Annotated in this window: 37 protein-coding genes and 1 tRNA gene; 21 read left to right on the forward strand and 17 right to left on the reverse strand. The window is 72.8% G+C overall.

From position 1 onward, the window contains the following. Nucleotides 1–163: 163 nt before the first annotated feature. A complete protein-coding gene (locus AB0C84_RS39285) occupies nt 164–2035 on the reverse strand; it encodes a Wzz/FepE/Etk N-terminal domain-containing protein (RefSeq protein ID WP_361076212.1) in 1872 nt (623 codons plus the stop codon). Nucleotides 2036–2242: 207 nt separating this feature from the next. Beyond that, nucleotides 2243–3340 (reverse strand): hypothetical protein, encoded by a 1098-nt coding sequence (locus tag AB0C84_RS39290; RefSeq protein ID WP_361076215.1) that lies wholly within the window; start codon nt 3338–3340, stop codon nt 2243–2245. A 171-nt stretch (nt 3341–3511) separates the two neighbouring features. Here AB0C84_RS39290 and AB0C84_RS39295 point away from each other — a divergent pair, with 171 nt between their 5' ends. The 4 genes from AB0C84_RS39295 (at nt 3512) to AB0C84_RS39310 (ending at nt 9979) form a co-directional block, all read left to right on the forward strand. Then, a complete protein-coding gene (locus tag AB0C84_RS39295; RefSeq protein ID WP_361076218.1) occupies nt 3512–4879 on the forward strand; it encodes an O-antigen ligase family protein in 1368 nt (455 codons plus the stop codon). After that, entirely contained in the window at nt 4854–6467 is a 1614-nt protein-coding gene (locus AB0C84_RS39300) for an oligosaccharide flippase family protein (protein WP_361076221.1), read from the forward strand. Before AB0C84_RS39295 ends, AB0C84_RS39300 begins: the two co-directional genes overlap by 26 nt. Then, complete coding sequence (locus tag AB0C84_RS39305; protein ID WP_258941094.1) at nt 6464–7363, forward strand: sulfotransferase domain-containing protein; 900 nt, start codon at nt 6464–6466, stop codon at nt 7361–7363. Before AB0C84_RS39300 ends, AB0C84_RS39305 begins: the two co-directional genes overlap by 4 nt. A gap of 285 nt (nt 7364–7648) precedes the next feature. Beyond that, nucleotides 7649–9979 (forward strand): fibrinogen-like YCDxxxxGGGW domain-containing protein, encoded by a 2331-nt coding sequence (locus AB0C84_RS39310; RefSeq protein WP_361076224.1) that lies wholly within the window; start codon nt 7649–7651, stop codon nt 9977–9979. A gap of 285 nt (nt 9980–10264) precedes the next feature. On the opposite strand, the gene AB0C84_RS39315 is transcribed toward AB0C84_RS39310, so the two are convergent. Beyond that, nucleotides 10265–11524 (reverse strand): hypothetical protein, encoded by a 1260-nt coding sequence (locus tag AB0C84_RS39315; RefSeq protein ID WP_361076227.1) that lies wholly within the window; start codon nt 11522–11524, stop codon nt 10265–10267. 231 nt (nt 11525–11755) lie between these two features. Between AB0C84_RS39315 and AB0C84_RS39320 the strand changes: the two genes are divergently transcribed. Next, a complete protein-coding gene (locus AB0C84_RS39320; RefSeq protein WP_258941097.1) occupies nt 11756–12295 on the forward strand; it encodes a hypothetical protein in 540 nt (179 codons plus the stop codon). 51 nt (nt 12296–12346) lie between these two features. Here the strand turns inward: AB0C84_RS39320 and AB0C84_RS39325 are convergent, their stop codons facing one another. The 5 genes from AB0C84_RS39325 to AB0C84_RS39345 form a co-directional block, all read right to left on the reverse strand. Further along, entirely contained in the window at nt 12347–13837 is a 1491-nt protein-coding gene (locus AB0C84_RS39325; RefSeq protein ID WP_361076230.1) for a glycosyltransferase, read from the reverse strand. Further along, nucleotides 13834–14298, reverse strand: a complete 465-nt coding sequence (gene pssD, locus AB0C84_RS39330) for a PssD/Cps14F family polysaccharide biosynthesis glycosyltransferase (RefSeq protein WP_258941099.1) — start codon at nt 14296–14298, stop codon at nt 13834–13836. Before pssD ends, AB0C84_RS39325 begins: the two co-directional genes overlap by 4 nt. Nucleotides 14299–14484: 186 nt before the next feature. Beyond that, complete coding sequence (locus AB0C84_RS39335) at nt 14485–15453, reverse strand: sulfite exporter TauE/SafE family protein (RefSeq protein WP_361076233.1); 969 nt, start codon at nt 15451–15453, stop codon at nt 14485–14487. A gap of 103 nt (nt 15454–15556) precedes the next feature. After that, entirely contained in the window at nt 15557–17026 is a 1470-nt protein-coding gene (gene cysC, locus AB0C84_RS39340; RefSeq protein ID WP_258941101.1) for an adenylyl-sulfate kinase, read from the reverse strand. A 130-nt stretch (nt 17027–17156) separates the two neighbouring features. Then, nucleotides 17157–18047 carry a class I SAM-dependent methyltransferase gene (locus AB0C84_RS39345; protein ID WP_312879201.1) on the reverse strand — a complete coding sequence of 297 codons (891 nt, stop codon included), beginning with the start codon at nt 18045–18047 and terminating at the stop codon, nt 17157–17159. 248 nt (nt 18048–18295) lie between these two features. Between AB0C84_RS39345 and mfd the strand changes: the two genes are divergently transcribed. The 7 genes from mfd to AB0C84_RS39380 all read left to right on the forward strand — a co-directional run bounded on the left by mfd (nt 18296) and on the right by AB0C84_RS39380 (nt 27786). Next, nucleotides 18296–21874, forward strand: a complete 3579-nt coding sequence (gene mfd, locus AB0C84_RS39350; RefSeq protein WP_361076238.1) for a transcription-repair coupling factor — start codon at nt 18296–18298, stop codon at nt 21872–21874. A 39-nt stretch (nt 21875–21913) separates the two neighbouring features. Continuing rightward, nucleotides 21914–22570 (forward strand): hypothetical protein, encoded by a 657-nt coding sequence (locus AB0C84_RS39355; RefSeq protein ID WP_258941104.1) that lies wholly within the window; start codon nt 21914–21916, stop codon nt 22568–22570. 5 nt (nt 22571–22575) lie between these two features. Continuing rightward, on the forward strand, nt 22576–23547 hold the full coding sequence (locus AB0C84_RS39360; protein ID WP_361076241.1) for a MazG family protein: 972 nt from the start codon (nt 22576–22578) through the stop codon (nt 23545–23547). Nucleotides 23548–23617: 70 nt separating this feature from the next. After that, complete coding sequence (locus tag AB0C84_RS39365; protein ID WP_361076244.1) at nt 23618–26050, forward strand: transglycosylase domain-containing protein; 2433 nt, start codon at nt 23618–23620, stop codon at nt 26048–26050. Nucleotides 26051–26154: 104 nt separating this feature from the next. Beyond that, nucleotides 26155–27099 (forward strand): NADP-dependent oxidoreductase, encoded by a 945-nt coding sequence (locus AB0C84_RS39370; protein ID WP_361076246.1) that lies wholly within the window; start codon nt 26155–26157, stop codon nt 27097–27099. Nucleotides 27100–27159: 60 nt separating this feature from the next. Continuing rightward, a complete protein-coding gene (locus AB0C84_RS39375; protein WP_179843998.1) occupies nt 27160–27378 on the forward strand; it encodes a hypothetical protein in 219 nt (72 codons plus the stop codon). A gap of 51 nt (nt 27379–27429) precedes the next feature. Beyond that, a complete protein-coding gene (locus AB0C84_RS39380; RefSeq protein ID WP_361076249.1) occupies nt 27430–27786 on the forward strand; it encodes a tetratricopeptide repeat protein in 357 nt (118 codons plus the stop codon). A 39-nt stretch (nt 27787–27825) separates the two neighbouring features. Here AB0C84_RS39380 and AB0C84_RS39385 read toward each other — a convergent pair whose 3' ends face one another. The 4 genes from AB0C84_RS39385 to AB0C84_RS39400 all read right to left on the reverse strand — a co-directional run bounded on the left by AB0C84_RS39385 (nt 27826) and on the right by AB0C84_RS39400 (nt 32018). Further along, the gene (locus tag AB0C84_RS39385) at nt 27826–29184 is read right to left on the reverse strand and encodes an ATP-binding protein (protein WP_361076252.1); all 1359 of its coding nucleotides are present in this window, start codon (nt 29182–29184) and stop codon (nt 27826–27828) included. A gap of 146 nt (nt 29185–29330) precedes the next feature. Next, a complete protein-coding gene (locus AB0C84_RS39390) occupies nt 29331–30209 on the reverse strand; it encodes an ABC transporter permease subunit (RefSeq protein WP_361076255.1) in 879 nt (292 codons plus the stop codon). Next, on the reverse strand, nt 30199–30975 hold the full coding sequence (locus AB0C84_RS39395; protein WP_361076258.1) for an ABC transporter ATP-binding protein: 777 nt from the start codon (nt 30973–30975) through the stop codon (nt 30199–30201). The genes AB0C84_RS39390 and AB0C84_RS39395 overlap by 11 nt, the downstream gene beginning before the upstream one ends. Beyond that, a complete protein-coding gene (locus AB0C84_RS39400; RefSeq protein WP_361076261.1) occupies nt 30972–32018 on the reverse strand; it encodes an ABC transporter substrate-binding protein in 1047 nt (348 codons plus the stop codon). The genes AB0C84_RS39395 and AB0C84_RS39400 overlap by 4 nt, the downstream gene beginning before the upstream one ends. Nucleotides 32019–32253: 235 nt before the next feature. Between AB0C84_RS39400 and eno the strand changes: the two genes are divergently transcribed. The 4 genes from eno (at nt 32254) to AB0C84_RS39420 (ending at nt 35607) form a co-directional block, all read left to right on the forward strand. Beyond that, nucleotides 32254–33537, forward strand: coding sequence for a phosphopyruvate hydratase (gene eno / locus AB0C84_RS39405; RefSeq protein WP_361076284.1), 1284 nt, complete (start codon nt 32254–32256; stop codon nt 33535–33537). A 79-nt stretch (nt 33538–33616) separates the two neighbouring features. Continuing rightward, a complete protein-coding gene (locus tag AB0C84_RS39410; RefSeq protein ID WP_179843993.1) occupies nt 33617–34060 on the forward strand; it encodes a septum formation initiator family protein in 444 nt (147 codons plus the stop codon). A 51-nt stretch (nt 34061–34111) separates the two neighbouring features. Further along, entirely contained in the window at nt 34112–34657 is a 546-nt protein-coding gene (locus AB0C84_RS39415) for a DUF501 domain-containing protein (protein ID WP_361076265.1), read from the forward strand. Then, on the forward strand, nt 34654–35607 hold the full coding sequence (locus tag AB0C84_RS39420; RefSeq protein ID WP_179843991.1) for a Ppx/GppA phosphatase family protein: 954 nt from the start codon (nt 34654–34656) through the stop codon (nt 35605–35607). The genes AB0C84_RS39415 and AB0C84_RS39420 overlap by 4 nt, the downstream gene beginning before the upstream one ends. A gap of 158 nt (nt 35608–35765) precedes the next feature. Here the strand turns inward: AB0C84_RS39420 and AB0C84_RS39425 are convergent, their stop codons facing one another. Continuing rightward, entirely contained in the window at nt 35766–36539 is a 774-nt protein-coding gene (locus tag AB0C84_RS39425) for a DUF2510 domain-containing protein (RefSeq protein WP_361076268.1), read from the reverse strand. A gap of 140 nt (nt 36540–36679) precedes the next feature. On the opposite strand from AB0C84_RS39425, the gene AB0C84_RS39430 reads away from it, so the two are divergent. Next, a complete protein-coding gene (locus AB0C84_RS39430; RefSeq protein WP_361076271.1) occupies nt 36680–37501 on the forward strand; it encodes a uracil-DNA glycosylase in 822 nt (273 codons plus the stop codon). On the opposite strand, the gene AB0C84_RS39435 is transcribed toward AB0C84_RS39430, so the two are convergent. Beyond that, on the reverse strand, nt 37498–37893 hold the full coding sequence (locus AB0C84_RS39435) for a DUF4232 domain-containing protein (protein WP_361076274.1): 396 nt from the start codon (nt 37891–37893) through the stop codon (nt 37498–37500). The genes AB0C84_RS39430 and AB0C84_RS39435 overlap by 4 nt on opposite strands. Nucleotides 37894–38374: 481 nt before the next feature. On the opposite strand from AB0C84_RS39435, the gene AB0C84_RS39440 reads away from it, so the two are divergent. The 3 genes from AB0C84_RS39440 (at nt 38375) to AB0C84_RS39450 (ending at nt 41066) form a co-directional block, all read left to right on the forward strand. Beyond that, the gene (locus tag AB0C84_RS39440; RefSeq protein ID WP_361076276.1) at nt 38375–39724 is read left to right on the forward strand and encodes an NAD(P)/FAD-dependent oxidoreductase; all 1350 of its coding nucleotides are present in this window, start codon (nt 38375–38377) and stop codon (nt 39722–39724) included. 113 nt (nt 39725–39837) lie between these two features. Further along, nucleotides 39838–39910, forward strand: a tRNA-Leu gene (locus AB0C84_RS39445). Nucleotides 39911–40274: 364 nt separating this feature from the next. Next, nucleotides 40275–41066, forward strand: coding sequence for a Bax inhibitor-1/YccA family protein (locus tag AB0C84_RS39450; RefSeq protein ID WP_179843987.1), 792 nt, complete (start codon nt 40275–40277; stop codon nt 41064–41066). A 172-nt stretch (nt 41067–41238) separates the two neighbouring features. Here AB0C84_RS39450 and AB0C84_RS39455 read toward each other — a convergent pair whose 3' ends face one another. From AB0C84_RS39455 to AB0C84_RS39465, 3 genes are all read right to left on the reverse strand, one after another. Beyond that, a complete protein-coding gene (locus AB0C84_RS39455; protein ID WP_179843986.1) occupies nt 41239–41466 on the reverse strand; it encodes a DUF4287 domain-containing protein in 228 nt (75 codons plus the stop codon). 227 nt (nt 41467–41693) lie between these two features. Further along, entirely contained in the window at nt 41694–42914 is a 1221-nt protein-coding gene (locus AB0C84_RS39460; RefSeq protein ID WP_258941119.1) for an acetyl-CoA C-acetyltransferase, read from the reverse strand. A gap of 135 nt (nt 42915–43049) precedes the next feature. Further along, nucleotides 43050–44189: an SGNH/GDSL hydrolase family protein gene (locus AB0C84_RS39465; protein ID WP_361076280.1), complete on the reverse strand. Its 1140-nt coding sequence runs from the start codon at nt 44187–44189 to the stop codon at nt 43050–43052. Between the two features lie 186 nt (nt 44190–44375). On the opposite strand from AB0C84_RS39465, the gene AB0C84_RS39470 reads away from it, so the two are divergent. Next, nucleotides 44376–45764 (forward strand): cystathionine beta-synthase, encoded by a 1389-nt coding sequence (locus AB0C84_RS39470; RefSeq protein WP_258941121.1) that lies wholly within the window; start codon nt 44376–44378, stop codon nt 45762–45764. The last annotated feature ends 47 nt before the right edge of the window (nt 45765–45811 follow it).

The raw sequence follows: 45811 nt of genomic DNA on the forward strand, positions 1-45811 counted from the left end.
CCACACCGGCGGCTTCATCCTGATCGACGAGGCCACCAACAACACCGTCGCCGCCGGAATGATCACCGGCGCGCGCTGACCGGACGCCGCGGGGCCCGCGGGCCCCGCGGCGGCACGGTCCGTTCTTTCCGGAACCGGCCGAGCGGTACCGGTCGCGCTCCCCTTACGCCCCGCCCTCGGGGGGCCGGGGGCGGTTGACCTTCTGCGCCGCCTTGTCGGTCAGGGTGTCGGCCGCGGGGGAGACGGCGTCGTCGGGCGGCACGAACGCGTCCAGGTTCACCTTGCTGAGCGTGATGGTCTTGTCGTTCGGCTTGTCCTGGTCGTCGAGGGGGCCGGCGTCCGGGGCGGCGGGCCGCGCGTGCTTGCGGGGGCGGGGCTGGTCGGCCTCGCCCGTGAGCGGGTCGCGCCGGGGGCCCGGTTCCCGCGCGGCGTGCGCCGCGGCGCGGCGCGGCTCCTTGGGCGCGGACGGCGCCGGCATGGGGGCCGGCAGCTGGGCTCCCGAGCCCGCCGAGCCGTCCCGCCGCCGCGGAGGCATGTCGCGGGGCTCGCGGGGCAGCGACGGCGCGGGCGTCGTCACGGCGATCTCGTCCTGCTTCGGCAGGACGACCGCGCCGAGCACGGCCGCGCCCATCCGGTGGATGCGGCGGACGCCGTCGCGGATCTGCGCGTACTTGGTGCGCGGGGTCTCCACGACGATGAGGGCGGCGTCGGACAGGTCGGCGAGGGCCTGGGCGTCGGCGCCGAGCTCGGTCGAGGGGGCCTCGACGACCGTGAAGCGGGCCTTCTCGCGCAGCGAGCCGATGAGGCGGGCCATCTGCTCGCGCTGCAGCATCTCGGCCGCGAGGTCGACGTCGGCGCCGGGGGTGATGGTGGCCAGGGACGGCAGCGCGTGGTTGCGGCGCACCACGTCGCGCAGCTCGACCCGGGCGAGCAGGAGCTCCGACAGCCCGGCCCCGCGGTGCAGCCCGAGCAGGTCGGCCGCCAGCGGCGACTGGAGGTTGGCGCACACCAGGAGGACGTTGGACCCGGTGCGGGCGAGCGCGGCGGCGAGGTTCACCGACACGATGCTGGAGCCGGGGCCGGGCGCGGCGCCGGTGACGAGGATGACGTGGTTGCCGTGGCCGAGGGTCGCGGTCAGCTCGTGCGCGAGCTCGTGGAAGTTCTGCCCGCTGCGGCTGCGCGCGGGCAGCAGGCCGAGCTCCTCCTTGCCGCGCCGCTGCGGGATGGACAGCAGGACGGGCAGGTCCAGGACGCGCTCGACGTCCCCGGCGACCCGCACGCGCCGGTCGAACCGGTCGTACATGATCGCCAGGATGATGCCGAGCAGCAGCCCGCCGGCCAGGCCGCTCGGCAGGAACTTGACGGGGTCGGGGCTGGAGGGCCCGGCGGGCGGCGACGCGCTGGTGATGATCTCGCCGCCGTCCACGTTCGCGGCGGCCACCTGCAGGTCGGTCAGCTTGTTGCTGAAGGCGTTGATCTGGGCGGTCAGCACGCGCCGCTGGGTGGCCCCGGCGGTCGTGAGCTTGGTGCGGACGTCGTTGATCTGCCTCTCCAGGACCGCGGCCTGGCTCTGCAGCCGCTGCACCGCCTTCTGGTTGCGGTTCTGGAGGTAGGCCTCGGCGAACGCCTGCGCTCCGGCGCGCGCCTTCCCCGAGCTGGACGCCGCCCACTCGATGACGAGGACGGAGGAGTTGGGCGGCACGGTGACCTGCACGCGGCGGCCGAGCGCCAGCGGCGAGTCGGACGCCCCGATCCGCTTCTGCACGAGGCTCGTCACCTCGGTGGAGCGCAGCCGCTGCGCCTCGGTCTCCAGGCTGAAGTCGTTCTTGCCGCCGTTGCTCTTGGGCACCTCGGGATCGGTGGCGGTGACCTGCACGATGGCCGTGGACACGTACGACTTGGGCAGCAGCACCAGGCCGGCGCCGGCGATCGCCAGTCCGAGCATCGCTCCGGCGACGACCACCCACCACCGCCGCCGGAGCATGGCCGCGTATTCCGCCAGCTCCGTGGAATCGGCCTTCGCCGTGGAGTCCATTAGCCGGGTGTTCCTCTCGCAGCCGTCGATTCTCGCCGTGCGCGCCCCGCGCGCGGTTCACTCCCCGTCGGAGTCCGGTCCAAGATACCTTGGCCCATTGATGGCGATCCCTTGAACGGCGGGTGACGGCGACGTCCCGCGCGCGGCGGCCACGGGGCCCGTCCGGCGGCCTGGCCAGGTGCGGTCAGCGCCGTCCGGCAGGTGCGGTCAGCGCCGGTTGAGCAGGCCCGTGAGGTTGTCCCATCCGGTGTGGCCCGCCACCCGCCCCTGGTCCGCCATGGCGGCCGGGACGTTGAAGCCGTAGCGCTGCTGCGGGGCCTGCCCGCCGGGCTTGCGGTCGAACGCCTGGCATCCCACCAGGGACGTCTGGTCGCCTTGGCCGACGAAGAAGCCGTCGGCCTCGTTCGCGCCCGCGCCGAGGTCGCGGGAGCCCGAGGTGTCGGCCACGCAGCCGGTGAAGACGTTCCGGTCGGCCTCGATGAACCAGCCGTGGGCGCGGGTGTCCTGGGACTCGCAGCCGATGAACTTGTTGCGCTCGCCCTTGACGTGCCAGCCGTAGTCGCGGCAGTACCAGGCCTTGCACGCCTGGAAGAAGTTGTTGGCGCCGCCGATCCCGTCGGAGCCGGGGATGGGCGGGCCGACGTAGAAGCCGGCGCTCGACCCGGTCTGCCGCCGCGTGGTCGCCTCGCAGGCGATCCACCAGCTGTCGGGGGCCTCCACGCGGAACCCGTACCGGCCCGCCTGGCGGACCCGGACGCGGCTCGTCACGCAGGCCTGGGTGTCGCTGCCGCGGTAGGCGACGCCGTCCAGCGCTGGCATGTAGACGGCGAGGTTGTCCAGGCGGCACACCGCGTCGGGCTCGCCCTTGTAGAACCGGCTGGTGCCGGTGATGTCGAGGTCGATGCCGATCCCGGCCCGGTCGGCGCAGTCGAGCACCAGGTCGGAGATGGAGACCCCGTCGACCGACCGGCCGTCCCCGATGGCGATCATCGCGTCCATGGACCGGGCCGCGCGCAGGCGGGTCCGCTGCCCGGCGCCGCGGATCGTGCAGCCCCGCGTGGGGACGAGCGGCTCGGTCAGGGGGTATTCGCCGTGCCCCAGCATGACGGCGGTGGCGCCGCCGGCGATGGCCCTCTGGATGGAGCCGCCCGGCGGGACGTACGTCCAGGGCCCCGTCTGCTCGGCGGCGGCGGGGGTCGGCCCGGGGCCGAGCAGCGTCTCCGCCGCGACGCCCACGGTGACGCCCGCCGCTGCGAACGCCGTTCCACCCAGCACCGACCGCCTCTGATACCAGCGCTCGTCCACTGCTCACTCTCCCCGATCGCGGCCCGCCCCGAGCCGGCGCGATCCCCTGGCGCAGGGGCGTAGGCTCGGCCTCCGAGTGTAAGGTTCGTATCCTCTTGCCGGTCGGAAACGGGTGACTCCGGTCAACCTCCGGTCAACCGGACGGGGTTCCGGAAGGTAGGGGAGGCGAGTTTGGTCACGACCGCGCCGCGGCGCCCGGCCGCGCCGCCCCGGCCGGGCAGGTCGGGTTCGCGGCGGCGGTTCGCCGGGTCCGGGCCGCGCGAGGAGACCCCCGAGGAGTCGGGCCGCAAGGATCTGCCGGCCTGGCCGCTGAGCCTGCTGTTCGTCGGCTTCCCGGTCTGGTGGCTGCTCGGCCTCGGTGCGTTCGCGGCGCCGATCGCGGCGTCGGTGATGGCGCTGCACCTGATGCTGCGCGGCGGGACGCGCGCACCCTGGCGGTTCGGGCTCTGGGCGCTCTTCCTGGTCTGGGTGATCGCGTCCGGAACCCAGATCGACAGCTTCGGGCGCGGTGTCGGCTTCATCTTCACGTTCATGAACTACGCGGCCGCGACCGTCGTGTTCGTCTACGCCTACAACTGCTCCGTGAAGCGGCTGCCGATCCGCCGCGCGCTCGGGATGGTGGTCGTCTTCTGGGTGTGGGTGGTGATCGGCGGCTTCCTCGGCGTGCTGATGCCCAAGACGGGGCTGACCACCCCGTTCGAGCGGATCCTGCCCGGCGCCATCGGGGGCAACGAGTACGTCCACGACCTCGTGCACCCGCAGTTCGCCGAGATCCAGCAGCCCTGGGGCGCGCCCGCGCCCTACAACCGGCCCCGCGCGCCCTTTCCGTACACCAACGCCTGGGGCGCGCACTACGCCCTGCTGTTCCCCTTCGTCATCCTGTACGTGACGCAGGCGCGGTTCCTCCTGCGGCTGGCGCTCATCGGCCTGATGGCGGCCTCGCTCGTCCCGGCCTTCGCGACGCTGAACCGCGGGATGTTCCTGGCGATCGTGGTCGGCGTCCTCTACACGGCGCTCCGCTACCTCGGACGCGGGCACGCCCGGTGGCCGGCGATGGTCATCGCGCTCATGGTGATCGGCGGCATCGCGGCGCTCCTGTCCGGCGTCGGCTCGGGGATCGACAGCCGCACGGAGTACAGCTCGACCACCAACGACCGCCTCGGCCTCTACGGCGAGGCGTTCGTGCGGACGCTCGACTCGCCGGTGCTCGGGTACGGCGCCCCGCGACCGTCCGAGACCTACGTGGTGTCAGTGGGGACCCAGGGCGAGTTCTGGCACCTCATGTTCTCCTACGGCTTTCCGGGGCTGGTGTTCTTCTGCGGCTGGCTGTGGCTGCTCTCGATGCGCACCCGGAGGGTCACGCCCGACTCCCTGCTGTGGCTCCACGCGGTGGTGGTGATGGCATCGTTCATGCTCTTCTACTACAGCCTCGACCAGACCGAACTGATCCTGGTCTTCGTGGCGGGTGCGCTGATCCTGCGCGGATCGGCCGAAGGAAAGGCGGGAGGCGCGGATGACCGCGGCGTTGCCGCAGGCTGACCAGGGGACCGGCGGGGGCGGGCGGCGGCACGGCCGCGACCTGCGTGAGTTCGCCCGCGGCGGGGCGATCGGCCTGGTCAGCTCAGTGATCGCGGCGGCCTCGGGGTTCCTGCTCACCGTCGTCGTCGCCCGGACGCTGGGCGTCGCCGAGGCGGGCGTGTTCTTCGTGGTCGTGGCGCTGTTCACGATCGTCGCCGAGATCGCCGAGCTGGGCGCCGACACCGGGCTGGTGCGGACGACCGCGCGGCTGCGCGCCCTCGGCCGGGTGGACGAGCTGCGCCGGCTCATGATCGTCTCGCACGTGCCCGTGGTGGTCGTCGGCGTGCTGTGCTCGGTGGGCGCCTACCTGGCGGCCCCCTGGATCGCCGACCGCTTCGTCGACCCGGCGGACGCCGAGACGGCCGTGACGCTGCTGCGGATCTCCGCGCCGTTCCTCGGGCTCATGGCCCTGACCCGGGTGGCGCTCGGCGGCACCCGCGGGCTCGGGAGCGTCACCGCCTACTCGCTCATCAACAACGTCCTTCTGCCCGGCGCCCGCCCGCTGCTGGTCGGCCTGGTGTTCGTGCTCGGCCTGGGGGCCGCCGGAGTCATGGTCGCCTGGACGGCGCCGATCGCGGCGTCGTTCGTCGCGGCCGTCCTGGTGCTGTGGCGGATGGTGCCCCGCGCCGAGGCCGGCCACCGGCCGGGCGACGCGACGGCCGGGGCCGCGACGGGCGAGGCCGGGACGCGGCGCGGGTCGACGGGACGGGAGTTCTGGGCGTTCTCCGGTCCCCGCGGCGTCGCCGCCGCGGTCGAGATCGCCCTCGTGTGGGCCAACGTCCCGCTGGTCGCGATGCTGGTGTCCAGCGAGGAGGCGGGCGTCTACGCCACCGCCAACCGGTTCGTCAGCACCGGGACGCTGGTGCTCCAGGCCGCCCGCATCGCGATCGCGCCGCAGGTCGCCGCGATGCTCGCGCGGGACGAGCGCGACCGGGCCGGGCACCTGAACTCGCTGGCCACCCGGTGGGTCGTCCTCGCGTCCTGGCCGATCTACCTGGTGCTGGCCAGTTTCGGCCCGTTCCTGCTGGCGCTGTTCGGCGAGGGGTTCACCGGCGGCGCCGTCACGCTGGCGGTGCTCGCGGGCGCGATGCTGCTCGCACTCGGCGCCGGCAACGTGCAGACGGTGCTGCTCATGGGGGGCAAGAGCTCCTGGAGCCTGGCCAACAAGTCGGTCGCCCTGGCGGTGAACATCGTGCTGACCCTGCTGCTCGTCCCGCCGTTCGGCATCGCGGGAGCGGCGGCGGCCTGGGCGGTGGCGATGCTGATCGACACGGTCGCGGCCGCGCTGCAGGTCCGCTACCTGCTCGGGCTGCGGCTGGACGTGCGGCGCGTCGCCGTGACCGGGCTGTGGGCGCTGGTGTGGTTCGGCCTGACCGGTGTCGCCCTGCGGACCGTTCTCGGGACCTCGGCGCCGGTCTTCGTCCTCTACGCCGTCGTCGCCTGCGCCGGATACGCGGCTACGCTGTGGCGTCTGCGGCACTCGCTGGGGGGTGCCGAGTTCCTCGGCGCGGTCCGCAACCGCGGCGCCCGACAGGGGGAGAGTGCATGACCAGGGGTCTGGTTTCCGGTCTGAAGGATCGTTCGCCGCGGGCCTTCAAGGACATGGCCAATTCCGTCACCCGGACGTACGGCATGCGGACGGCGGATCAACGCCATCTTCCCGACTTCATGGTGATCGGCACTAAACGGGGCGGAACGACGTCGCTGTGGAACTACCTGATCCAGCATCCGCTGGTCATGCCGATGTTCCCGGCGTCGCGCGGGCTGAAAAGCCCCTGGTACTTCTATGTGAACTATGCCAAGGGCGATGTCTGGTACCGATCCCATTTCGCCACCGAGGGCGAACTCGACCGGCTCGAACAGAAGGCGGGCAGCCGCCCGCTGACCGGCGAGGCGTGCCCCTACTACATGTACTATCCGCTCGCCGCCGAGCGGATCCACGAGCGGATGCCGGACCTCAAGGTCATCGTCGTGCTGCGCGATCCGGTCAAGCGCGCCTACTCCCACTACTGGGAGGCCGTCGGCAAGGGCGTGGAGGACCTCGGGTTCGCGGAGGCGCTCGCCGCCGAGCCCGAGCGGCTGCGCGGCGAGGTCGAGCGGATGCGCGCCGAGCCGCTGTACTACAGCGAGGCGCACGACTTCCACAGCTACCGCGACCGCGGCGTCTACCGGCCGCAGCTGGAGCAGTGGCAGGAGCACTACCCGCGCGAGAACTTCCTGATCATGTCCGCGGAGGAGATGTACGCCGACGAGCAGGCCGCGCTCGACCGCGCCTGCGGCTTCCTCGGGCTGCCCCCGCACCGGCTGCGGAGCGCCGAGCGGCACAACCACCTGCCCGCGCCGCCGATGGACGCCGCGGTCAGGGAGGAGCTGACCGAGTTCTACCGGCCGCACAATCGAGAGCTGTTCGAGTGGCTGGGCGTCGATTTCGGCTGGCCGAGCTGAGCGGGCGCGACGCTCGAACCGGCGGCGTGGTTTACGGTTGTGGCGCGGAATTTTCCCCGCCTTGTGGAACGCGCTAGGACCTTGTTCACATTCCTATTCCAGGATTCTGGATTTCGTTGACCGGTAGTCTCCACCTGCACTAACGTTGCGTCATTCTCATGCGTGGCGCCCGGAGCGGCAGTGGAAACACCTGCTCAGCGCCATCCCCTCCGTCGAATCCCCCGGGGGAAGTACATGCCAGATCGATTGCGTTTCCTGCGCGGTGTCCGGTACCGCAGGAGCGCCGTGACCATAGCGGCCACCGCGGCGCTGGTGACCGGCACGGTCGTCGCGACCGTGTCCGCGCAGGGCGGCGAGAACCGGTCGGCGTCGCTCAGCGCGGCGGCCGTGCAGCGGGACGGCAAGACCTCCGCCAAGGCCGCGGCCTCCTGCTGGGCCATCAAGCAGCAGTTCCCCTCCAGCACTGACGGGATCTACTGGCTGCAGACGCCGAAGCTCATCGCGCCCGACCAGTTCTACTGCGACATGACCACCGACGGCGGCGGCTGGGTGCTCGTCGGCCGCGGCCGGCAGGGCTGGAACTTCGCCTTCCCCGGCCAGAACGGCGCCGCGTCGGTGCGCAACAGCCCGACCGGCACGGCCGCGTTCACCCCCGCCACCCTGCCCGCGAAGACCATCGACGGGCTGCTGAACGGCCACACGGTCGACGACCTGCCCGACGGGGTGCGGATCCGGCGCGCGACCGACGCCGGCGGCACCAAGTGGCAGAACATGCTGTGGAAGTTCCAGAAGGCCGCGCCGTGGTCCTGGACGTTCGACGCCGACCCGTCGCACCCGCTGTCGTCCGTCTCCTTCGACGGCACCGACTACAGCGGGGGCAACACCAGGCAGGTCACCAAGGACAGCCTGCTCAGGCCGACCCACGGGTTCTACACCTTCGAGACCAAGCAGAACAGCTGGCAGCGGGGCTTCTCCTACCGGTCGTACGTCACGGCCGGCGACAACAGCCCGACCAGCTACCTGTGGCGGTCCGGCGTCTCGGGCGGCAACACCATCCCGTTCGCCCAGGTGTGGATCCGGCCGAAGCTGACCGACCTGCAGTACCCGGCCGTCCCCGACTCGGGCACGCCGTCCGCCAGCGAGAAGCCGCTGATGAGCAACAAGACCTCCGGCGGCGCCTGGGGCGTCACGGGTGTCGTGAGCGGCGGGACCGGCGAGGCGCACCTCGAGGTGCAGGGCATGGCCGTGTCCGGCAACACCATGTACGTCGGCGGTGAGTTCAAGTACGTCCAGAAGGGCGCGTCGCCCGCCTCCGGTGAGAAGGTCGAGCAGTCGTACCTGGCCGCCTTCGACACCGCGACGGGCGAGTGGAAGTCCTCGTTCCGGCCGAAGCTGAACGGCGGCGTCTGGGACCTGCAGGTCGCCGGGGGCAAGCTGATCGTCGCCGGTGAGTTCACCAAGGCCAACGACGCGGCCAACACCACCGGCCTCGTGGCGCTCGACCTCGCGACGGGCAAGAACGCCGCCGGCTGGCAGGCCAACGTCACCAACTCCACGGGCGGCGCCGCCATGGCCCGCGCGCTGGACCTGCAGGGCGACTGGCTGTACGTGGGCGGCAACTTCACCCGGATCGCGGGCGGCAACCCGATCGGCTCTCCGATCTCCGTGGGACGCGCGGCGCGCGTCCGCGTCTCCGACGGCAAGCCCGACGGGACGTGGAAGCCGGCCTTCAACGGCTCGGTGATGGAGCTGGACGCGAACTCCACCGGTGACCGGGTCTACTACTCGGGCTACTTCACCAGCGTGAACTCCAAGCCCGCGCGGAAGATCGCGGTGATCGGCACGGCCGCTCCGGCGGTCCAGGTCGCCGGGCTGGACGACCAGAACTGGCACCCGAGCACGCCGACGGTCGACAAGCAGTACCAGCAGATCATCCGCGAGTTCGGCGACAAGGTCTGGGTGGGCGGCTCCGAGCACGTCTTCAGCGCCTACACCAAGAGCAAGTTCGAGCGGCTCCACACCGTCATCGCCAAGACCGGAGGCGACTTCCAGGCCGCGGTGGAGATCAACGGCATCGTCTACGCGAGCTGCCACTGCTACAACTTCCTCTACCACGACGGCGACGCTTGGCCGACGCCGACCACCTGGTCGCAGATCCAGTCCATCAACGCGGTCGGCGCGTTCGACGGCAAGACCGCCGAGCCGGTGTCGGACTTCCTGCCGAGCATCGCCACCCGCGCCGGCAACGGGCCGTGGGAGATGACCAAGGACGCTCAGGGCTGCATGTGGATCGGCGGCGACATCAACCGCGGATCCTGGCTGAGCACCGGCTATCAATGGGCCGGCGGATTCACGCGCGTGTGCCAGCAGGACGCGACACCGCCCGCGAAACCGACGGACCTCAAGGTGGCGTCCGACGGCGGCGGGGTGAAGGTCTCGTGGAAGGCGCCCGCGGAGAACGAGGGCGTCAAGTACGAGGTCATCCGTGACGACCGGGTCATCGGCGTCACGGCGAGCTGGCACCTCGACGTCACCGAGCCCGGTGGCAACTACTGGGTGCGGGCCATCGACGCGGGGGGCAACCGCTCCGCTTCGACGGCGGTCGCGTCACCCTGACCGGCAGACCGGACCGTGATCGGGCCCGGGTTCGGCGCAAGCCGAGCCCGGGCCCGCTCCGTTTCCGGGTTGCTGTCCGAAGGGGGCGGGCCCAGGCGGGGCAGAGGGTGCTAGGGCCTGTCTCGAAGTGCCCGGCCACGCGCGCGAATGCGTGACCTGCCCGGTGGAGCGAGGCCGGAGGCGAGCGGAGCCGGGCAGATCGCGAAGCGATGCCGCGTTCGCCCAGGGCCGGTCACGTAGCGAGCCGCCAGGCGAGCGAAGTGGGCCGGGACTGAATCAACACGCCTAGGGTCGCCAGCGCGCGAGGACGTCGAGCATCGCGGGGAACAGGGCGGGGTTCCAGCCTCCGCCGCCGAGCTTGAGCCGGTGCGTGCGCGTGAACATCTCCAGCAGGTAGAGGCGCGCCATCAGCTCGCGGGCCTCCGCCGCCACGCCGAACGCCTCCAGCTCGTCCCGGGCGGCGCTCTCGACGGCGGCGACGGCCGCGTCCAGCGGGGCGCCGCGCAGCACGAGGGCGACCTGGAAGCGCCAGTGCAGGAGGTCGAGGCCGACCGGTGCGCCCGTGGCGCTGTGCTCCCAGTCCCACACGTGCAGGTCGCCGGCGTGGTGGCCGACGTTCCACGGGACCCAGTCGCCGTGCCAGCGGCCGATGCGCAGCTTCGACTCCCCGTGCCGGTCGGCGAGACCGTCCATGACGGCGCTCATGGCCTCGGCGAGGCGGGGCTCGTCGCCCATGGCGGCGACGCCGTCGCGCAGCCGCCGCCAGAACGCCGTGTCGGTGAGGCTCTCCCAGCCCGAGGACGCGCTGTCGGCGACGGCGAGGGTGAACCCTGGCTCGGGCGGGCTGTCGGGGTCGGCGTGGCCGCTCACGCGGGCCGGCAGCGGCGCCGTCACCGTGATGAGCAGGTCGCGCCACGGGCCGTGGTGCAGGAGCGCGGGGACGTGCGGGCGCGGCCCGCCCGTCCCGGGACCGGACGCGGCCAGCGCGGCCCCGACGGCCTCCACGGCCGCCGCCTCGGTCGCGGCCATCTCCTTGGTGGCGGGACTCCAGCCGATCTTCGCGTAGCCGAGGGGCGCGCCGTCGCCCGAGAAGACCTGGAGGGTCGGCTTGCCGTTGGGGTCGAGGGGGCGCACGCCCAGCCCGAAGACGATCCGCGGGACGTCCAGCACCCGGCGCAGGTGCTCGCCGAGCAGGTGGTCGGCGGCCTGTCCGGCGGGGATGTCCGAGCGCAGGCCGACGGTCAGCCGGTGCCGCAGCAGGCGCTGGGCGAGACCCGTGCGGAACGCGGCGCCGAGCACCCGCCGGGTCGCCCGCACCTGCCCGGAGCGCAGCCGGTTGTAGCAGGTCAGGGTGGCCGCCGCGGCGGCGTGGCCGGCGATCGGAACGAGGAACCGCGCGTTGGCGGGGCTCGGTACGACCGCGTAGCTCTCCATGGGGCGGTAGCCGGCGGGAAGGTCGCCGAGGGTCGCCAGGACCGGCGCGTCCGGGCCGGACTCGCCCCACAGCCGGACGATGAGCTCGCGCAGTGGCTCGGACGTGGGCACGACGACTCCTGTGCGATCCGGTCGGGGGTTCCGCGCGAGTCTACCGGCCCGCCGGTGGCGGCATCCGCCGCTCGCCCGCGAAGCGCGGTCACGGCGCCGTTGCCGGATGTGGCCGCCCCGACCGAGATGCCGGGAAGTGGCCAAGGGCCCGAGCCGGATGGCATAGGGTTCCTTGACCCCTGGTACCGCTTCTACCGGGTCAGCTGATCGTGAGAAGTGGGGGATTCCCAGATGCTGTTTCCACGGCGCACCATGGCGGCCTGCCTTGTGACGGCCGTTCTGCTGCCCGCCGCGTCCGCGTGCGGCGGCGGGGGCGACGGCAAGTCCGCCGGACCCGAGCCCAGCGACCCGAGCGCCCCCGCTTCCGCGGGCGCCTCCGACCAGCCGGCCGGGGGCGAGAGCGACAAGTCGAAGGGCGGCGCCAAGCCGCCGGCGAAACCGACTCCGGTCTCGCAGACGCGTCCCTACCTCTACCCGCCCAAGGTGGGGGGCTCCGGGGCCGTGTGCGGCACCGCCCAGAACAACCAGGCGGCGCAGTACGGCCTGAAGGTCATGCGCGGCAAGGCGTCCTGCTCGCAGGTGCGCACCGTCTTCACCACCTACTTCGGCTACATCGCCGAGGTCGAGGTCCGCGGTTACGGCTACGACGGCAAGCCGCTCACCTCGGCCGGCTGGACCTGCCGGCCGCACGTCAAGGGCGACGTGACGCTGCGGTCGATCGACTGCGCGAAGGGCGGCGCGCTCGTGAACGCCTCCCTGCTGCCCAGCTGAGGCAACGCACGGCCCGGGGGCCCGGCCGGTGATGGCCGGGCCCCGGCGGCGTCAGATGCCGCGCCCCCGGCGGTGCAGGAACCGGACGATCCGGTCGGCCTTGATCAGATGGCAGGCCACGGCGACGGTCAGGTAGGCGCGCGGCTCCCGCCAGTTCGCCCGGACGGTGCGGCGGGCCCACCGCAGCGCCGACCGGCGGCGTCCCGACGCGGCCTCCGCGAACGCGACCTGCCCCGCGATGCGGCCGTAACCGGCCGGTGCCAGGCGGAACTCGGGGAACCGCTCCAGCAGCCACGCCAGGGCGTCGGCGATGACGCGCCAGCGCTGCGCGAAGTAGGACTGCTTGTGCCACAGGACCTCGACGTGCACCTCGGGCACGTTGACGATCGCGTGGTCGCGGGCGGCGCGCAGCAGGAACTCGTAGTCCTCGCCGTGGCTCCCCGGCACCTCCTCGCTCACCAGGCCGATCCGATCGACCAGCGCGTTCCTGCGGAGCAGGAACGTCGAGGGGTGCAACTCGGTGAGGCGGGAGTACAGCAGGTCGGTGAAGGTGACTTCGCGGCGGTCGAGGGCCCGGTCGACCTTCGTGTCGTCGTACAGGACGCGGATGCCGCAGCAGGCGAGGCCGGCGTCAGGCGCCGTCCGCAGGGCCGCGACCTGCGCGTTCAGCTTGCCGGGCAGCCACCGGTCGTCGTCGTCGCAGAACGCGACGAGGTCGCCGCCGGCGGCGAGGATGCCGGAGTTGCGGGCCCCGGCGAGGCCCTGCGACCGGGTGTTGACCATGACCGAGACCCGGCGGCCGGGCTTGTCGACGGCGACGGTGTCGTCGGGTTCGCTCTGGTCGTGGACGACGAGGCAGTCGACATCGCCCGGGTAGTCCTGGGCGAGGATCGATTCGAGCGCGACGCGCAGCAGCTCGGGGCGGTTGCGGGTGGCGATGACGACGGTGACGCTCGGGTACTCCTCCGGCTCCCCGGCCGCGGGGGCCGGAGCCTGCGCCGGGAGCGCGGACGTCCCGCCGCGCACGGTCATGAGCGTGTCGATCAGCGAACCGGTCCGCCGGACCGCGGCGGCCTGCGCCGTCCCCGAGTCTCCCTCCGCGAGGCGGAAGGCGTCAGGCTCGTCGAGCAGCCGGTCGAGCCGCGCGCGCAGGTCCTTCTCGTCCGCGCAGGAGGCGACGAGGCCCTTCTCCTCGATCCGCCGCAGGAAGTCGATCTGGTGGCCGTCGACGATCTCGTCGAAGGCCGGGTCGCGCGGCACGATGACCGGCAACCGGCCGAGGCGGCGCGCCTCGCCGATCGTCGAGGCGCCCGCGTGGGTCACCACGGCGGCCGCCCGTTCCATCAGTTCCAGCAGCTCGACGTGGTCGAGGAAGTCGCGCGGCTCGGCGTGCTCGGGGGCGCGGGAGGCGCCGTGCTGGACGACGCAGCGGACGCGGCCCCGTCCCGTCTCGGCGTACCAGCGGTCCACCCATTCGATCAGCCGGTCGAAGCGGTGGTAGTCGGTGCCGACGGTCACGAGCACCAGCGGAAGGTCGCTCACAGCAGGTTCCCCACAACGACGGAGTTCGAGTAGAAGCGGCGCTGCTCCTCCCACTGGACCAGGAACAGCGACGCGAACGGACGGCAGAGCCGTCCGGTCAGCGTAGGCGAGTCGATGCGGTCGTACACCTCGATGTAGACGGCCGGGATCCGCATCAGCTTGGCGAGGACGAAGAAGGGCAACGCGACGCCCGCGCCCGTGGAGACGACGACGTCGGGCCGTGTCCGCCGCAGCAGCCGCCAGGCGAGCCGGGTGTTGCGGAGCAGGTTCGGGATGTTGCGGGTGGTGGGCTGGTGCGCCCACGACACCTGCTCACCGGTCAGCAGGGACTCCGCGTGGCGCGACTCGAACGTCACCCAGGAGCGCTCGTGCGACCGCCACCAGGGTTCGAGCGCGAGGAGCTGGGTCAGATGGCCGCCCGCCGACCCGATCAGCAGGACGTGTTTTCCGGTTGGGGGCACTGGACTCCTTCGAAGGTGCGAGCGGAACTGCGCGCGGGGCGGTCGCCCGGGGCCGGCGCCGCCGGGGCGGGGCGGAGCCGGGAGGGGGACGGGCGGTGCCCGGTCGTTCAGTCCGTCGCGGTGCGCTTCAAAGAGCCGTGCGGAGCGCCGGCGCGGGCGGGCCGCACGCCGAGGACGCCGACGGTGTCATGCGGCCATCGTGGGTCCACGTTCGCTCTGCTCTCCTGAGGCACCGGCGACGCCGGGGGAAACGACCGGAGAGGGCAGCGTATCCCGGCGCGGCGCGGTCCGTTGGCGAAGGACGAGCCAGGCGGCGACCGTGGCGGCGGTGAGGACGACCATGATCCAGGCGAGCGGGGCGGGCGCGAGGCCGAACATCTTCAGCGAGGAGGCGACCAGCACGAGGGCCAGCACCCGCCGGATCAGGGCGCTCGGGGCCCGGGAGGAGATCTTGGAGCCGAGGTAGACGCCGGGGACGGACCCGGCGAGCAGCGCGGCGGTGACCTCCATGCGGAAGTCGCCGAACAGCAGGTGGCCGATGGCGGCCGCGAAGACCAGCGGGACGGCCTGGAGCAGGTCGGTGCCGACGAGCTGGTTGGCCTTGAGCGCCGGGTAGAGGGCGAGCAGCGCGACGATGATGAGGGAGCCGGAGCCGACCGAGGTGATGCCGACGACGAGGCCGCCGACGACGCCGATCAGCACGGTCGGGACGGGCCGGACCGTGATCTCGGGGGAGCGGTCGCCGTCCGCGGCGGGTCCGCCGCGTCCCCGGCGGGCGAGGTAGCCGCGCAGCACCAGGCCCACGGCCGCGATCATCAGGGCGGCGCCCATCGCCTTGCCGATGACGTTCTCGACGGAGTGGCCGTGGCCGAGCGCGCGGGCCAGCAGGACGCCGGAGAACGCGGCGGGCACCGAGCCGGCGCACAGCCATCCCACCAGCCGCATGTTGATCGTGCCCTGCCGGTAGTGGACGGCGCTGCCCACCGGTTTCATCACGGCGGCGGCGACCAGGTCGCTGGACACGGCGGCGAGCGGGCTCACTCCGAAGAAGGTCACGAGCATCGGCGTCATCAGGGCGCCGCCGCCCATCCCGGTCAGCCCCACGATGATGGCGACGAGGAACGAGCCGAGCGCCATCGTCCAATCGAAGTCCATCGGCATGACCTACCTGTCATGTAGGAATTATGGTTAACACGATAGGTGATGCCCTCCGGATCAGGAAATACCGGGTAGGGAGGGGCGAATGGGGCGGGGGAGGCTACTCCGCCCGCACCCAGCCGCCGCCGACCAGCAGGTCGAGGACCTGGGCGACCGCCTCGTCCGGTGACAGCCGCGCGGTGTCGAGGGTCAGGTCGGCGTCGTCCGGCTCCTCGTAGGGGTCGGAGATGCCGGTGAACTCGGGGATCTGCCCGGCGCGCGCCTTGGCGTACAGGCCCTTGCGGTCGCGCCGCTCGCACTCCTCCAGCGGCGTCGCCACGTGCACGAGGATGAAGTCGCCCACGGCGGACACCATCCGCCGCACCTCGGCGCGGGTGGCCGCGTAGGGGGCGATCGGCGCGCAGATCGCGGTGCCGCCGTGCCGGGTGATCTCGGCGGCGACGAAGCCGATGCGGCGGATGTTGAGGTCGCGGTCGGCGCGGGAGAACGTCAGGCCCGCCGACAGCATCCGCCGGACGACGTCGCCGTCCAGCAGCGTGACCGTCCGGCCGCCGCGCTCCACCAGCGCGTCGGCCAGGCCGCGCGCGACGGTGGACTTCCCGGAGCCGGACAGGCCGGTGAAGAACACCGTGATGCCGCGCGAGCGCTTCGGGGGGCGCGCCAGCGCCAGCTCGGCGGCGACGGCGGGCGGGGTGAACCAGTCGGGGACGGGCTCGCCCGCGTCCAGCAGCTCGTTCAGCCGCTCGGGGGTCAGCTCCGCCTGGACGTGGTCGGGCTCGATGCGCGCGACGGGCCGCCAGACCTCCACGTCGGCGTCGTAGGCCCACGGCTCCGGGACGACGAGCGGGACGGCGGTGCCGGCCATCTCCCGCTCGGCGAGCAGGTGGGTGGCCCCGTAGGCGGCGGCGACGTGCGCGCGGAGCAGGACGTCGCGCTCCTGGTCGCCGCGCGCCGGCAGGGGTACGGGGATGATCTGGGCGCCGTCCGGCAGCTCCTTGCGGACGCCGAGCAGCGCCCGGACGAGGGACTCGTCGTGCTCGCCGCCCAGCAGCGGCAGGACGAGGACCTTCGCGGCGAGCCGCTCGGCGACCTGGCGGAGCTGGCCGAGCTGCTTGCGGTGCAGGGGCTCGCGGGTGGCCACCGCGAGCACGGCGCCCTCGAACGCGTCGAGCTCGTCCGGGCGGCGGCGCAGGCGGTGGAACGGTCCGTGCGCGGGGGCGCGGAGGGCCTCCAGCGGCCCGGCGAGCCGCCACCCCTGGGTCGTCGGGTCCTGCCACGCCTCGCCGACCCGCAGCACCGCGAGCGGCACGCCCTCGGGGTCCTGCAGGACGATCCGCTCGTGGCCGGTCAGCTCCTTGGGGACCGAGAGCGTGACCGGGACCGGCCATGGGGTGCCGTCCGCGAGCCGCCCTCCGGCGATCACCATGGCGGTGTCGAACGAGCCGAGGAAGCCCGTCAGCGGGCGGTACACCCCCGCGAGGACGAGTTCGAGGTCGGCGAGCTCGACCGGGTCCGGGGTCCAGGCGGGCAGGTCGCGCAGCGTGTCGGGAAGGCCGGCTTCGGCGGTCACCGCGATCTCCGATCCCGCCCGGCGAGACGGCCGGGCTCGTCCGTGGCGAGCAGGGTTTTCGCAGGAAAAATACTGCCCCGGCCTGGCCGCGCGCACGTCCGCCCCCGCGCGGACGGCCCGCCGCCCCCGTTCAGATGACCCGCGCGAAGCGGTTCTCGGGCTTGCGGATGACGAAGGTGACCTCGCTGTGGTCCGCGGTGAGGCGCCCCCGGGTGACCGCCGACACCAGCCGGCAGAGCAGGTCGGCGAGGCCGGTTCCGGCCCCGAGGGCTTCCAGCGCCTGCCGCGAGGTGTACTCCTCGGCGACGACCAGCCCGCGCATGACGCAGTACCAGCGCAGGCCCGACCGGGACGCGACCCGGTCGTAGATCGCCGGGGGCGGGCTCGTCCGGACGACCGGCACCGGCCGGGGCGCGGCGGGCGGGGCCTCGCCCGCCGGGGCCTGCCCGGTGCCCAGGGGCGCGATACCGGCAGCCCCGCCCTCGCCCGCCGGGTGCGGGACGCGGGCGTGGGCGCCGCGGGCGCGCCGCGGGCGGTCGGCGGCCGGGGCGCGCCCCGGGCGGAGGCGGCGCCGGCCGGACGCGCGCAGCCAGCCGGGGAGCGTGCGGTCCAGGAACCCGAACGCGGTGTCGCGGTCGCGCAGGTGCACCAGTAGCAGCCCGCCGGGTTTCAGCGCGGCGACGAACCGGTCGAGCACCAGTTCGGCGTGCGGGACGCGCTCGATCAGGTACGAGGCGTGGACGATGTCGAAGGCGCGCGGCGGCAGCGGGACGGTGCGCAGGTCGCCGAGGTGCCAGGCGTCGAGGTCGGGCCGCTCGCAGGTGTAGGCGCGCAGCTCCGGGGACTCCAGGTCGACCCCCGTGACGTCGCGGTCGCGGTCGCCGAGGTCGAGGCCCGTTCCCCAGCCGCAGCCCGCTTCGAGGACGTGGATCCGCTGCAGGGGCTTCTCTAGGGCGTACTGGCGGGCGCGTTCTGAGAAGAGATCGCCGCCGTTGACCGGCGACGTACGCAGATCGGTCACAATCTCGCAGCGTAATCGCTTGGCTGCGCTCCGTCCGCTATTTGCCTTTTCTTGGCGCCGGCCGTGTCGCCGTCCGTGCCGGTCAGGGCACGGACGGCGAGCCGCGCCCCGGTGGACGGGCGCCTTCGGCGGCGCCTGACCGAGCGCCGCCCGGGCCGCGTACGCTGGTACGCGGTACCGGGGTCCGGAAGGATTCCGGCTTTTCGGGCTGCCCTGCCTCGGGGCGATCATGCGGGCGGATATCGCGAATGACGCTTTCTGGACTTGTTGACCTTGCGTGCACCGACCCCGGTCTGCGGAACGCGCTCGCGCGGCCGCGCACGGACCGGGAGATCGTCGCGCCCGCCGCGCTGTGGCCGATCCTGGCCGCCGCGCTGAGTCGCCGGCTGGGCGAGGACGGCGCGGGCGTCGTGCTCGCGGTGACCGCCACCGGCCGCGAGGCCGAGGACCTGACCGCCGCCCTGTCGAGCCTGCTCGACCCCGGGCGCGTCGCGCACTTCCCGGCGTGGGAGACGCTGCCCCACGAGAAGCTGTCGCCGCGCTCGGACACGGTCGGGCAGCGGCTGGCGGTGCTGCGCCGTCTCGTCCACCCGGGTGCGGGCGGCCCGCCCGGCGGGGACGGCTCGGCGAAGGGCGGCGCGCTGGACGTCGTGGTGACGCCGGTCCGCGCGGTGCTCCAGCCGATCGTGTCCGGGCTCGCCGACCTGGAGCCGGTGCGGCTGGCCTCCGGCGAGGACGCCGACATGGACGACGCCGTCCGGCGCCTGGTGGAGGCCGGGTACCACCGCGTCGACCTGGTGGAGAAGCGCGGCGAGATCGCGGTGCGCGGCGGGATCCTCGACGTGTTCCCGCCCACCGAGGAGCACCCGCTCCGGGTGGAGTTCTGGGGCGACACCGTCGAGGAGATCCGCTACTTCAAGGCCGCCGACCAGCGCTCCCTGGAGGTCGCGCAGGGCGGGCTGTGGGCGCCGCCGTGCCGCGAGCTGCCGCTGACGGAGAAGGTGCGCGAGCGCGCCGAGATGCTCGCGCGGGAGCACCCCGCGCTGGAGGAGATCCTCGGCCGGATCGCCGACGGCGACACCGTCGAGGGCATGGAGGCGTTCTCGCCCGTCCTCGCCGAGAGCATGGAGCTGCTGACCGACCTGCTGCCGGACGGATCGGCGCTGCTGGTCTGCGAGCCGGAGCGGATCCGCACCCGGTCGGTCGAGCTGGTCCGCACGAGCCAGGAGTTCCTGGAGGCGAGCTGGGTCAACGCCGCCGCCGGGGGAGAGGCGCCCATCGACCTCGGCGCCGCGGCGTTCCGCTCGCTGGAGGAGGTCCGCGAGCACAGCACGGAACTGGGGCTGCCGCGGTGGAGCGTGACGGCGCTGAGCCCGCTGGCGGCGGCGGGCGCGGCCGACGGCCCTCCGGACGGCGGAGCCCCGGACGGCGGCGCGGAGGCGCTGAGCCTCGGGGTGCAGCCGGCGGAGGCGTACCGCGGCGACACCTCCCGCGTCGTCGGCGACCTCAAGGGCTGGACGGACGGCGGCTGGCGCGTCGTGCTGGTCACCGCCGGGCACGGGCCCGCCGAGCGCCTCGTCCAGCTCGCCCGGGAGGAGGGCGTCGGCGCGCGGCTCGCCGACCTGGCCGCCGAGCCCGAGCCGTCGGTGGTCACGGTCACGACCGGGCTGCTCGACAACGGGTTCACCTGGGAGTCGGTCAAGCTCGCGGTGCTGACCGAGACCGACCTGTCGGGGCAGAAGTCGTCCACGCGCGACGCGCGGCGCATGCCGTCGCGGCGCCGCGGCGGCATCGACCCGCTCCAGCTCAGGACGGGCGACTACGTCGTGCACGAGCAGCACGGCGTCGGGCGCTACGTGGAGATGGTCAGCCGGACGGTGCAGGGCGCCACCCGCGAGTACCTGATCCTGGAGTACGCCAAGAGCGACCGGCTGTTCGTCCCGACCGACCAGCTGGAGGAGCTCACCCGCTACGTCGGCGGCGAGGCGCCCAGCCTGCACCGGCTCGGCGGCGCCGACTGGCAGAAGGCCAAGTCCCGCGCCCGCAAGGCGGTCAAGCAGATCGCCGGGGAGCTGATCCGGCTCTACTCGGCGCGGATGGCGAGCCCCGGCCACGGGTTCGCGCCCGACACCCCGTGGCAGCGGGAGCTGGAGGACGCCTTCCCCTACAACGAGACGCCCGACCAGCTCGCCGCCATCGACGAGGTGAAGGGCGACATGGAGCGGCCCGTCCCGATGGACCGGCTGATCTGCGGCGACGTCGGCTACGGCAAGACCGAGATCGCCGTGCGGGCGGCGTTCAAGGCCGTCCAGGACGGGCGGCAGGTCGCGGTGCTCGTGCCGACGACGCTGCTGGTGCAGCAGCACCTGTCGACGTTCGCCGAGCGGTTCGCGGCGTTCCCCGTCGTGGTGAAGCCGATCAGCCGGTTCCAGTCCGACAAGGAGATCGGGGAGACGCTGAGCGGGCTGTCGGAGGGCTCGGTGGACGTCGTGGTCGGCACCCACCGGATCCTGTCGTCGCAGACCCGGTTCAAGAACCTCGGCCTGGTGGTCATCGACGAGGAGCAGCGGTTCGGCGTCGAGCACAAGGAGGAGCTGAAGCGGCTGCGGACGCAGGTGGACGTCCTCGCCATGTCGGCGACGCCGATCCCTCGGACGCTGGAGATGGGCCTCACCGGCATCCGGGAGATGTCGACGATCCTCACCCCGCCGGAGGAGCGCCACCCCGTCCTGACGTTCGTCGGCCCGTACGAGGAGAAGCAGATCGCCGCGGCGATCCGGCGCGAGCTGCTGCGCGAGGGCCAGGTGTTCTTCGTGCACAACCGGGTCCGCTCCATCAACAAGGTGGCGGCGAACCTGGCGCGGCTCGTCCCGGAGGCGCGGATCGCGGTCGCGCACGGCCAGATGAACGAGCACGAGCTCGAGAAGGTCATGGTCGACTTCTGGGAGAAGAACTACGACGTCCTGGTCGCGACCACGATCGTGGAGTCCGGGCTGGACGTGCCGAACGCCAACACCCTCATCGTCGACCGCGCCGACATGTACGGGCTGTCGCAGCTGCACCAGCTGCGCGGGCGCGTCGGGCGCGGCCGGGAGCGGGCCTACTCCTACTTCCTCTACCAGCCGGAGCAGCCGCTCACCGAGACCGCGCACGAGCGGCTCGCGACGCTGGCGCAGCACACCGAGGTCGGCGCCGGCATGTACGTCGCGATGAAGGACCTGGAGATCCGCGGCGCGGGCAACATCCTCGGCGCCGAGCAGTCCGGGCACGTCGCGGGCGTCGGGTTCGACCTGTACGTCCGGATGGTCGGCGAGGCGGTGCGGGAGCTGAAGGAGGGCGGCGGCGAGCCCGAGGCCGTCGAGACCAAGGTCGAGCTGCCCGTCGACGCGCACCTGCCGCACGAGTACGTGCCGGGCGAGCGGCTCCGCCTGGACGCCTACCGGCGGATCGCCGCGATCACCTCCGAGGACGAGATCGGCGCCGTGCACGAGGAGCTGAAGGACCGGTTCGGCCCGCTGCCCGTCCCGGTGCTGAACCTGCTGGAGGTCGCCCGGTTCCGGGCCAGGGCCCGCAGGGCGGGGCTGAGCGACGTCACCCTCCAGGGCACCTTCGTCAAGTTCACGCCCGTGCACCTGCCCGACTCCAGGCAGGTCAGGCTGCAGCGGCTGTACCCGAAGAGCATCCTGAAGCCGGCGACCGACACGCTGCTCGTGCCCGCGCCGAAGACCGCGCAGCTCGGCGGCCGCCCGCTGCGCGACCAGGAGCTGCTGAAGTGGGCGACCGACCTGGTGGACGCGCTGTTCCTGGAGTCCCCGGCGCGGCGCTAGGCTGGCGCCGCCCCGATCTAGCGACGAGACGAGGAATCCGTGCCTGGTAAGTCCGTGAAGGCGGCGGTGGCGGTCGTGCTGGCGGCCGGCGCGCTGGCCGGCTGCGGCGGCTCCCCGAAGGTCGGCACCGCCGCACTCGTCGGCGACGACCGCATCACCGTCACCACCCTCACCCAGACCGTCCGTGACTGGCGCTCGCAGTTCCGCTCGGACCCGGCGGCCAACGAGCTGCGCGCCAACCCCGCCAATCCGGCGCCGCAAGTCGCCGGCGACTCCGAGTCCGACCTGCAGGGCGCGCTGACCCTGCTGATCAACTTCAGGGTCGCCGACAGGGTGGCGCGGCGGGCGGGGGTCGAGGTCACCGGTGGGCAGGTCGACGGGGCGCTCCAGGCCCTGGACCGCCAGGGCGGGTCCCAGTCGATCACGCTGGCGAGCGGGCTGCCCCGCGCGCACGCCCGCGACCTGGCGCGGCTGGTGGCGACGCAGCTGGCGGTCATGCAGCGCTACGGCGCCGACCTGAACAACCGGCTGAACCCGGCGACCGAGCAGGCCGGACGGCAGTGGAACGAGCTGTTCCAGCGCACCGCCGCCGGCATGCACATCAAGGTCAACCCGCGCTACGGGCACTACGACCCCGCCAAGTTCGAGGTCGCCCCGATCGTCTACCGGCTGTCCAGCCCCGATTCGGGTATCTGAGTCGCATGAGCCTGACCGTGCTGGCGACCACGCACCGGGTCGCGCCGGGCCTGCTGACCTGGCGGGCCTGGGACGCGCTCCGGTCGGCGGACGCCGTCCGCCTCCGCGACGGGCATCCGCTGCTGCCCGCGCTCCTCGACGCCGGCGTCGTCCCGGATCTCGTGGAGGAGCCCGACCCGGCCGTCCTGGTGGCCGACGCCCGGCGCGCGGACGTCCTGTGGGCGGCCGCGCCCGAGGGCGACGAGGCGCTGATGCGCGGGATCGGGGCCCTGGTCGTCGACGACCCGCTGGACGTCGAGGTGCTGCACGGCTCCTACGACCTGCCCGGCGCGCGGCTGCTCGACCTGGTGTCGGTGATGGACACGCTGCGCCGCGAGTGCCCGTGGGACCGCAAGCAGACGCACACCACCCTCGTCCCGTACCTGCTGGAGGAGGCGTACGAGGTCCTCGACACCGTCCAGGAGGGCGACTACGGCGCGCTCCGCGAGGAACTGGGCGACGTGCTGATGCAGGTGGCGTTCCACTCGGTGGTGGCCGCCGAGCGCGACGACGGGACCGAATTCACGATCGACGACGTGGCGGGCGCGATCGTCGACAAGCTCGTCCGGCGGCACCCGCACGTGTTCGGGGACGTCACCGTCTCCGGCGCCGACGAGGTCAACGCCAACTGGGAGCAGATCAAGGCGGCCGAGCGGGCGGAGAAGAGCGGCGCGGACGCCTCGGCGCTCGACGGGGTGCCGATGGGCCAGCCCGCGCTGTCGCTGGCCGCGCAGTTGCAGCGCCGCGCCGCGCGCATGGGCGCCCCGTCCGGCCTCGCCGAGGGGCTGGCGGAGGAGGCCGGGGCAGGGCTGGGCGGACGGCTGTTCGCGCTGGTCCGCGAGGCTTGTGAGCAGGGAGTGGACGCGGAGTCGGAGTTGCGGGCCGTTTCCCGGGTATTCCGCGAGCGTGTCCGAGCGTGGGAGCGGCGCGAGCCCTGAATCGGGGGATAACGGGCGGAACCTCGCCGATGGGGTGGTCCGCTCGGGGAGGCGCGTCTACTCTGAGCGCGTGCCGACCGAGGCCGGAAGTGACGCTGGGGATCCCGGGCGGGGAGCCCCCGCCGCGCGGCGCCGCCGCCTGCTCACCCCGTCGACGACCCGCGCCGAGAAGGCCCGCGCGCTGCGCGGCCTCGGCGCCTTCGGCGGCCTGGCCGGCCTGCTCGTCGCGCTCATGCTGCTGCCGACCGCGTGCACGGCGGGCGTCGGCGCCCGCGACGCCGCCGGGTGGTTCGAGGCCGAGCCGGACGGGCTGAGCACCTCGGGCGTCCCGCAGCGCTCGAAGATCCTCGCCGCGGACGGCTCCACTCTCGCCACGTTCTTCTACCAGAACCGGGTCGACGTCCCGTTCAAGAAGATCGCTCCGGTGCTGCGCCAGGCGGTGCTGGCGATCGAGGACAGCCGCTTCTACGAGCACGGCGCCATCGACGCGCAGGGCACCCTGCGGGCGCTCGCCAGCAACCTCAGCAGCGGCCAGGTGACGCAGGGCGGCTCCGGCATCACCCAGCAGTACGTGAAGAACCTGCTGCTCACCCAGGCCGACACCGACGCCGAGCGCCAGGAGGCCCGGGAGGTCTCGGCCGCCCGCAAGATCCGTGAGCTGAAGTACGCGGTCGCGCTGGAGAAGAGGTTCAGCAAGGACGAGATCCTGCGCCGCTACCTCAACATCGCCTACTACGGCGACGGCGCCTACGGCGTCGAGGCGGCGTCCCGGCACTACTTCTCCAAGCACGCCTCCGAGCTGACGCTGCCGGAGGCGGCGCTGCTCGCGGGCGTCGTCCGCTACCCCTACGCCTACGACCCGATCCGCCACCCCGGCGCGGCCCGGCAGCGGCGCGACACCGTCCTGACCCGGATGGCCGAGCTCGGCTGGCTCGATCCGGCCAGGGCGGCCGAGGCCAAGCGGGCGCCCGTCAGGCTGGACGTCGCCAACGTGCACAGCGGCTGCGTCACCAGCGACGCCCCGTTCTTCTGCGACTACGTCCAGCGCGAGATCCTCACCGACCCGGTGTTCGGCGAGACGGCCGAGGACCGGGAGAAGCTGCTCAAGCGCGGCGGGCTGACGATCCGCACCACCCTGGACCGGCGGGCGCAGAGGGCCGCGCAGCGCGCCGTCGACCGGCACGTCCCGCCGAAGAACTCCGCGCACAAGGCCGCCGCCGAGGCGATGGTGCAGCCGGGCACCGGCGAGATCAAGGCGATGGCCGTGGACCGCGAGCTCGGCCCCGACCGGGACCGCGGCAGGACGTGGATCAACTTCGCCGCCGACGCCAGCCACGGCTCCAGCATCGGCATGCAGGCCGGGTCCACGTTCAAGGCGTTCACGCTGGCCGCGGCGCTGGACGAGGGCATGCCGTTCGGGACCCGGATGATGGCGCCGCGCGCGTACACGCCCGTCGGCTACCGCAACTGCGACGGCGACCGCGTCGGCGACGCGTCCGCCTCCCTGCGCAACTCCGCCGACGGCGAGGGCGGCAAGCAGTTCAGCCTCGTCACCGGGACGCACCACTCGGTCAACACGTTCTTCCTCGCCCTGGAGAAGAAGGTCGGCCTCTGCGACACCGTGAAGATGGCCGAACGGCTCGGGATGAAGCAGGCGAACGGCAAGCCGCTGGAGCAGTACCCCTCGTTCACGCTCGGCTTCAACCCCGTCTCCCCGCTGCGGCTCGCGGCGGCCTACGCGGCGTTCGGCGCCCGCGGCCGCTACTGCGAGCCGATCGCGATCCGGGAGATCCGCGGCGCGTCCGGCAAGAAGCTCAAGGTGCCGGGGCGCCACTGCGAGAAGGCGATGGACGAGGGCGTCGCGGACGCCGTCAACTACGTCCTGCGCGGCGTCCTGACCAAGGGCACCGCGCGCGGCATGGGCCTCGGCCGCGACGCCGCGGGCAAGACGGGGACCGTCGACAACTTCTCCGCCGCCTGGTTCGCCGGGTACACCCCGGACCTGGCGGCGGCCGTGTGGGTCGGCGACCCGCGGGGCGGCTACAAGCACCCCATGGAGAACCTGTGCATGGACGGCCGGTGCTACGGGTCGGTGTTCGGGGCGACGATCCCGGCGCCGATCTGGCGGCAGAGCATGCTCGGGGCGCTGTCGCGCACCGGTCCGTCCTCGTTCCACCGGCCTCCGTCGCGCTACTTCAGCAGGGGCTCCGGTGAGGACCGGGCCAGGGTGCCCGACGTGCGCGGCATGAAGCCGGGCGAGGCCGTCGCGAGGCTCCGCGCCGCCGGCTTCAAGGCCCGGATCGGCGCGCCGGTGGAGTCCCGCCGGTTCCCGAAGGGGACCGTCGCCGGGCTGTCGCCCGCGTCGGCCGAGCCCGGCGACACCATCACCCTGTACGTCAGCAAGGGCGCCGGGCGCGGCCCCGGCGGGCAGCGCAGGGGAGGCGGCCCGCCCGTCACACCGACCCCCGAACCCGGCGGACCGGCGCGGCAGGCCCCCGCGTGACCTGCGCCGACGTGTGATCGTCCGACCGGCGGGTAGATCGGTACGGGAAGATCGACAGCGGGACGCGGGCGTCCCGCGCTGATCCGTTTCGGGGGACCATCGTCATGCGAGCCATCGCCGTGTCCGAGTACGGCGCCACGCCGGCGCTCATGAACCTGCCGCGCCCGGAGCCGGGGCCCGGCGAGATCCTGGTCCGGGTGATCGCCGCGGGGCTGAACCCGCTGGACTGGAAGATCGCCGAGGGCATGCTCAAGGACTCCGTCGACGTGCCGTTCCCGCTGATCCTCGGCCGGGACGGCGCGGGCGTCGTGGAGGAGGCCGGCGAGGGCGTCACCCGGCTGCGGCACGGCGAGCAGGTCTACGGGGCCTTCGGCATGGTGGAGCGCGGGCTCGGCAGCTACGCCGAGTACGTCCTCGTCCGCGAGGACGGCCCGGTCGCGCGGATGCCGCAAGGGATGATCTACACGCAGGCGGCGGCGGTGCCGACCGCGAGCGCGACCGCGCTCGCCATGGTCGACCAGGCGCGGATCGACACCGGCCAGACCGTCCTGGTGGTGGGCGCGACCGGCGGCGTCGGGCAGGGCGCGGTGCAACTCGCCTCCCGCGCGGGGGCCAAGGTCATCGCGACCGCCCGCGACGACATGGCGGGGACGATGCGGCGCCTCGGCGCGGACGAGACCGTCGACCACTCCGCGGGCGACCTCAACCGGCAGGTGCTCGCCGTCCACTCCGACGGGATCGACGCGATCCTCGACATGGCCGGCGACAACCGGTCGGCCGAGCACCTCGTGCAGCTGCTGCGGCCCGGCGGCACCTACATCTCCACCACCTGGTCGGTGAACCCCGACTCGATGGAGGCCAAGGGGCTGCGCGGCGTCAACCTGCAGGGGCAGCCGTCCGCCGAGCTGCTGGAACGCCTCAGCGACCTGATCGACTCGGGCGCGCTGCGCGTCCGGGTCGAGCGGGAGGTCCCGCTGGAGCAGGCGGCCGACGCCCTGGCCGACAACCGTATGGGCGGCGCGCGCGGGAAGACCGTCCTGCGGGTCTGACACCGCCGCCGGGGTGAGGACGGCGGCCGCGCGGGCATGCAGAGCCGGAGGAGGAGGCACATGAACCAGAGTGAGACCGAAGACGACCGGCGCGCCCGGCTCCGCGACATCGAGGACTCGTTGCGGAGGCTGCGCGCGGACCTTCCGTCGCCGTCCGGCGACCCCACGGACATGGTGGACTCCGGCCAGTACCTCGCCCAGCGCGAGGAGCTGCAGGGGCAGATCGACCTGCTGGAGGCCGAACGCGAGCGGCTGCGCGGCGATCTCGGGATGACCTGAGCGCCCGGGGGCGGCCGGGAACAAACCCCGTCCGCCCCCGGTTCCGCAGGCATGACCACCTACGAGGAGTTCGAGCGCGCGACGTCGTTCTTCGACGCCCGGGACTACGCGGGCGCGGCGCGCATGCTGGCCCCGATCGCCGCCGGCGAGCCGGGCAACCGCGCCGCGGTCGAGCTGCTCGGCCGCGCCTACTTCCACAGCGCCCAGCTCGGCCGCGCCGAGGAGACGTTCCGCCGGCTGGTCGAGCTGGACCCGGGCAACGGCTGGGCCTACGAGGCGCTGGCCCGCACCCTGGAGCGGCGGAGCCGTCCGGACGAGGCCCGCGCCTTCCGCAGGCTGGCCGGCGCCATGGGCATCGCGCCCACCGAGGAGATCGAGGTCTCGGTGACCGCCGCCGACCTGGCCTGACCACCGGTTCACCGGAGGTGGCCGTCCCCGAGGGGGCGGCTACCCCGGGGAGTCGTCGCGGGGGAGGCGCAGGACGAAGCGGGCGCCGGGGACGCCGTCGATGCGATCGGTGAGGATCAGCGAGCCGCGGTGCGCCTCGGCGATGTCGCGGGAGATCGCCAGACCGAGACCGGTGCCGCCGGCGTCGCGGTGCCGGCCCTCCGCCAGCCGCGCGAACCGCTCGAACACCCGCTCGCGGTCCTCGGGCACGACGCCCGTGCCGTCGTCGATCACCTCCACCACCGCGGTGGAGGGCGGCTCCGGGCGCAGGATCACCGTCACCTCGGAGGCGGCGTGCCGGTCGGCGTTGTCGATGAGGTTGGTCAGCAGCCGCGACAGCTCGCTGCGCCCGCCCCGCACCGTCACCGGCCCCTCCGCCAGCACCGTCACCTGCGCGCGGCGCGGGCGGCGCAGCACCTCCTGGTCGATGATCTCGGTCAGGTCCACCCGTTCGCGCGGGAAGGTGCTGTCGGCGTCGAGCCGTGCGAGCGCCAGCAGATCGTCCACCACCGCCGACAGCCGCTCGGTGTTGACGAGGAGGGCGCGCAGCGCGGCCGGGACGTCGGCGTCCTCCGGCGCCGACAGCGCCAGCTCCAGCTCCATGCGCAGCGCGGTGAGCGGGCTGCGCAGCTCGTGCGACACGTCGGAGACGAACGCGCGCTGCCGCGCGACCGCCTCCTCCAGGCGGTCCAGGGTGGCGTTCACGCTCTCGGCGAGCCGCCCCACCTCGTCGCGCCGGTACGGCTCCGGGACGCGGCGCTCCAGGTCCGTGGCGGTGATCTCGTCCAGGTCCCGGCGGATCCGGTCGACCGGACGCAGCGCACGGCTCACCGACAGCCACGTTCCGTAGCCGGCGAGAAAGGTGAGGAACGGGACGCCGAGCAGGACCAGCGAGCCGAGCGCCGGACGCGGCAGCAGCCCTTGGGCCGGGGCCAGCGAGATGATGTACAGCGCGTCCGGCCCCACCCCCACCCGGCGCTCGAAGATCACGAAGCAGTGGGCCCCCGGTGCGTCGATGCCGCAGACCCGGCCGATCCGGCGCTCATCGAAGGGGTCGGGCGGCGGGAACCGGACCCTGGCGCGGCCCTGCATCCGCGGCGTGGCCGCGACCACCTCGCCCCGCTGGTTCACCACCTGCTGGAGGCTGTCGGTGGTGGGGGAGATGTCCAGGGTCAACTGCCCGGTCTCGATCGCTGTCGCCGTCCGCCGGTTGTCGCGTGCCATCACCCGTAGGAGGTCGACGTAGGCGGTCTGCCTGATCTGGATGAGCAGCACCACGCTCAGCGCCGACGACAGCACGAAGGCGATCAGCGAGGCCGCCACCGTCACCCGGAACCGGATCTCCGGGTGACGCAGCACGGCTCGCCAGATCCAGCCGCTCGGGCTCGTCGGCCGGCGGAGCCGGACGCGTATGACGACCTCCCCGGTGTGCTGCGCGGCATGCCAGTACCGGGATTACATACCTGACCAGGGCGGACTCCACCCGGGCCGGTGGGTAAAAGTTTCTAGGCCGACCCTTCGTCCAGGCCCCAGCGGCGTCGGATGGCTCCGTCGACCAGGCCGAAGAGCCGGTCGATCACGATGCCCAGGATCAAGATCATCAGCATGTAGGAGATCATGTCGGCGGTGTTGTTCAGCTCCCTGGCCTGCGACAGCAGCACGCCGAGCGAGGTCGTGTCGCCGATGATGACCAGCAGTTCGCCCGCCATCAGGCTGCGCCACGCGAACGCCCAGCCCTGCTTCAGCCCCGCGACGAACGACGGGAGCGACGCCGGCATGATCAGGTGCCGGTACAGCGCGAGGCCGCGCAGCCCCATCACCTTCCCGGCGCGCAGCAGGATCGGCGGCGTGTAGTCGACGCCCGCGATCAGCCCGTTGGCGATCGACGGGGCCGCGCCGAGGATCACCACGAACAGGATCGCGCTCTCGCTGAGCCGGAACAGCAGGATGGCGAGCGGGAACCAGGCGATCGACGGCATGGTCTGCAGCCCGGTGATCAGCGATCCGAACGCCCGGCGCAGCACCCGGAACCGCGCCACGAGCGCGCCGACCACCACGCCGACGGCCACCGCGAAGGCGAATCCGACGACGGCCCGCCGCATCGTCAGCGCGACGGCGTCCCAGAACCGCGCCGAGGTGAGCTGGTCCCAGAACACCGGGAGCGTGTCGCCGGGGCCGGGGAGCACCCACGGCTCCTTCCAGCCGCTCCACACGACCAGCTGCCACGCCGCGAGCGCGATGAGGACGGCCGCCAGCATCGGCCACACCGCCGACCACGCCCGCCGCAGGAGCCGGACGCGCGTCGTGCCGCCGAGCTCCAGCGCGTCCAGCCCGGCGATCTCGCGTTCGAGCCGCGCCTCCCCCTTCACCGTGTCATGCGCCATGCCGGACGACCTCCTCGCGCAGCCGGTCGGTGATGGTCCCGGCCAGGGAGGCGACCTCGGGCGAGTCGATCCGCCGCGGCCGCTCCATCGGGACGGGGAACTCCTGCACGACCCGGCCCGGCCGGCTGCTGAGCAGCACCACCCGGTCGCCGAGCCGCACCGCCTCCCTGACGTTGTGGGTGACGAACAGCACCGTCAGGGCGCGCTCCCGCCAGATCCGCTCGATCTCGTCGTGCAGCAGGTCGCGGGTCATCGCGTCGAGCGCGCCGAACGGCTCGTCCATCAGCAGGACGGTCCCCTGCCCGTCGCCCGCGTCGTCCTCGGTGAGGGCCAGGGCGCGGGCGAGCGCGACCCGCTGCCGCATGCCGCCCGACAGCTGGTGCGGGCGCCGGCCCGCGAACCCGCCGAGGTGCACCGAGTCGAGCAGCCGGGCCGCCCGGCTCCGCCGCTCGCCCCGGGGGATGCCGCGCGCCTTCAGGGCGAGTTCGAGGTTGCCGGTCACGGTCAGCCACGGGAACAGCGCGGGCTCCTGGAACATCAGCGCGACCCGCGCGCCGTCCTTGGTGATCGTCCCGGCGCTCGGGCGTTCGAGGTCGGCGACCAGGTTGAGCAGCGTGCTCTTGCCGCAGCCGGACGCGCCGACCAGGCACGTGAACTCGCCCGGCGCCACGTCCAGGGAGACCCTGTCGAGCGCGAGGAGCGCCGATCCGCCCGTCCCGAACGCCTTGGAGACCTCGCTGAGCCGGACCGCCGTGTCCGCGGTCATCGGTCGCTGACCTGTGCCTTCCCGCCCGCCTTGAGCACGTCGTTGAGCGGGGCCAGGTTGTAGATCCCGGCCAGGTCGGTCTTGTCCAGCAGGCCGATCTCCTCGGCGTGCGCCGCGCCGGCGACCAGCGAGGACGCGACCGGGTCGGTGGTGAAGTCGATCTCCTTGAAGGCCGCGGCGAGCACGTCCTGCTTGAGCGGCTTGCCGCTGAGCTTGGCGAGGGCGTCGTTGGTGACCTTCTCGGCGTCCGCCTTGTTCCGAGTGATGTAGTCGGTCGCCTCCACGACGCCCTGGAGCAGCTTCTTGACCTGCTCGGGGTGCTTCTTCTCGTACTCCTGGCTGACGAGCAGGTTGGTGATGACGAACTTGCCGCCGGGCCACAGCGACTTCTCGTCCAGCAGCCGCTCGCCCTTGTTCTCCAGGATCAGCCGCGAGGCGTACGGCTCGGGCACCCAGGCGCCGTCGATGTCGCCCTGCGCGAACGTCTGCAGCGTCTGGGCGTTCTCCTGCGGGACGACCTTGACGTCCCCGCTGCCGTCCTTGTTCGCGGCGAGGCCCTTCTTCTTCAGCCAGTACCGCAGCGCCACGTCCTGCGTGTTGCCGAGCTGCGGGGTCGCGATCTTCTTGCCGCGCAGGTCCTGGACGCCCTTGATCCCGGGCTTGACGACCAGCGAGACGCCGCCCGAGGCAGCGCCGGAGATGATGTGGACCGCCTTGCCGTGCGACTTGGACCAGGCGTTGATGGACGGGTTGGGCCCGACGAACGTCGCGTCGATCGCCCCGGAGAACAGCGCCTCGACGGCGGCCGGGCCGGCGTTGAACGTCGCGGTCTTCGGCGCGGTGCCGAGGTGCTTGGCGAAGATGCCCTTCTCGACGCCGACGAGGGCGGTCGCGTGGGTGATGTTCGGGAAGTAGCCGAGCCGCAGCGGGGCCGCGTCCCCGCCGGAGCCCCCATCGTCGCCGCCGCAGGCGCCGAGCGTGCCCGCTGCGACCGATGCGGTCAGTGCCACGGCGGCGATGCGCCCGCGGAGTCCACGATGCATTGTCATCTTTCCCTATCAATCAAGTCTGTTTGACCTGCATAGTAGATAAGGCGGGTGTTCTCCGCGTCAAGTCGCGTTCCTGGCACGATGCGGTCGCCGCGGTGGGGTGGTTTCGCCGCCGCCGTCCTCTATGTACTCCGCGCGCCGGGCAACGGCGAGGCGGTTGGGCGTCGGCGGGGCCGCGCGGATAGGCTCGGTGACCGCACCGACCATCCGCACCATCAGGGGGTTCCCCGTGTCGTCGATCGAGGCTGTAATCGCCCGGGAGATCCTTGACTCCCGCGGCAACCCGACCGTCGAGGTCGAGGTGCTGCTCGCCGATGGGACCGAGGCGCACGCGGCGGTCCCGAGCGGCGCCTCCACCGGCCAGTTCGAGGCGGTCGAGCTGCGCGACGGGGGCGAGCGCTACGGCGGCAAGGGCGTCCGCAAGGCCGTCAAGGCCGTCAACGAGACCATCGACGAGAAGCTCGTCGGCTACCCCGCCTCCGACCAGCGCCTGATCGACCAGCTGCTGATCGACCTCGACGGCACCCCCGCCAAGTCCGCGCTCGGCGCCAACGCCATCCTCGGCGTCAGCCTCGCCGTCGCCAAGGCCGCCGCCGACTCCGCCGGCCTGCCGCTGTTCCGGTACGTGGGCGGCCCGAACGCGCACCTGCTGCCCGTCCCGATGATGAACATCCTGAACGGCGGCGCGCACGCCGACACCAACGTCGACGTCCAGGAGTTCATGATCGCGCCGATCGGCGCGGCCACCTTCGCCGAGGCGGTCCGCTGGGGCGCCGAGACCTACCACGCGCTGAAGTCGGTGCTGAAGTCCAAGGGCCTGAACACCGGCCTCGGCGACGAGGGCGGCTTCGCCCCCGACCTGCCGAGCAACCGGGACGCCCTCGACCTCATCCTGGAGGCGATCCGCAAGGCCGGCTTCACCCCCGGCCGCGACATCGCCCTCGCGCTCGACGTCGCCGCCACCGAGTTCCACGCCGACGGCCAGTACGCGTTCGAGGGCACCAAGCGGTCCGCCGACGACATGGCCGCCTACTACGCCGAGCTGCTCGGCGACTACCCGCTCGTCTCCATCGAGGACCCCCTCGACGAGGAGGACTGGACCGGCTGGGAGGGCCTCACCGCCGCCGTCGGCGACCGCGTCCAGCTCGTCGGCGACGACCTGTTCGTCACCAACCCCGAGCGGCTCGGCCGCGGCATCAAGTCCGGCGCCGCCAACGCCCTGCTGGTCAAGGTCAACCAGATCGGCACCCTCAGCGAGACCCTCGACGCCGTCTCGCTCGCGCAGACCAGCGGCTACCGCTGCATGATGAGCCACCGGTCCGGCGAGACCGAGGACACCACGATCGCCGACCTCGCCGTCGCGACCAACTGCGGCCAGATCAAGACCGGCGCCCCCGCCCGCAGCGACCGGGTCGCCAAGTACAACCAGCTGCTGCGCATCGAGGAGCTGCTGGACGACGCCGCGCGCTACGCCGGCGCCGCCGCGTTCCCGCGCTTCGACGCGCAGGGCTGAGCCGCGTGACCCGGCGGGGCGGCGTCCCGTCCCGCCGGGCGACCGGGTTCCGGCAGCCGAGCCACAGGCAGGGGACACGATGGCGCAGGGCGACGACCACGAGACCGACCGCGGCGAGCACGGGGCGCGGGGCGGCCGGAGCCGCCGCTCGAACCCGGCGCTGACGAGCCGCGCCGCCATCCTCGCGGTCGTGATGTGCGCGATCGCGCTGAGCCTCGCCTACCCTGTCCGGGAGTACATCGCCCAGCGCAAGGAGATCGCCGACCTGCGCCGGCAGGAGGCGGTGTCCCGCCGCCACGTCGAGATCCTCGCCCAACGCAAGCAACAGCTGGGCGACAAGTCGTACATTGAGCGTGAGGCGACGCGGCGGCTCCATTACTGTCGCCCTGACGTGAAGTGTTACATCGTCCTGGACGGCGGTGAAGGGGACGGGCAGCAGTCCCGCAGGGGCGGAACGGAGAGCAGGCCGCCCTGGTACGAGACGCTGTGGCGGTCGGTGGAGGCCGCCGACAGGCCCCGCTGACGTTCCTTGAGGCGCCGAGGAGAACGGATCCCCGGATCCGCGGGTGGATACATGATCGATGCACGTGACACGGCCGCGGTCGCGGCCCAGCTCGGGCGCGAGCCGCGCGGCGTCCGCCGCGTGGCGGGGCGCTGCCCCTGCGGGCTGCCCGCCGTGATCGAGACGGCGCCGCGGCTCCCGGACGGGACGCCCTTCCCCACGCTGTTCTACCTGACGTGCCCGAAGGCGGCCTCGGCCATCGGAACCCTGGAGGGGAGCGGCGTCATGCGCGACATGCAGGCCAGGCTCGCCGACGACCCGTCCCTGGCGGCGAAGTACGCCGCCGCCCACGACGACTACCTGCGCCGCCGCGACGAGGCCGCCCGCGAGGACGGCGTCGAACCGCTTCCCGAGGGCATGCAGAGCGCCGGCGGGATGCCGGAGCGCGTCAAGTGCCTGCACGCCCTCGTCGCGCACGAGATGGCCGTGCCGGGCGTCAACCCGTTCGGCCGCGAGGCCCTGGACGCGCTGCCCGACTGGTGGCGCTCGGGGCCCTGCGTGCAGATCGAATCCGTGGAACCTGTCGAATCGGAACCTGAACCCGGGGAGGCGCGGTGACGCGCGTCGCGGCCATCGACTGCGGGACCAACTCGGTCCGCCTGCTGATCGCCGACATCACGGCCGGAGGCGGCGACGGCGAGGGCGGCGGCACCCTGACCGACGTCGAACGGCGGATGGAGATCGTCCGGCTCGGGGAGGGCGTCGACCAGACCGGGCGGCTCTCGCCCGCCGCGCTGGAGCGCACCTTCACCGCGATGCGCGGGTACGCCGAGCTGATCGAGCGGCACGGCGACGGGCACGGGCCGGTCAAGACCCGCGTGGTCGCGACCAGCGCGACCCGCGACGCCGCCAACCGGGCCGACTTCGTCAGCGGCGTCGTCGACATCTTCGGCGTCGTCCCCGAGGTGATCAGCGGGGACGAGGAGGCCGGGCTGTCGTTCACCGGCGCCACCCGCGAGCTGGCGAAACTCCGCCCCGCCCGCCCCTACCTGGTCGTCGACATCGGCGGCGGGTCCACCGAGATCGTGCTCGGCAGCTCGTCGGCGGACGCGGCCCGCTCCATCGACATCGGCTGCGTGCGGATGACCGAGCGGCACCTGAGGGACGACCCGCCCTCGCCCGAGCAGATCTCCAACGCCGCCGCCGACATCGACACCGCGCTCGCCACCGTCCGGGAGGCCGTCCCGGTGGACGAGGCCCGCACCCTCGTGGGGCTCGCCGGGTCCGTCACCACGGTCGCCGGCATCGCGCTCGACCTGCCGCGCTACGAGCCCGACCGCATCCACCTGGCGCGGATCACCGCCGGCCAGGTGCACGAGGTGACGCGGCGGCTGCTGCACGCCACCCGCGCCGAGCGCGCCGAGTTCGGCGTCATGCACCCCGGCCGCGTCGACGTGATCGGCGCGGGCGCGCTCATCCTCGACCGGATCATGCGCGAGTACGGGTTCGGGGCCGTCGTCGTCAGCGAGCACGACATCCTCGACGGCATCGCCTGGTCTCTGTGCTAATTCAGTCTCGGCCCACTTCGCTCGCCTGGCGGCTCGCTACGTGACCTGGCCTGGGCGAACGCGGCATCGCATCGCGATCTGCCCGGTTTCGCTCGCCTCCGGCTTCGCTCCACCGGGCAGGTCACGCGTTCGCGTGCGTGGCCGAGGCCACTTCCGCCCTAGTGCTTGAGTCGCGCCAGTAGTGCGGGGATCAGCACGGCGTTCGGGTTCTGCTGCGGGACGTAGAGGATCGGCGCGGTGCTGCCGGCCTGCTGGATCCAGACCCGGCCCCGGTCGACGGTCGCCGCGGAGATCGACGACCAGCTCAGCGACACCCGGTTGCCGCGCACACCGCCCGGATGGACGGTGAGTCCCTGCGCCACGTCGACCGACTCGCCCGCGCGGACGCGGCCGGCCAGCTCCTCGACGAGCCGCGGCTCCGCGTACTCCTGGCAGAGCTGGATCAGCCCGCCCCAGACGCGCTCCGGCTCGCCGTCCGGCCCCGGCGGGCGGCCCGGCAGCGCGCCCGCCTCGATCACCACCTCCACCCGGGGACCGCCGTGGAACGGGTACCGCCCCGCCTGGAAGATCCACTGGGCCCCGGCGGCGTGGCCGTGGCCGGCCGGCCGCTCCGCCGCCCAGTACGCCACCCACTCCACGCGCGGCCAGGTGAGCGAGGCGTTCCCGTAGGCGACGCCCTGGTCGTCGGCGTGCAGGTGCAGGCCGCGCACGTTCACGTCGAGAGAGGGGACGGACGGAGCGCGGTCCCAGGTCGGCACGTGCGGAGCCGCGTGGTGCGTCCCGCCGGGCCCGGTGTCCTGCCGCTGCTCCCGGCGCGGGAGCCGGGGCGGACGGTCGGGCTCGGGGTTCAGCCGCTCGGTCCAGTTCGCCCCGTCCCACCAGCGCAGGCTGCCCGTGCCGTAGGGGTCGGGGTACCAGCCCGGTTGCGACACTCCTGCCTCCCGCTTCGCCCAACGCGCGTGCCGAGACACCCGCCTCCCCGACCGGCGAACGCATCGTACCGACCGGACCCGCCTCCCACCGGCCATGGGCGGAACCCGGCCACCGGCCGTGGCGTGGGACGATCGGTGGTATGCCGCCCGCCAACCCTCCGTTCGTGCCGCCCGGGTCAGGGTGGCCTGAAGATCCCGCCGGCCCCGCGACCCCCGTCGCCCGCGACGCCGGCGACGTCGCCGAGCTGGCCGCCGGGGCGCCGGATCTGCACGAGCTGTGCGCCCGCCAGTCGGTGTGCCGCGCCTGTGACCGGCTCGTGGAGTGGCGGGAGAAGGTCGCCGTCCAGCGTCGCCGGGCGTTCGCCGACGAGCGGTACTGGGGCCGCCCCGTCGCCGGATGGGGCGACGATCGGCCGCGCATCCTGATCGTCGGGCTGGCCCCGGCCGCGCACGGCGGCAACCGCACCGGCCGGATCTTCACCGGCGACCGCTCGGGCGACTGGCTGTTCGCGTCCCTGCACCGGGTCGGGCTGGCGGCCCGGCCGACCAGCGTTCACGCGGGCGACGGGCAGCGGCTGATCGGCGCGCGGATGGCGGCTACCGTCCGCTGCGCCCCGCCCGACAACAAGCCGACGCCCCTGGAGCGGACGACCTGCCTGCCGTGGCTCGCGCGCGAGGTCGAGCAGGTCGCCCCGAGCGTCCGGTGCGTGGTGTGCCTCGGCGGGTTCGCCTGGCAGGGGGTGTGGCCCGCGCTGAAGCAGGCCGGGTACGCGGTGCCGCGCCCCCGGCCCAAGTTCGGCCACGGCGCCGAGGTCGAGCTGGCGCCACCGCCGTCGGCGGCCCGGCGCGACCCCGTCCTGCTGCTGGGCTGCTACCACCCGAGCCAGCAGAACACCTTCACCGGCCGGGTCACCGAGGACATGCTGGACGCGGTCTTCGTCCGCGCCCGCGACCACCACTAGGCCGGAGGAGCCGTCGCGAGAGGCGTCAGCCGGATCTCGCCGTGCTGGCAGACCGGCCCGTACTTCCACTTCGCGCTCACGGCCTCGGTCTGGTTCGGCGGGATCACCTTCAGGGTGTCCGCCACGGGCTCGCAGGTCGTCCCCGTCTCGTCGTCGGCGGGGACGACCGCCCAGTGCAGCCGCGCGTAGGCGCGGCCGCCGTTGGGGATCACGATCGTGCGCGCCGTCCCCTCGCGGAAGACCTTGGTGGGGATCCGCCCGGCCGTGCCGGAGAGCTGGAGTCCCGCCCAGCCGCCGGTCCGGCAGTGCTTCCCGGAATTGTTGGTCAGCGTGAGCGTCACGTAGCGGTTGCCCGCGCCCGCGTCGAGACCGCTGAGTGACGCGGCGAGCATGCCCGTGGTGCAGTGTGGCTCCTGCGCGCTTCCCCCGCTTCCGATACTGACGGTCGGGTCCTCCCGCCACCGGTCGTCGGACCGGACGGGCTGGAGCTCGTTGCACCGGACTGCGCCGTCGGACCGTCCCCTTCGGACGACGTGCGCCCGGCGTTGGAGCTGCCCCCACCGCACCCCACGAGAGCGGTGACGGCCGCGACGGCGAATGTCCCCCAGATGACTCGTGGCATCGCATCCCCCAATGAGAGCTGTCCCCACCAGGAGCCTGACCGCGAGGCAGGGCCTTGGCCAAGCGGCCGTGGCGCGGCGGACCGGCCCCTGCACCGATCCGCCGCCCGCGACCGCTTGGCGCCCCCGTCGGGCCCTGACCTCGCAGTCTCCCTTTCTGGTGGTACATCGGATGAGATGTCGGACGCGGCGAGGAAGTTCGCACCTCCCCCCAAGACGTGAGCCCGCGACAGAAGCGGGTATCGCTCCGGATATGCCAATCCAGCGCACGAAACAGATCGTGATCGTCGGCGGCGGATACGTCGGCATGTACACGGCCCTGCGCCTGCAGAAGAGGCTGCGCGGCGAACTCCGCCGCGGCGAGGTCGCCGTCACCGTCATCGACCCGCAGTCCTACATGACCTACCAGCCGTTCCTGCCCGAGGCGGCCGCGGGGAACCTCGAGCCCCGCCACGTCGTCGCGCCGCTGCGCAAGGTCCTGAACCGCTGCCGCGTCGTCAACGGGTTCGTGACGCGGATCGACAACGCCTCCAGACGGGTCACCATCCGGCCCGCCGGCGCCCACACCGCCGGCGTCCCGGAACGGGACGTGGAATACGACCTGCTCGTGGTCAGCCTCGGCTCCATCTCGCGGACCCTGCCCATCCCGGGCCTCGCCGAATGCGGGATCGGCTTCAAGACCGTCGAAGAGGCGATCTTCCTGCGCAACCACGTCCTGCACCAGCTCGACATCGCCGCGTCCAACCCGGACAACGAGACCGTCCGCAGACGCGCCCTCACCTTCGTCTTCGTCGGCGCCGGATTCGCGGGCGTCGAAGCCATGGCCGAACTGGAGGACATGGCCCGCGACGCCTGCCGCTGGTACCCGACCATCGACGAGAAGGAGATGCGCTGGATGATGGTCGAGGCCACCGACCGCATCCTCCCCGAGGTCGGCCCCGAGATGGGCCGCTGGACCGCCGAGGCCCTGCGCCGCCGCGGCATCGAGATCAAGATGAAGACGCTGCTGAAATCCGCCGAGAAACGCCGCATCGTGCTGAGCGACGGCGAGGAGTTCGAAGCCGGCACCCTCGTCTGGACGGCCGGCGTGAAACCCCACCCCGTCGTCAAGGACAGCGACCTGCCCCTCGACGACAAGAGCCGCATCAGGACCACCGCCGAACTCACCGTCGAAGGACTCGACGGCGTCTACGCCGCCGGCGACAACGCCGCCGTCCCCGACCTCACCGACACCGGAGACTTCACCGCCCCCAACGCCCAGCACGCCGTCCGCCAGGCCAAGCGCCTCGCCGACAACATCGTGGCGGACCTGCGCGGCAAACCCCGCAAGCCGTACGTGCACGCCTACGTCGGCTCGGTCGCCGGCCTCGGCCTGCACAAGGGCGTCGCCAACGTCTACGGGCTCAAGCTCCGCGGCCTCCCCGCCTGGTTCATGCACCGCACCTACCACCTGTCGCGCATGCCGACCGTCAACCGCAAGTTCCGCATCACCATGGACTGGACCCTCGCCGCGTTCTTCCGTCGCGAGATCGTCTCGCTGGGAGAACTCGAATGGCCCCGCCAGGAGTTCGAGCTCGCCGCCGGCCGCAAGCACGACATCTGACAACCGTCCTTGACCGGCCGGACCGTTCCACTGGCCGAACCCGGCCGCAGGAGCTCCACTCCCAAGGCCCCTGAGGACGGCGATGACAACCACTGACTCGATATGATGACGCCGCCCCTGTAGCCCAACGGCAGAGGCAGGCTCCCTAAAAGAGCCAGTGTGTCGGTTCGAGTCCGACCAGGGGCACGTGCAGCCAACCCTGCTCGCCGATCTTCGATCGGCTTCGCCGGGGCTCGCAGTGTCTGCCCAGGGGGGCGACCCCCTGGAACCCCCGATGCTCGGGCTTCGCCCTCGTGTGGGCTCGGCTTCGCCTTCGCTCGTGTGGGCTCGGCTTCGCCTTCGCTGTCGCGGGGGCTGATGTGGGTGCGTTTCCCCGCTGGGGCTCGGCTTCGCCTTTGCCGGCGGGGGAGGTCTGTGCGCTGCGGGGGGCTCGGCTACGCCTTTGCTGCTGGGGTTAGGTGGGGCGTGGCTGGTGTGGTGGGTTTCGGGCTGATCAAGTGGGGGGAACGCGGTTTAGAGTGGGGGTCACGTCGGCCGAAGTGGAGACCTGATGGAGAGCAGAAACCCCGCGTTCCGGGGGAACGCCTTCGACCAGCGGGCCGGGGGGTACGGCGCGCAGCCCTACGGAGGGGCCGCGTACGCCGCGCCCGGATACGCGCCGGCCGCCACCCGGCCGATGACCATGGACGACGTCGTCGTCCGCGGGTTCCTCACGCTCGTGACCTTGATGATCACGGCGGCGCTCGCGTGGGCGCTCGTGCCCACCTCGCTCGCCGCGCCCGTGCTGGTCGTGGCGCTCATCGCCGAGATCGGCATCTGGGCGTTCATCGCGTTCGGCCGCAAGGCGAACGCGGCGACCGTGCTGGCGTTCGCCGCGGTCTACGGCGTCGTCGTCGGCCTCATCAGCCACTCCTACAACGACATCTACCACGGCGTGGTCTTCCAGGCGGTGGTCGGGACGGCGCTGGCCTTCGGCGCCACTCTCGCCGTCTACGCGCTGCGCATCGTGCGGGTCACGCCCAAGTTCGCCCGGTTCGTGATGGCCGCCGGGCTGGCGCTGATCGGGTTGATGATCGTCAATCTGGTGGTGCACCTGTTCGGCGGCGACCACGGGATCGGGATCCGCGACCCCGGCAGCCCGCTCGCCTACGTCTTCAGCGTCGCCGCGATCCTCGTCGGCTGCTTCTTCCTGCTGCTCGACTTCGACGCCGTGGAGACCGGGGTCCGGACCGGCGCGCCCGAGAAGTTCGCCTGGTACTGCGCGTTCGGGCTGGTCCTGAGCCTGGTGTGGATCTACCTGGAGATCCTGCGGCTGCTCAGCTACTTCTCCGGGCGCGACTAGCGCCCTCGCGATGATCAGCCCCGCGCCGGGACGGCGTGGGGCTGATCTGTGCGGGATCTCTGCGCCAAGGTCGTGGCGCGCAGCGGCACGACGGCGGGGGCATCCTCTGGCGGGATCCCGCAACGTTCGTTATGAAGTTCGACGGGCGCGCCCTCCCGGAGGAGGCGCGTGCTCAGTAGTGGCGGGCGCGGCGTGTGCGCTCGTGCTCGCGGACCAGGGCCGCGGCGTAGCCGTGGGAGAGGTTGTGCTCCTCGGCCAGCCAGGTGCTGCGTTCCTCGCAGCGCGTGAACGAGGGCCCGTTCTCGATCGTGGTGAACCACTCGGGGATGTCACGTCCGGTGACTTGCGGAATGCGGGCTATCAGCTTGCTGTGCGTTTCCGGCGAGTGGTTCAGTGACAATTGGCACCTCCAGGTCGCGGGGCTCTTCCTGCCGACTCTGCAACACCTCTCCGCATGTGACAACCCCCTAACGGGGACCTATCTATTGCGTTACGTAGATCATCCGTAACGGGGATGATCCCCGGAAACGCGCAGGTGGCCCGCGTGGAGCCGCCCGAGGGCGGTTCCGCGCGGGCCACCGTGCGCAGGTCTGGGTTCCGTTTCCCCAGGTAAGGCCGGTCTTACCTCTAGGAGAGGCGCTCCAGGACCATGGCCATGCCCTGGCCGCCGCCCACGCACATGGTCTCCAGACCGAACTGCTTGTCGTGGAACCGGAGGCCGTTGAGGAGCGTGGAGGTGATCCGCGCGCCCGTCATGCCGAAGGGGTGGCCGACCGCGATCGCGCCGCCGTTGACGTTCAGCTTGTCGTGGTCGATGCCGAGCTCCTCGGCGGACGGCAGCACCTGCGCCGCGAACGCCTCGTTGATCTCGACCAGGTCGATGTCGTCGATCGTCATTCCGGCCTTGGCGAGGGCCCTGCGGGACGCCTCCACCGGGCCGAGGCCCATGATCTCGGGGGACAGGCCGGTGACGCCGGTCGACACGACGCGGGCCAGCGGGGTGATGCCGAGCTCGGCGGCCTTGGTGTCGCTCATGACCACGACCGCGGCGGCGCCGTCGTTCAGCGGGCAGCAGTTGCCGGCGGTGACCGTCCCGTCCGGGCGGAACACCGGCTGGAGCTGCGACACCTTCTCGTAGGTGGTGCCGGGACGGGGGCCGTCGTCCTTGGCCACGACGGAGCCGTCCGGCAGCGTCACCGGGGTGATGTCCTTCTCCCAGAACCCGTTGGCGAGGGCCTTCTCGGCGAGGTTCTGCGACCGGACGCCGAACTCGTCCTGCGCCTGCCGGGACACGCCGCGCAGGGCCGCCACGTTCTCGGCGGTCTGGCCCATCGCGATGTAGATGTCGGGCAGCGCGCCGTCCTCGCGCGGGTCGTGCCACACGGCGGCGCCGCCCTCGCCGGCCTTGGCGGTGCGGCCCTGGGCGTCGGCGAACAGCGGGTTCTGCGTGTCGGGCAGGCCGTCGCTGCTGCCCTTGGAGAACCGGCTGACGGTCTCGACGCCCGCCGAGACGATGACGTCGGCCTCCCCGGCGCGGATCGCGTGCAGCGCCATCCGCGTCGTCTGGAGCGAGGACGAGCAGTACCGGGTGATGGTGGCGCCGGGCACGTTGTCCCAGCCCAGCAGGACCGACACCACGCGCGCCATGTTGTAGCCCTGCTCGCCGCCGGGCAGGCCGCAGCCGAGCAGCAGGTCGTCGATCTGGCCCGGGTCCAGCTGCGGGACCTTCGCCATCGCGGCCGTGATCATCTGGGCGGTGAGGTCGTCGGGCCGGATGTCCTTGAGCGACCCCTTGAAGGCGCGCCCGATCGGCGAGCGCGCGGTTGCGACGATGACTGCCTCGGGCATGTGCGGGTCTCCTTCTCAGCGGCCAACGGTGTTACTCACCGGTCACCAGCAATCTAGCCGCTGGGCCCCCGCGGCGTACACGCCGCCCCCTGGAGCTGATGGACGGCACGTCCAATAAGTGCGGGCTTACCGTGCTCACCTGGGCGGGGTCCCGGTGGCCTGGTGACCGCCGCCCCATGTGCCCGGGACGTCCGGCACCCGAGGGTGGGACCGGCGCCACCGGTCAGGCCACCGCGGGCGCAGGCCCGGCCGGTGCTCCGGACGGCCGGGGTCCGCCACCGGTGACCGGGCGGGCCCCGGCTCCGAGTGGCGCCAGGGCAGGCGCAGCGGGGGACGCCGCAGCGTGGCCCAGCGGCCCCGGGGGCCGCGGTCGCGCCCGGCGACCGACGCGCCGCTGACCTCCGTGCCGGCCCGCTCGGCGGCCTCGGCCGCGGCGAGGTAGACGGGGAGGACGTCCGCCGTCAGGTGCGCGGACAGGTCGTGGCCCAGGTCGAGCGCGGACGCCATCGACGGCAGCACGGCGGCCGCCGCGGCGGCGTAGCCGCGGGCGGACGGGTGGTAGCGGTCCTCGCTGAACATCGCCAGGGGGTCGGCGGCGAACTCGTGGCCGAGCAGGTCGCCGAGCGACACCGAGCGGCCGCCGCGCTCGACGACGGCGATCGTCTGGGCGGCGGCGAGCTGCCGGCTCGCCCGCCGCGCGAACCAGCGCAGCGGCGGCATCAGCGACTTGACGGAGCCGAGGTCGGGGCAGGTGCCGACGACGACCTCGCCGCCGGCGCCGCGCAGCCGCTCCACTGCGCGGGCGAGGTGGCGGACCGACTCGGCGGCCGGGACCCGCCCCGTCACGTCGTTGGCGCCGATCATGATGACGGCGACGTCGGGACGGGTCTGCAGGGCCCGGTCGACCTGCCCGCCGAGCGCCTGCGAGCGGGAACCGGAGCGGGCCACGTTCGTCAGCCGGACGGGACGTCCCGCGATCGCCGACAGCCCGGTCGCCAGCAGCGCGGCGGGCGTCTCGTCCGGGGTGTGCACGCCGAGCCCGGCGGCGGTGGAGTCGCCCAGCATGACGAGCGAGAGCGGTTCGCCGTCGCGCGTCCCGCCGTACAGCCCGTCGGCGATCGGCGGGTCGCCGTTCGGGCGTGCGAGGATGGTCCTGCGGGCGAGCCTGGCCTGCATCAGCAGCAGGCCGAACGTGATGCCGCCGAGCGCGGTGATGCCTCCTCCGCCGTAGGCGGCGGCGGCCGCGATGCGGCGGGCGGTGAATGCTCTCCACATGCTGCGCTGACCCTCCGTGAATAAGTTCCTACCCGCGCGCAAGGGTCGCGATACCTGCGGTGGCCGATCTCGGCTACCGTCGGGAACGGGAAACCTTCCGGTCCCTGCGCCGGTTCGCGCGCGTGACCGGCGGCGGAACAGGGACGCAACCTCAGGATCAACACACTGAACGACAAGGATGTCGCGGTGCACGTACACGACTCGCTCGTCGAACTGATGGGCAACACCCCGCTCGTTCGGCTGCGCAAGGTGACCGCCGGCGTGGGCGGCGGCCGGGCGCCGCAGGTGCTCGCCAAGGTGGAGTACTTCAACCCCGGCGGGTCGGTGAAGGACCGCATCGCGGTCCGCATGATCGACGCCGCCGAGAAGTCCGGCGCGCTGCGCCCGGGCGGGACGATCGTCGAGCCGACGTCCGGCAACACCGGGGTCGGGCTCGCCATCGTCGCCCAGGAGCGCGGCTACCGCTGTGTCTTCGTCTGCCCCGACAAGGTCGGCAAGGACAAGATCGACGTGCTGCGCGCCTACGGCGCCGAGGTCGTCGTCTGCCCGACGGCGGTGAACCCCGAGCACCCCGACTCCTACTACTCGGTCTCGGACCGCCTCGTGACCGAGATCCCCGACGCGTGGAAGCCGAACCAGTACACCAACCCGCAGAACCCGCAGTCGCACTACGAGACGACCGGGCCGGAGCTGTGGGAGCAGACCGAGGGCCGCATCACGCACTTCGTCACGGGCATCGGCACCGGCGGCACGATCAGCGGCGTCGGCCGTTACCTCAAGGAGGTCTCCGGCGGACGGGTCCGGATCGTCGGCGCCGACCCGGAGGGCTCGGTCTACTCCGGCGGCAGCGGCCGCCCCTACCTCACCGAGGGCGTCGGCGAGGACATCTGGCCCGAGACCTACGACCGCGACATCTGCGACGAGGTCATCGCGGTGTCCGACAAGGACTCCTTCACCATGACCCGCCGCCTCGCCCGCGAGGAGGCGCTGCTCGTCGGCGGGTCCTGCGGGATGGCCGTCGTCGCCGCGCTGCGCGTGGCCGAGCGCGCCGATCCGGACGCGGTGATCGTGGTGCTGCTGCCCGACGGCGGCCGCGGCTACCTCGGCAAGATCTTCAACGACAGCTGGATGGCGGACTACGGCTTCCTCACCCCCTCCACCGAGGAGGCGCGGGTCGGCGAGGTGCTCACCCGCAAGGGCGGCACGCTGCCCGAGTTCGTGCACGTCCACCCGCACGAGACCGTGCAGACCGCGATCGCCATCATGCGCGAGTACGAGGTGTCGCAGCTGCCGGTGATGAAGGAGGAGCCGCCGGTCATGGCGGCCGAGGTGGTCGGCTCGGTCGGGGAGACCGACCTGCTCGACATCATGGTGAAGGGCCAGGCCAAGATGACCGAGCCGGTCGAGGCGCACATGGCGGCGCCGCTGCCGACGCTCGGCTCCGGCGAGCCGGTCAGCAAGGCCGTCGGCGTCCTGGAGAAGTCCGGCGCCGCCGTCGTCCTCGTGGACGGCAAGCCCAAGGGCCTCATCACCCGTCAGGACCTGCTGGCCTTCCTGTCCGACGCCACGGGCTGACCCGCGGCGAGCGCGCGAACGGACGAGCGCCTGGAGATCGGTGATCT

The sequence above is a fragment of the Actinomadura sp. NPDC048955 genome, from assembly GCF_040649435.1.
GTDB lineage: Bacteria > Actinomycetota > Actinomycetes > Streptosporangiales > Streptosporangiaceae > Spirillospora > Spirillospora luteofluorescens.

Bases quoted from the DNA above. Each gene is read 5' to 3' on its own strand.
- AB0C84_RS39300 (WP_361076221.1), top strand. From the start codon at position 4,854: ATGACCGCGGCGTTGCCGCAGGCTGACCAGGGGACCGGCGGGGGCGGG.
- AB0C84_RS39395 (WP_361076258.1), bottom strand. From the start codon at position 30,975: ATGACCGCGGACACGGCGGTCCGGCTCAGCGAGGTCTCCAAGGCGTTC.
- AB0C84_RS39320 (WP_258941097.1), top strand. From the start codon at position 11,756: ATGCTGTTTCCACGGCGCACCATGGCGGCCTGCCTTGTGACGGCCGTT.
- AB0C84_RS39435 (WP_361076274.1), bottom strand. From the start codon at position 37,893: ATGCTCGCCGCGTCACTCAGCGGTCTCGACGCGGGCGCGGGCAACCGC.
- AB0C84_RS39360 (WP_361076241.1), top strand. From the start codon at position 22,576: ATGAGCCTGACCGTGCTGGCGACCACGCACCGGGTCGCGCCGGGCCTG.
- AB0C84_RS39370 (WP_361076246.1), top strand. From the start codon at position 26,155: ATGCGAGCCATCGCCGTGTCCGAGTACGGCGCCACGCCGGCGCTCATG.
- AB0C84_RS39430 (WP_361076271.1), top strand. From the start codon at position 36,680: ATGCCGCCCGCCAACCCTCCGTTCGTGCCGCCCGGGTCAGGGTGGCCT.
- AB0C84_RS39465 (WP_361076280.1), bottom strand. From the start codon at position 44,189: ATGTGGAGAGCATTCACCGCCCGCCGCATCGCGGCCGCCGCCGCCTAC.
- AB0C84_RS39390 (WP_361076255.1), bottom strand. From the start codon at position 30,209: ATGGCGCATGACACGGTGAAGGGGGAGGCGCGGCTCGAACGCGAGATC.
- AB0C84_RS39460 (WP_258941119.1), bottom strand. From the start codon at position 42,914: ATGCCCGAGGCAGTCATCGTCGCAACCGCGCGCTCGCCGATCGGGCGC.
- mfd (WP_361076238.1), top strand. From the start codon at position 18,296: ATGACGCTTTCTGGACTTGTTGACCTTGCGTGCACCGACCCCGGTCTG.
- AB0C84_RS39410 (WP_179843993.1), top strand. From the start codon at position 33,617: ATGGCGCAGGGCGACGACCACGAGACCGACCGCGGCGAGCACGGGGCG.
- AB0C84_RS39450 (WP_179843987.1), top strand. From the start codon at position 40,275: ATGGAGAGCAGAAACCCCGCGTTCCGGGGGAACGCCTTCGACCAGCGG.
- AB0C84_RS39440 (WP_361076276.1), top strand. From the start codon at position 38,375: ATGCCAATCCAGCGCACGAAACAGATCGTGATCGTCGGCGGCGGATAC.
- AB0C84_RS39400 (WP_361076261.1), bottom strand. From the start codon at position 32,018: ATGCATCGTGGACTCCGCGGGCGCATCGCCGCCGTGGCACTGACCGCA.
- AB0C84_RS39380 (WP_361076249.1), top strand. From the start codon at position 27,430: ATGACCACCTACGAGGAGTTCGAGCGCGCGACGTCGTTCTTCGACGCC.
- AB0C84_RS39335 (WP_361076233.1), bottom strand. From the start codon at position 15,453: ATGGACTTCGATTGGACGATGGCGCTCGGCTCGTTCCTCGTCGCCATC.
- AB0C84_RS39305 (WP_258941094.1), top strand. From the start codon at position 6,464: ATGACCAGGGGTCTGGTTTCCGGTCTGAAGGATCGTTCGCCGCGGGCC.
- AB0C84_RS39415 (WP_361076265.1), top strand. From the start codon at position 34,112: ATGATCGATGCACGTGACACGGCCGCGGTCGCGGCCCAGCTCGGGCGC.
- AB0C84_RS39285 (WP_361076212.1), bottom strand. From the start codon at position 2,035: ATGGACTCCACGGCGAAGGCCGATTCCACGGAGCTGGCGGAATACGCG.
- AB0C84_RS39375 (WP_179843998.1), top strand. From the start codon at position 27,160: ATGAACCAGAGTGAGACCGAAGACGACCGGCGCGCCCGGCTCCGCGAC.